This is a genomic window from Planococcus sp. A6, from assembly GCF_028823615.1.
Lineage (GTDB): Bacteria > Bacillota > Bacilli > Bacillales_A > Planococcaceae > Planococcus.
In genome coordinates this window covers 1-41,002 of sequence record NZ_JAPEHT010000013.1, presented here as the reverse complement: position 1 = coordinate 41,002, position 41,002 = coordinate 1, and the positions used below count along the sequence as shown (strand labels likewise).

The window sequence follows — 41,002 nt, the reverse complement described above, 5'->3', positions numbered from 1 at the left end:
GCTTATGTGTATCCACTTTCTTGTTACCGGATGCACAAAGTTGATAAAAGAATTAGGCGCCAGCCCAGACTCTTTATCTGATCCTTCGACTTCAACCTGTATAACGTTCCCCACAGACACCGTTTCTTGATTGACATTTATACCTGATAAGACTGGGGCAGTTACATCTTCTATTGCGTATATTTTATTATTAATATTTAAAGAAAAAGCAAGGGTAAATATTAAAATGTAAAGAAATATTTTCATACATAATTTCCTCCTAAATTACTCAGTACTTAAAAATCAAAACACACTTACAGATTAATGTATAAATTATAGGAAATACAATATTATTAATAATTAAATTGTAAATAAAAAACAATTTTTTATTGCTATTAACATAATTTTTATTCCATAAAAAGAGTATTTTTTCACGCGTATTTTGTATTTTCTAGCCTATAATTATCATATACGAAGAAAATATAGAAGTGAAGGATTTTTTAGCTATATTTATCATTGTGTTATTTTTGTCAAATAAGTAAAACATTAAATTTATATATACTGTGAAATCTTTTTTTAAAAAATGTAGTATTTGTCAGTTAATTTATTTTGTTTTCCAATATTATTTCAATGAGTATTTTTAAAGAGACCGCCGCCCAAACCTTGAACTGAGCCTTAAATGGTAGATACTTCAAAAAGTTTTTACCATTTGGTTGTCTTTCTAATTTCGGACCCCGATACTGAACATATCTACTGGAACTGGAGAGATTGTCATGATTAAAATCATCTTTAACAAACATTAATGCGGCATAATGCGAACGAAACGGACAAGCAAATTAGATGCGTATATGCCCTACCTACTTCAACGGATTCGAGAAGGAACCACCAATTGTGTTGTGCTTTTCGAGGAGATCCAGGCATAAGGGTTTAAGGGAAAAAGTACGATCTTAAAAGATTTTGTGCAGCCGCACTGGGAACAAACGAAGAAACAGGCGCCCCGACACTTTGAGACGCCACCTGGCCAACAGGCACAAATGGATTCATTGGGCAGAAGTCGGGTTATACGAAGTCGATGGCCGCCTTCAAAAAATCTATGCGTTTTTGATGGTATTGGGGTATTCCCGAATGAAGTACATCGAATTTACAACTGATACGAAATTGGAAACCTTAATGAAATGCCACATGAATGCCTTTGCCTATTTCAACGGTATTCCGAATCAAGTTCTCTATGACAATATGAAAACGGTTGTTATCCGGCATACACCGGCAGAAATTCGCTTCAATCAAAATTTTGAAGACTTTCTCGCTTACTACGGTGTCACACCCAAAGCGTGCAAACCCTATCGCCCCCAAACGAAAGGGAAAGTCGAACGAACGGTCGATTACATGAGACGTAACTTCTTTCAACGCCGGCATGAACCGACACTTGAAGCGTTGAACCAGGACATGCGCAAATGGCTGGATCAGACCGCAAACAAGAAAAAGAATGAAACGACCCAGGAACCGCCGGTTCAGCGCTGGCAAAAGGAACAATCTTTTCTACAGGCTTGGGGAACGAAGGAGTTGTTCCCGACCACGCATTGGGAAATGCCTGAAGTCAGTCGCGATTGTTTCGTCTCCTACTTGGGGAATAAGTATTCCGTTCCGTTTCGATATGCTGTAACCGCTAGAATAAAGTGAACAGTTTTTGCTCATTTCGATTGAACACTTTTCGCCCAATCAATTCTTTCCTATAAACTGATTTTATCAGCTTGTAGGAGGAACATCATGGAGGAAAAGTTAATGGTATATCTAGAAGTTCATCAATTGAAAAAGCAAAGATTGAGGGTGGCACAGATCGCCAAAAGATTAAAGATTTCACGCACCACGGTGTAAAAATATCTGGAGATGACGTTTGAAGAGGCAGTAGAAGAATTTGAACCAGGTGACCGAAAGAAGAAGTTGGATCCCTACCGGGATTGGATCGTGAATTGGTTGAAGGAATTCCCTTCCCTAAGCGGAGCTCAAGTATATGATTGGCTGCAAGAAAAGTTTCCCGATATCAATGTTGGAGAGAGTACAGTGCGCCGTTATGTCAATGAGGTAAGAGAGCTGTATCAGATTGAAAAGAAAGAAGAGCCACGTGAATACGAGTCAGTCGATGAACTGCCGCCAGGAAAACAACTGCAGGTAGATTGGGGCCAGACGATTCAAAAGGATACACACGGAAAAGAAGTCCGCCTTTACTTTATCGCCTTTGTGCTAGCACATTCTCGTCAGAAATATACTTGGTGGTTCAATCGACCATTTACGACAGCGGATACGATACGTTGCCATGAGCTGGCGTTTAAGTACTATGGCGGTATAGCAGAAGAAATCGTCTATGACCAAGACAATCTCATCGCTGTCAGTGAAAATGCAGGAGACCTGATCTTAACTGCAGCGTTCCAACAATATATCCAACAAAGAAAGTTCCGCGTGTATTTGTGTAGGAAGGCAGATCCGGAATCCAAAGGAAAAATCGAGAATGTTGTAAAATACGTCAAGAACAACTTCGCAAAAAATCGCGTGTATTCGACGCTGGAGGATTGGAACGACCGCAGCCTGAACTGGCTGGAGCGAACCGGAAATTACAAGGTTCATAACACGACAAAAAAGAGACCTTACGAAGTGTTCCTCCTGGAAAAGCAACACTTACGCAAGATCTCTGACCCACTTTCTTTCGAAAGCAACTATACAGAAAGTATAACAAGGAATGTCCGTAAGGACAATACGGTGCATTTCCGTTCTAATCGGTATTCTGTACCACTCGGCACCTATACGAAACTAGCAAATGTCCGTTTACACATGGCGGATAACTTACTCAAAATCTGCGATCCGTCTACAGGTGAGGTGATCGCTGATCACACCATTTCCCTAGAGAAAGGTCGTCTGATTAAAAATAGAAACCATTCCCGTGAGCGTTCCACGTCGCTCGAAGGGATGAAACAGGAATTGATCACACTCCTTGCCCATGACAAGGCGAAAGACTACATAGAAAAGATCAGTGCAGACTATGGGCGGTATCGGCGAGACCAGTTTGCGCTGATCAAGAAAGTGACGCAAGAGAATGCCGAATGGGCTCATTTGGCGCTTGAAAAGTGTATAAATGAAAATCTTTTTAGCGCAAATGCCTTTCGAGATGTCGTCGACTTTCTTCGTCGGACGAAGTCAGACCAGCCAATGAAACTTGAGGAGAACAGGAAACTCAAGGTCGATATAGCCGTACAGACCCGGGACATGGATGAATACCTCCAATTGATGGGAGGGAAACGTATTGAGTAAGAGTGTTACAGATATTCAGCAGTCCTTTCGCCAATTGAGGTTGGCTGAGACGGCCACGGCCCTTCCGGACCTTCTCCGGAAGGCGGAACAGAAATCATGGACCTACTTAGAGTTTTTAGAACAATTGACAGCTTCCGAACTTGAAAAGCGAGAAAAGAAAAGCATTGAGAAACGACTGAACTGGGCAAGGTTCCCGTACCATCGGCCACTCGATCTCTTTCGGATTGAAGAACAGGAAGCTATCACCGAACGGCAATTAAAACAGTTGCTTGAATATGAGTGGCTTGAACAAAACTACAATCTCATCCTGCTTGGACCGCCAGGTGCAGGAAAGACACTACTATCGGTAGGACTTGGTATCGAAGCCATCAACAGAGGGTTTCAAGTATATTTCATCACGATGGGAGAGTTAATTCAGTTACTCAAGACCGAAGAGTATGTAAATAAATCGAAAATCCAATTGAAGCGCTTGCGCGCTTCCGATCTTGTCATTATTGATGACATCATGTACATGGCTATGGATCAGCGAGAAGCTACCCTTTTCTTCCAACTGATTCATCAACTTTATGAGCAGTGTTCGTTGATTTTGACATCTAACCGAAGTCCTGAGGAGTGGACGGAGATTGTAGGAAATGAGGGAATGATGACGGCAATTTTGGATCGTCTATTACACCGAGTAGAAGTCATCCATATGAACAATGAGAGCCATCGATTGAAACATCAACAGAAAATTTTTAAAGAGTAAAAAGTGTCCAGCGTAAATGAGCAAAATATGTTCAATTGGTATTGACGGTTACATATGCCGGTCATCAAGTGAAAATCAAGGTGAAGCTGGAGAAGCAATTGGAGATTTTTGATGAAGTGGAATGCATTGCGCAACACCCGATTCTTTCGGGTGAAACACGTACTCATGTCCGCTTTGAACATTACGAGGGGATACAGGAGGCAAAAGAAAAAGAGCGAAAACAACAGAATCCCATCGGTTTGGCGACCCAGGATTCAAGCATTTTCACTCCTTACGTTGAAGCACGTTCCCTCGCAGCTTACGCCGCCTTTGAAGGAGGTGATTTCGAATGAAATCCCTTCTGGAAGAACGGCTTCATCAGCTGAACTGGTCGCATACGGCCAGTCAGCTCGATGATTTGGTCGAGAACGCTTCTACCCATAATGTATCATATTTCGACTTTTTACACACGGTCGTTTCCGGAGAATGGGAACACCTAGAATCCGCCGAGTTGAGCCGAAGAATTCACCGGGCGAAACTCCCTTACACCAAAACCATCCATGATTTTGATTTGGCATTCCAACCGAGTCTTAACGAGCAACGTATCAACAAAACACTGACCTGTCGGTACATTGCGAATGACGAAAATCGACTTCTCCTGGGACCGCCAGGTGTCGGCAAGAAGCATCTGGCAATCGCTTTTGCATTGGAAGCTCTCACCCAAGGCTATAGTGTCCTCTTCCTTACCGCAGCCGATTTGGTTGCGGAGTGTCACAAGGCCGAGGCCAAAGGGACGGTCTCCCGTCTTATCAAGAAATGGACACGACCGGATTTGATCGTGTTGGACGAAGTCGGCTACTTTCCGTTTGACGAGTTCTCAGCGAATATTTTTTTCCAAGTCATCTCGAAGAGATATGAGCACGGCGCGATGATCTTAACCTCAAACAAATCATTTATCGAATGGGGAAAGGTCTTCGGAGATGATGTCCTAGCCACAACCATTTTCGACCGTCTGCTTCACCATTCGGTGACCTTTAACATCAAAGGTGATTCTTATCGCCTGAAGGAAAAGAAAAAAGCCGGGATTTATCCGGCTCCCCCACCGGCAAAGTAGCTCAAGTGGGGAATTTTATTCCGGCTATGATGGGGGAAATTAAACCGGCGTTGACAACTAGAAAGCATTGACGCATTGACGCATTGATGAATCGACACATAACCCAAAACATCTCCTGTAAGGGCAAGTGCCTCGACAGCGCCATGATTGAGAACTTCTTCGGCATTCTCAAGATAAAGATAAAGCTCCTCTACCTGCAGGAATTTGAAAGCGCGAAGTATTTTTACCAGGAACTGGATGGCTATATGGTTTATTACAAACAGAAACAACTGAAATCTAAATTAAAAAAACATGAGTCCGGTTGAATACCGGACTCATGCGCAACAAGCTTCTAGAATTTTTTGTCTATCTTTTTTGGGTCAATTCATACGGAGTATTGGATTTTTTAATGTATTCCCGTGTTTTCAAGATATGCATCAAATAGATCATGGAAACATAGTAAACTTGAAATCTTTGCTGAACAGTATATACACCCAGTGCAACTGACAGGTGCGGGAAATATTGATGCTGCGATGCCATCAGTCATATGAATGGCAGCTTTTTACTGGACAAGGGTATCCAAGCAAAAAAATGATCCTAGTTGTACTTTACACTTCCAGTAGTTCCTATACACCCCTTATGTTCGGAACAATTATGGGTAACTCAATACCTCACAATTATGACTGCACTAAAAACCTGCTCCCTTATTATTGGACCAGGCTTTTTTAGCATGTATTTATTGGTTACAGACTGATTTATCTAAGACACAAAGGCGCGGATTTTTCAGATAATATCAGATAATTACTCTATTAGTTTTTTAACTATTTTAGCTGGATTTCCTGCAGCTATACTATAAGGGGGTACATTTTTGGTTACAATAGAGCCCGCACCAACAATCGCGCCTTTACCAATATTCACACCTGGTAATATAATTGCACGAGCACCAATCCAAACATTATCCTCAATTACAACTGGTTTTGATTCAGTTTTACCGTGAAAGCTTAAACTTTTCTTATCAAAATAATGATTTGTTGAATAAATTAAACATTCGGGGCCCATCATAACATTTTTTCCGATCACAACGTCCCCTAAAACGCATTTAACTCCTATACCCGAATTATCCCCTATTTTTAAAGAATTTTGAATAATAGAACCTCTTTCAATATTAACATTTTCCCCTATCTCCTCCACTACTCTTGAGGCACAGAAGTACCTAAACTTTTTTCCCACATCTCCTAAGGGATAATATGATGTGGGAAATAATGATCCTACGGTAAACAAAATGAGTTTCCACATCTTTTTTCTCATAAAATACTCCTTAAAATAATTAGTTCAATCCTTTGAAAAATCTGTTTTCTCTACTATTAATTCGACTAATAAGAAATCTAGCAGATTATCGATATCAATTGATTTAGTATGAGACATAATATATGCATAGCTGTACTCACTATAAAGATTGTGGTTATCACTAATTTGACTGGTCTCAATAATATAGATAGCACCGTTCAACTGGTAATATTTAGGTAGAGATTGTCTGTTTTTATCGATTAAATCTTGGGAAATAAAGCTTTCTAAGGAAAGATTCTCTGGCAAAGTATTTGTCCATAATGGAGAATGTTGTGTTTCACATACCGATATAATAGTTTTAGCTTTTTTTGTCTCTAGCATTGCATATGCGCCTTTTATATCCTCTGCATCTCTTAAAGGTGAGGTGGGTTGCAGTAAGCAAACAGTATCATAGTTTTGACCTTTCTGCTTGTAAAATTTTAAAATATCATTAACTACATCCCAAGAAGAGGTCGTATCCTTTGATAGATTCATACTTCTTAAATATGGTATTTCAGCGCCATATTTTTGGGCTATTGCTGCGTATTCTTCTGAATCTGTGGAAACAATGATTTTATCAAAAACACCACTATTTGTAGCTGCTTCAATAGTATAAGCCATTAAAGGTTTACCATTTAGAAGTTTAATATTCTTATTTTCCAGTCCTTTAGATCCGCTTCGAGCCGGGATCACAGCTATATGTTTCATTTCTTTACCTCACAATCATAAAATTGCTTTTGTAAATTCATTTTTTTTGATAATAAAAACTCTGTAAGTACTTTTACAATTTTCTCAGAACTTTTTCCATCGCCATATGGATTAATAATATATTTCATTTCCGCTTGAACTCTCGAGGATTTTGCTGTATTAATAGCTTTACTGATTGAGTTGGTGTCCGGTTTACAGTTTATTACGCTTTCAGCTTGCAAACGCCCTTTTTGTCGATCACCTATGTTAATTGTGGGAACATTAAAACTAGGGGCTTCAATTAATCCGCTCGACGAGTTTCCAATAACCATGTTAGAATATTTCAATCCACTTAAATAGGACTTCATTCCTAACGACGTATAAGCTATTGCATTTTTGTTTTTAGTGCAATATTCATCAATTAACTGATTTATTATCCGACCATTTGCATCAGCATTTGCTTTTGTAAAAATAAATTTCATGTCTTTTTGTTTTTCACAAGCTGCGAGTAGAGCCATGGTCTGTTCTTTTGAATGATTCGCCTCTAAGGTAACTGGATGAAAAGTAACCATTGCATATGGTTTATCTAACTTAAACTTAATGGCAGACTCCAGCTCAACTTTTGTTAACAATGATTGATTTAAGATGTTCTCTATTCCCAAAGCACCTACAGTAAAGACGCGATTAGGATTCTCACCTAATTGAATCACTCTATTTCGATATGTGTCAGTACTTGTGAAGTGCAAATAACTAATTTTGGTAATGGCATGTCGAATGGATTCGTCTATTGCACCTTCGGTAGTTTCACCACCATATAAGTGAGCAATTGGGATTTGCTGATTCATTGCAGCTATACAAACAGCTAAAGTTTCGTATCTATCTCCAAGAACAACCAAAAGATCTGGTTGAGTACGTTGAAAGTAATCGGCGAAACTTATTAATGCTAACCCCATTGATTTAGTAATCGCTGCTGGAGTATCTGCACTTACCAGCATGTCGATTTTTGTATCTATTTCAATCTTATCTTTCTCTATCTCTTGATAAGTATGGCCAAATTCTGGTGATAAATGAGCACCTGTAACAGCAATTTTTATATTAAATTCACTTTTATCCATTAATTTATCGATAACTGGTTTAAGAATACTATACTCAGCACGTGTTGCAGTTAGTATACAAATTGTATTCACCATTCAATCAACTCATCTTCTTCAAAGTTTTGTTTTGAAGTTTGCCCTATAATTTCGAACCAATTCATTGGACTAATACCTTTACCAGGGCGTTTAACAGTCAAGTTTTCCTCTGAAAATTTTTCCCCTTTCTCTATTCGTCTACTTGCTACCAGACTTTTACGAGCAATTTCAATATTTTTCATCTCAGAAGGAGTAGGTTTTTTTTCAAAATTGCCTAAGGCTTGCTCAATATTCCTAATAGCTTTTACCATTGCCTTGAATTCTTCAGGCTCGAGACTAGCTTTATGATCTGGCCCTTCCATCTGTCGATCTAAAGTAAAGTGCTTTTCGATAACAGTTGCTCCCATAGCGACAGCAGCTATTGCAACCTCTATTCCATTGGTATGGTCTGAGTAACCAACTGGAAGATTAAATTCTTTTTCGATTGTTTTCATTGCATTTAAATTTACATCCTTATAAGGAGCGGGATACTCAGTTGTACAGTGTAATACTGTTATATCTTCTGTACCATACTTCCGGAGAACCTCAAGCGCAGCTTCAATCTCTACTATATTACTCATTCCAGTTGAAAGAATGACAGGCTTTTTTAGCTCTGCAATTTTAACTAAGTATGGAAGATTATTAATATCCCCAGAAGGAATTTTCCATATCTTCATGTTTAAACTATCTAAAAAATTGATACTTTCTAAATCAAAGCCAGTCGACAGAAATTCAATCCCCAACTTTTCACAATAATCATTAAGATCAATAAAATCCTCGAAAGATAACTCCAGTCCTTTGAGCATATTAAATTGGCTCTCAACTTTATTCATATTCAGTTGTTGATAATTTGCTGTTTTTGCTTGTCTAGTGACTATATTTTTTGCTACAAACGTTTGGAATTTTATACAGTCCGCCCCTGCTTCTATAGCTTTATCTACAAGTTTCTTTGCAAGTTCTATATTTCCATTATGATTTACGCCAGCTTCAGCTATAATATATGTTTTCACTCTCTATCTCTCCTTACAAGGATTTCCATAAGCTATTGATTTTGAAGAAATATTTGTCACAACAACACTTCCCATTCCAATTATACTGTCGGGTCCGATAGTAATTTGTTCTCGTACAACACTGTTCGCCCCGATGTGGGTATTTTTTTTAACACTAACATCTCCACAAAGTACAGATCCCGGAGCAATGTGAACGAATTCTTCAACGGTACAATTATGCTCAATAATTGAGGCTGTATTGATAACACTACCTTTCCCTATAGAACTACCTGCATTTATTACAGCATTCTTTCCTATAAAAACTCCTTCACCAATTTCACTGTATGGGCTTACGATGGCTGAAGGATCAATAAAAGAAGGTAATTTAAAATTTAAATCTTCAAGTAAACATACAAGCTTTTCTCTTAGGAAATTATCGCCAATTGTAACACAAGCTGAATTATAGCCTTTTTCACGTAGTTTCGGAAGATCTTCATCAGTTCCTGAAATTGAATATTTCAAAACTTGTTGACCTAATAACTCTTTTCTGTCAATTATACGGATGTCTGTATACTCATTCAAGGACATAATACTATCTAACACTGAAATACAATGCCCCCCAGCACCCAGCAGTAATAGTTTTTTATTCATTTTTTTCGAGTCTCTTTCTCATATTTTCCATCTCATCAATTTGCCCCATATCTAACCATGCGTGTTCGCTTATTGGATATACGCCTATTTTATATCCCTTTTTCTTATAACCCTCTATTATATCTGGAAATCCTATGTACATATCGTGTTCCATTTCATCAATTATTGATGGTTCTACAATATACATGCCAGTATTAGTAAAGAAAGAAATTTCAGGTTTTTCTTTCATCTTATCAATTTCACCTAATTCGTTTATTTCAACTACACCATAGGGAATTTTGATATTTTTTAATGAGCACACCATCGTGATTAAATTTTTTTCTTTTTTATGATAAGAAAATATCTTTTCATAATCTTCTTCTATAAGAATATCGCAGTTAGTTAATATAAATGTGGAATTAATTTTTCCTTTTAATAAACTGAGTCCTCCCCCCGTACCTAGTGGTATTTCTTCATCTTCATAATTAACCTCATATTTATTATTGTTTTCGTTGAAATACGCTTTAATCATATTTTTTTTGTGATTTACAATTAAATGAAATTTCTCACTTCCATTATCATACAAACGGTTCATAATATGTTCTATTATCGGAATTTCTCCGATTGGAATTAGAGGTTTGGGTAAAATTTTAGTATAAGGATAGAGTCTTGTACCCAATCCTCCTGCCATAATAACGACAGGAACATTCAATCTCTTTTTTTCATTTATCTCCTCGCTGTTCCATAAAATAATAGAAATTATTTCACCACTATCATTTAAAACTGGAAGTGCTTCGACACCATATTTCTTCATAATTTCTTTTGCAATGTTTTGGTCTTTTTGATATACAAATTTGGGTTTATAGTTTGCTATGTCCAAAACCTTAGCATCGAGGCTTCCTTTTTTTAAAATCCATCGTCTTATATCGCCATCAGTAATAGCTCCCACAAAGCAATTATTTCTTGTTACAAAAAGAACCTTCTTTGCCACTTGATCGAGTTGTTCCATAGCTTTAAGCATGGTAGTTTTATCATCAATCAAAAATTCTTTTATATTCATAATTTTTCTCTCCTTCTAGAGTATCCATTTACTCAAAATCTAAACTTTCCAATACTCTGAGAATTTCTTTCTGAGATAAATTTGAACTGCAGGGAATATTTAACACACTTTCTAAATAATGATATGCTTTTTCAATTTTATAAGATTGGTTATTAATATATGGCTTCTGTTGATGAATTAATCCCCAGATTGGTCGTACTTGAATTTTCTTTTCGGCTAAATACTTAATTAAATGGTGCCGGTTCATTGGATAATCTTTATTTACGACCATAGCATAAAACCAGTAGTTTGATCGTATATCTGTTCGATGTTGTAACAATGACAAATTTTGAATTTGACTAATTCCTTCTAAGTATATTTTGAAATTCATAGTTTTAGTACTAATAAATTCTTCGAGCTTTTCAAGCTGAGCTAATCCCAAAGCTGCTTGTAAATTAGTCATTCGATAATTATAACCCACTTCATCATGTGTATAATAAAGGTCATCGCTTTTTGCTTGAGTAGTTAGATGCTTTGAGAGAGTTAGAAGCTTTTCATCATTTGAAACGATCATTCCTCCGCCACCAGTAGTCATGATTTTGTTGCCGTTAAAAGAAAAAACTCCAATATTCCCAACTGTTCCAGCATACATCCCTTTATAACGTCCATTCAGATAATAAGAGCCCAACGCTTCTGTAGCGTCTTCGATTACTGTAAGGTTATAACTGTTTGCAATACCATTTATTTTCTCCATATCACATAAATTTCCAAACACATGTACGACTACAATAGCTTTGATATGTTTTGAAGTTATTTTATTAATTAGTTTATTGTCTTTAAATACACATTCTTTCTCGCAAAATTCTTTCAATTTATCAGGATCCATACAAAGTGTATCATCACAATCCATAAATACAGGGTCCGCACCTAAATATTTAACTGGATTGACTGCTGCTATAAACGTAAGAGTAGGTACGATTACCTCATGTAATTCTGTGACGCCACATACCTGTAGCGCAATATGCAAACCTGAGGTACCACTTTGGCAAGAAACAGCGCCTTTAGCATTTACATATGCCGCTATTTTTTGTTCAAACTCTTCGATATAAGGACCACCTGTTGAAACCCACTCCGTCTTAACGGCGTGGGTTATATAGTTTAATTCATTCCCATTTAGATTTGGTACAGATAGGGGAATAAAATTTTCACTCATTTTAACCCCTCCTTAAATATTGTATATATCTGTTTTATATTTTGAGATATTCTCTTTAAAGAATTCTATAGTTTCGGCAATTCCTTCTTCAAATGTATAATTTGGAGACCAATTTGTTAATTTTTTTATTTTTTCATTTGATCCTAATAAGCGATTAACTTCACTATTTTCAGGTCTTAATCGTTGTTCATCACACACAATATTAGCTTTAGGATTGATTTGTCTAATTAATTCTTCTGCCAGTTGACCAATTGAAATTTCCTGTTGTGTCGCAATATTAATTTCTTCACCAATTGTATTGGATTCCTTTGCAATCTCTATGAATCCTGATACTGTATCTTTCACAAAATTAAAGTCTCTTGTAGGACTCAATGAACCAAGTTCAATTTCAGTTTTACCCTTCAAAAGCTGCGTAATAATTGTAGGAATTACTGCTCTAGCTGACTGTCGCGGCCCATAAGTATTAAATGGTCTTACAATTGTTATTGGCATATTAAAACTACGATAAAATGATTCTGCTAATCGATCTGCCCCTATTTTTGTAGCTGAATATGGCGATTGTCCCTGATAAGGGTGTAGTTCATCTATCGGTACATATTGAGCAGTTCCGTATACTTCCGATGTCGAGGTAACCAATAACCTTGACGTATCAAGTTCTCTTGCAGCCTGCAGAACATTTAATGTCCCCTTTATATTAGTGTCTACATATGTATCTGGAGAATGGTAACTAAATGGAATTGCAATTAAAGCTGCTAAGTGATGAACTTCATCCACCCCTTTCATAGCCTCTCTAACCCCATTAGGATCACGCACATCTCCACTAAAGATTTCGATTTCGTTTAAAGTGCTTTTGGGAATACTGTCTAACCAGCCCCATGTATTAAATGAGTTATAATTAACGAAAGCTTTTACTTCATGGCCTTGCTCAATTAATTTTTCAGTTAAATGACTACCAATAAAACCATCTGCACCTGTAACTAGAATTTTCATTTTTTTAACTCCTATCATATTTTTTCTGCTTACTAGCGATATAAATTAATATTGTACGAATTATTTCTGAAAGTAATGTTGAAATAACCGCACCAATAATACCTATATATGGAATTAAAGAAAAGTTTACTACAATATTGGTGATAGCAGCAATTGTACTGCTGGTAGCAATAGCTCCAGTTCGGCTATCATAGAATAATTTTGCAACAGGGATATAATAAATACCTTTTATCATGTTTGCTATCAGAAGTGCTGGTAATAACCAGACTGCATTAATAAAGTCTTCACCGACTAGTAATCTCGTAGCAATCATTGATATAGGAATAGCTAATATACCAGTACAAAATATAATAATTTTAAATATTTTCAGTATCTTTTCCGCTTCTAACACTTGGTTATCCTTCATCAGTTTAATATACCTAGGCACTAATGCACTGTTTATACTCTGATAAAAAATGATTAAAACCATTGAAACTTGCACAGCAACAGCATATACACCAATATCTGTTAGAGATACAAACTTCTCTAAAATAACTCTATCTGAGGATTTGATAATCCAACCACTTGCTACATGTGGTAGTAAGGGTATGCTAAATAACAAACTTAATTTGATGAAATTATAATTTAAATTAAACTTTAAATATTTAAACTGGCTAGATACTAATATAAGTACCGCTATAAAAGTAATTAAAAACTGAGAGAGCAATACTTTTTCTATACCTAAATCTTTAATTACAATGATATACACATTAAGTACCATGATAGAAAGCGTGATCAAAAAATTCGCAAGAACGAACATTCCCGCTCGTTCTTGTGCTCTTATTAAAGCAAACGGTAAGGCTAATAAAGCATTGCTCCAAGATAGAGCAACCATTAATATAAAATATGGATCAATTGGAATTATACTAAATAACAGACTTCCAATTTGATTTTTTAATGTAATTAAAAGAAAAGAAAGTGTGGTTGAAAAAATTATAACAAATAAATAAATAGCCCCTAAATACTCACGCTGTTCCTTAGAATTTTCCACATACTCGAAATAAAACCTTGTAACTGCTCCATGAAGTGATAGCAATAAAAAAACTTGGAACATTCCTACCAATGTCGTTATTGTACTTAAAGTGCCGTATTCTGAAGGCGTTAAATAATTTGTATAGATAGGCAGCATTATAAAACCTATTAACGGGGTCAACATCGATCCGACAGTATACAAAATTGAATTCCTAAGAAATATACTTTTTTTCATCCTTTTTCTCATCAGATAGTCTTTCTCAATATCTTCAGATTACTTTCTAACTCATCATAGGTACCCACCATTTTAGCCTCGTATATTTCTCTCAACTTATCCAAAAGTTTATCATCCTTAGATTCCCGGAAAAATAATTTATACAATGATAGAACTTGTATATTGTACCAATGATTAATATAATGACAACTCGAAGAAGAAACATGAAGTACAGCATCAATTCTTATAGATAGAGGTACTAATTCTGCAGGTAAATAACTTTTTTTATAAACAGTAACATTTTCACTTTTTTCAAATTTTTCATATTTATTTTGTTTTTCACCTGGATGGGGTTTTAATAAAAAATTATATTTTTTATTTTCTTGAAAAAAATAATATAATTCATTTAGCACCTCTGACTCTTCTTCTATGGTTAAAATACCTAATTCGGAAAAGGGTTGAGAAATGTACATAATCGTAATTTTAGAATCATCTATTTCAGGTAATGAAAAATTTTCAACTTCCTCAAAATAACTTAGTACTTTATTAATCCTAGTTAAATTGAAGGCATTAAAGTTTAGTTCCTTTATTTTTTTATCTTTCTTAACTTCCTGCGGCAAACTATTTGGTGAAGTTGCTAATATAGTATCAACTTTCGAATTGATTCCAAGTGATAAGATTTTTTCTTTAGGATATTCAAATAATATTCTCTTAATAATATTTTCTTTTTCTATTAACCCTTTTTTATAAACACTCGTATATAATCCTAATCCATCCTCTAATAATGTAACCTCTTTCCCCATATTTTCAGCATACTCAATTAAAGTTTGGTTTACAAAATCATAATCTTTAAAAACATACAATTCTTTGAAGTCACTTTCCTCCAAAAAATTTCTAGTTGAAATTATGACATTTTTGTTTTCAAGCAATTTCAATAACTTGTTTTGACTTTTACTTTTTTCAAAAAAAATATATCCTTCAATATCTTTATCTTTTTTTAATATATCTTTTAATTTAGAATTTTTCGAGTAGCAAATAACTTTAACGTTATTTAGATTATTAGAAGTAGTATAAAATTTCATAATCATATAGTGAAAAAAGGTATTAATAGAAAAAACATATATTTTATCCAATTATTTTAGCTCCCTTTGGATTAGGTTAATATAGCGTTAAGTCATCTATAGTTTTCCGTATATTTCTACTAATTTCTCCACATTCTTGCCCCTGTTAAATTTCTTTTCTACGAATTTTCGTCCTTCTATCCCCATACTTATTCGTATTTCCTCATTATTTAATAAGGAACTTACTGAAGAAACTATACTTTTAATATCTTTAACCGGAATCAATATGCCGTTTTTCTCATTTATAATTTCTCCATTCCCGCCCACATCTGTAGCTATAACAGCTGTCTCGCACCCTAATGCTTCAACCACTACATTGGGTAATCCTTCACTATAAGATGGTAAGACTAATATTTCTGAAGCATTATACCAGTCTTTCAATTCTTTATATGGTACCTTCCCTGGAAAATGTATATATTTTCCTAATCCATTCTTTTCCACATACTTTTTTAGTGATTTTTGTTCTTTTCCATTACCAATCATTATTAATCGAATATTTTTTTCATTCTTGCTCAATACTTCAATACTTTTTACTAATTCCCAAACACCTTTTTCTTTAATCAATCTTCCAACAAACAAAATTATTTTTTCTTTTTCATTAAATTTTAAAGTGTCTTTGATTGCTTGAACACTTTTCTCATTTTTTACAAAGCTATCTATATCGATTCCATTATATAGAACATCAAGATTTACATCTAAATTATAATCTTCTTTTACCTTATTTTTTAATGCTTCACTTACACAAAAAACTTTTTCAGAAGATTTCAAGACCGTATTAGTGTATTCTTTAGCTTTCTTGCTCTTGTTAGGATAAGTATATATATCGCTGCCCCTCAGAGTCGTAAGTAGAGGAATACTAAGCATATTTGCTAATTCAACACCTGCAATTCCAGCAGGTGTTGCCCAATGGCTATGTATTAGATCGGGTTTATTTATATTCTCAGAATAGTAACAATTTATTACAGCTTTAATATAAGAATTTACTGTAAAATTGTAGCCCATTTTTTTTGGAATCAATACATATTTCGGATAATATATATCTATTCCGTCGATATGATCTGAATTTTTGTAGGAAGGCATGCCCCCCTGGCTTAAGAATGGAAATTCGAAAACTGGATTAATAACTGTAATTGAATAGCCATAATCCTTAGCTACTTTTAACTGCTCATGAACAAATATTCCACTGTTCATATTAGAAGCATTCGGATAAGAATTAGTAATAACTAAAATTTCTTTCATTTTTTCTCCTTCATTTTCTTTAAGTATTTGCGTTTACATCTTTTTCGTCAACTTTACTTAAATTATAAATTATTAAGAAAATCAACAAACCTTGCCACCAATATTTATAGTAGATAATATCATTACCAAACCCTAAGAAAATAAAAATTAATATTAATGATAGTAAAGCGAACTTTTCTTTCTTATTATTTAAAGCCACTTTTAACATTTCAGCTATAAAAACGATCCATATAATTAATCCTACGACTCCTAATTCAACTAATAACAAAATATAAGTATTATGAGGTGCTAATCCAATGTTGTAAACTTCTGCATACTTAAATGTCGCTCCACCAATTCCATTTCCCACTAATATAGATGCATCTAGTATGTTAATATAGTTTTCCCATATCACAGTCCTCCCAGAAGTAACACTGTTAAGATTTCCACTAAATACTTCTGACATTTTCCTTATATTATCTAACCTCTCAAAGAGATGTAGCTTCACTAAAAAATAGAGAGAGGTGCTTGTAATAATCACAAGTAAAAAAAGGTTTTTTACTCTATTTAAAAAAAAGACTTTTCTTGCCTTCGACCTTTTCCCCAATCTTTCCTTAATAAATAAGTATATATACGCTGATACGAAAGAAAACATCAATGCGAGTATTGAGTTTCTTCCTTGAGTCATCATTAATAAGATTATCATTATGATTACAGAGATGGATAACAGTATCTTCGATTTAGTAGTTTCATACTTGTAAAGAACTGAGGATGAGACAATTGCCCAAACTAAAAAGGCCGCATACATAGTAGGGTTAGATTCTTCCGAAATAGTTAATCGTCGAGAAGGTACGTCAAAATAACTAATGGAAAATAAACCTACACTAACTGTTCCGGCTATATACGCCCACAAAAGGAACTTGTACGAAATCTTATATGAACTCATAAGATTATAAATAACTAAAACTGTTACATAGTAACTTATCAAAGTAATTAGTTCGTTTACGTTATGTTCTTTTGTAGTGCTCCAAAGTAAACTTAAAGTAGAGTAACAGATTAATAGCATTAAAATCGACAGATGATGAGGAAACTTAAAAGAATTAAAATGAAATAACGTGACTATAAAGACAAAAAAGAGTATCCCTAATGGAAAAAAGGAAGGCGAAATAGGAAAAAGTAATTCATCTTTCAAAAAAATATCCCAGGGTAATAGCAATAGATAAAAGCCTAACAGCAAAGTAATAATCTTTCCTTTGTCTAAGTTCATGACATTCTCCTCTTTGCCTTATGTAACGTATTATTACTAATAATTAAATCCATAAGCTTTTTTTCTTAATTTACGATTTAATAGATGAAAAAAATACTTACATATTAAGAAAGGATTCATTCTTTGCTTTACAACAAACTTTAACGCTTTAATAAACCTCTTTTCAGAAATTATATAGTATCTTGTTAACTGAAGGTTATGATGATTTTTTATTATCTTTTGATTTTCCAAACTTTCTGTCTTTATTAGATCACCAAATTTGGTTTTGAAATCATTTGTTATTTTTTCGAAGTCAATATTTTTTTTGGTCTTCTTCATATGTACTATTAATCCAAGATAGTGACAGTGAGCTATTTTATGTTTTTGTAATAGTCTACAAACAAACTCTACATCTTGATTTCTAGTAAAACTCTCATCGAATCCTTTCAACTCTTCTATTACTTCTCTTCTTACCATTAAATTAGAACCAGCATGCAAAAATAAATTTCTTTTCAATTCTTCAGTTAACAAATTTCCTTCTCTTTTTTCTGCGCTTTCCATAATCACTTTTCCATCTAGTTTCCGAATGTATTGACTGTAACATGCACCATATTCTGATCCTATACTTTCTAAGAGATTAAGTTGCATTTCTACTTTTCTTGAAAAGAATTCATCGTCGTCGTCTAAAAACATCAAATATTCTCCACTTGAGCCTTTAATACCAGTATTTCTTGCTGCAGAACCATTCAAGTTTTTTGAATGCTTTAAATAAATTAAACTTTCATATTTTAAATTCGACATAACTTCTTCTGTTAGTTTTCTGTCATTAGAATCCTCATTATTATCATCAACAACTATTATTTCGATATTTTTGTATGTCTGATTTAAAACTGAAGTTACAGCTCTATTTAATTGTACCGGTCTACCAAATGTGGGTATAATTACACTTACTTTTTTCTCCATTAAATTACACCTTTTCTTTATAGAAATTCCGATTATTCCAAACGTTTTATATAATAATCGCTCATTCATTTAGATGATTTCTATATTATGATTTCAAAATATGAAGACTTTTTAATGCCAGAAGCTCATTGATAACTTCTGTTTTTATATGCATCGAAGACTGATAATTGACGCTCCAATACCTTTTTCTCATCGAATTCTTTTAAGAAAATTCTCCTTGAGTTACTACCCAAGGTTTTAATTGCACTTTCATCTGTTAATATTTTTTCTAATGCCATGAACAGTGAATTACTATCTCTACTCTTACACAAATATCCATTAATACCCTCGAAAACCTCTTCTCTACATCCACGAATATTTGTTGCTACTATAGGTTTTCCCATTGCCATTGCTTCAATAATTGAACGCGGTAATCCTTCTCTATAAGAAGGTAGAGTGAAAATATCGGATGCTGCTAGTATTTCTGGAATATCATCACGCAGCCCTAATAAATGAATATCTTTCTTAGTAGAATATGGCATTCTATTAATTATTTCATTTATTGATAGTCCATCTCGATCTCCAGTAACTGCTCCTCCTACTATTATGAGCGCTATATCGTCATATTTAGCGGAAAGGCTTGCAAAAGCTTCACTTAACTCCTGAATTCCTTTTTCTTTCACCATTCTTCCCACAAATAATATAACTCTTTTATTTTCAAGATTTAATTCTTTACGGATATTATCCCCATCATGTTTAATTGGATTAAATTTTTCACCTGAAACCCCATTATTTATATGAACTAACCTATCTGGCTTGTTAAACTGTTTTTTTAGAGCTAGTTCATAATCTTCTTTGCTTTGAAAAAAAATAAAATCAGTTAAATATTTACCCCAAAACTTTTCTAAAAAATAAGTAATTTTATAAGCAAGCGGGCTCATATTTTCGTGAAAATAAAATCCATGGGCAGTATAAACACTTAAAGGTACATTTGTTATTTTAGCAGCCAGCCTTGTAATTAAACTAGCGACTGGGGTATGTGAATGAATAATATCGTATTTCTCTTTCCTTATTAAAGAAATCATAGCTAGTAATGACTTTAAATGATTAAATACGTTCATATCTCTAGTAAAAGGAATATGTTTAATTTTATATCCATTCTTTTCTAAATCCTGACCTATTTCATTCACGTTACAAGCTATATGAATCTTATAATTTTGATTTTCTAATTCATCAACTAAAGGTAACAAGAACTTTTTTACTGTGAAATCTACAGCTGTAACCTGTAATATTTTCATCGAATTATTCCTTTTTCTTTTAATAGATTTATTTCTTGAATTATTCCTTCATTAAAAGTTCTTGGATTATAATTCAATAATTCCTTAGCTTTCTTATTTGAATAAGCTTTATCTTCCTGTAAACGTTTAACTTGTTCCACCGAGATTAAAGGTCGAGGCATAATTTTTTTTAGTATGTTTGCACCGAAAACTGCAAGCGTAATTGGAATATAGACCAACTTGGTATTTTTACCTAAATTTTCTTTTATAGTAGTAATTACTTCTTTATAAGTTACTACACTTCCCCCTGATAAATCGAAGTCTTCATTATACAAATTTCTTGATTGGTACGCCGTCACGATAGTATTAGCTAAATCTTCTACATGAATTGGTTGCATTAAAGTAGAACCTTTCCCAAAAACAGGGAAAACAGGACTTCTATTTATAAACTTGATTAACTTATGCATATTATGATCTCGATGATTTCCATAAATCATAGTTGGACGCAAGATTATATAATTTGTGTTCGAGTAAGTATTGTTCAATATTTCATTTTCAATCTTCTCATACAAAGAACTATAACTTCTAAATTTAGAATAGACACCCGTTGTATGAATTAGAATTACTTTATCAACTTCATATTCATTTGCTTTTGCTAATAGAGATGAAGAATATCTTATATTGGCGATATGGATTATTGACTTGATAGGATATTTATCAAATAGCTCATTCAAGGTATTTGTGTTATCTAAATCACCAACAAATAATTCTATATCATACGTATTCATATGAACTGGTAACCTAGAAACACCAACTACTTCTTTCATATCTATTATTTTTGATAGTTTTTCCAAGACTAATGATCCGGTATTACCGGTAAAACCTGTTACTAAAATCATAAAGTTTTAATTCTCCTCACCATCTTACCGTTCTATAATCTCCATAATTCTAACTCTTCAGGTTTCTCTTCTTGTGAAAGAATGCTCTTAATATCTACCACTATTCCATCCTTTTCTTTTAGAAGAGCTCTTACTCCCTCCCACCCCATTTCTACATACTCTTTATGGGGAACTGCAAAAACAACTGCATCAGACTTTTCCAATTCATTAAAAGGAACTAATTCAATGCCATATTCTTGTACGGCTTCTTTTGAACTAGCTTCTGCATCTGTTACTTGAATATCGATATCAAATTCCTGTAATTCACGAATCACATCGATCACTTTTGAATTGCGAAGGTCTGGAACATTCTCTTTGAAAGTCAGACCTAGTACGGTAACTTTTGAGCCCCGAACTCCAGCACCTTTTTTAATAAGTTTTTTCACTAGAGTACTCGCAATAAAGTTGCCTAAATTATCATTTACACGACGGCCAGATAAAATCACCTCTGGTTGATAACCTACTGCTTGTGCTTTATGAGTTAAGTAGTACGGGTCTACACCGATGCAATGTCCACCAACAAGACCTGGTGAGAACTTAAGAAAGTTCCACTTTGTACCTGCAGCAGCTAATACTTCAGAAGTATCAATATTTAAACGATCGAAGATTAATGCAAGTTCATTCATTAGAGCAATGTTTACATCACGTTGTGTATTTTCAATAACTTTAGCTGCTTCTGCTACTTTTATTGAACTTGCTTTATGGACACCAGCTTTTACTACACTCGCATATGTACTAGCCACAATTTCTAAAATTTCTGGACTTTGACCAGCAACTACTTTTGTAATGGTAGTAAAAGTGTGTTCTTTATCGCCTGGATTGATTCGCTCCGGTGAGTAGCCTACAAAGAAATCAACACCATATTCTAGCCCTGAGAATTTCTCGAGAACAGGCACACAAACTTCTTCAGTCGCACCGGGGTAAACCGTTGATTCGTATACTACAATAGTTCCTTTCGACAAATGCTTACCGACTGTTTCAGAAGCTTTTACAAGCGGGGTTAAGTCCGGTTGATTGTGTTCATTTATAGGAGTAGGAACAGCGACAATCAGAAAATTTGCTTCTGAAAGTTTGCTGCCATTCGAGGTGAACTCAATATTCGCAGCTTGCAGTTCTTCATCCGTCACTTCATTTGTATAGTCTGTTCCAGATTGTAAAGAAGCGATTCGGTTTTCGTTAATATCAAATCCGATAATGTGATGCTTTTTTCCGAACGCTACTGCAACTGGAAGCCCAACGTAACCCAAACCTACTAAACCAATTTTTCTATCCATTATAATTTCACTCCATAATAGTCGACATACCATTCGACGAATTTACCTACACCATCTTTAATATTTGTTTGTGGCTGAAAATCTAAATCTCTAAACAAATCTTCAACGTTTGCATAAGTTGCAGGAACATCCCCTGCTTGCAACGGCATATAATTTTTTATTGCTTTTTTACCAGTTTTTTCTTCAATCGCTTCGATAAAGTCTAACAATTTCACAGGACTATTATTGCCTATGTTATAGATTTGGTACGGAGCATAGCTTGTTCCTGGATCTGGGCTTTCCCCTGTCCACTCAGGATTCGGCTTTGCAGGCTTATCGATTAAGCGAGAAATAGCTTCTACAATATCATCTACATATGTAAAATCACGCATCATTTCTCCGTTATTGAACACGTCAATAGGCTTACCTTCAAGGATATTTTTAGTAAACATAAAAAGTGCCATATCCGGGCGTCCCCATGGACCATATACAGTAAAGAACCTAAGGCCGGTTGTTGGAATATTATAGAGATTACTGTATGTATGAGCCATCAGTTCATTTGCTTTTTTGGTAGCTGCATAAAGACTTAAAGGATGATCAATATTATCATGCACCGAGAATGGTAGTGAAGTATTAGCACCATAAACAGAGCTTGAAGATGCATAAATTAAATGTTTAACGACGCTGTGTCGACATGCTTCTAGAATGTTCAAATAACCAACTATATTCGAGTCAATGTATGCTCTAGGGTTTTCTAAACTATACCTTACACCTGCTTGCGCAGCGAGATTGACAACAACGTCTGGTTTTTCTGTTGAAAAGATATTAGTAATCTCTTTATTATTTTCTAAATCTGCTTTATAGAAAGTAAAATTCTCATTCTTTAGCTGTTCTAATCTATCTGTTTTTAAAGTTACTGAGTAATAGTCGTTTAAATTATCAATCCCTATTACTTTATATCCATCTAAAACTAACTTTTTACTTAAAGTAGATCCTATAAATCCCGCTGCTCCAGTTATTAAAATTTTTCCCATCTAAATATACCTCTATTCTAAAATCTTTTTTGGTTAAGATATTAATTAATAAGTAAAAATATATTATGCTCCTTTCCCTTCTTTGATCCCTTCACTTTTTAAAACACTGAAAACTGTTTTTACAAAAATTTCTGAATCAAGTATCGGATTTTGCTTTTCTACATATTCCCCATCAATTTTTGCTTTTAGTTCAATCGGAAGTTCGTCTCGCCCACTAATCTGAGCTAATCCTGTAAGGCCAGGAAGCACATTATTTGCCTTGTACTTATCTCGCTCTTCAATGAGGTCATATTGATTCCATAAAGCAGGGCGTGGTCCGATAAGACTCATATCGCCTTTAATAATATTTATTAGTTGAGGCAGTTCATCAAGACTTGTCTTCCTAAGAAAGTTTCCTACTGGAGTAATGTAAGCATCTGGTTTATCTAATAGATGAGTAGGCATTTCTTTTGGGGCATCTGTCTTCATAGTTCTGAATTTTAAAATATAAAATTCTTTCTTATTTTTACCGATACGCTTCTGTTTAAAAAACACTGGCCCTTTGGAATCTAACTTGATGATTAAACTTAAAAAAAGAAAAACAATTGATAACCCCGAGAGAATTAACAGTGAAATTGTAAAGTCCACAATGCGCTTTATAAATGGAAACATCCATCTCCCCCCTTTTCAATTTTAATTAGCTACTACTAACAATTAGTTTTTTAGTTTCAACATTTTTTCGGTTAGCTAATCCCACTAATACTTCTTTGAGCTCAATATCCTCCATCTCATGAAGCTTCTCCATAATATACTTAAGTTCAAGTTCTGCAACTGGATTTGCTACTCCAATAAAAATTTTAGGGAATACTTGCTTGTCCTGAATCTCATCAGAATCAAGTAATTCTTCATACATCTTCTCCCCAGGACGTATTCCAGAGAAATTAATTTCGATATCTTCTTCAGAGTAGCCAGACAAGCGTATTAAATTTTTAGCCAAGTCTACGATTCTTACTGGCTCTCCCATATCCAAAACAAATACTTCTCCACCACGTGCTAAAGTGCCAGCTTGTATTACTAAACGGGATGCTTCTGGAATCGTCATAAAATAACGAGTCATATCAGGATGAGTAACGGTTACCGGCCCGCCCGCTGCAATTTGTTTCTTAAAAAGCGGAATAACCGACCCTCGAGATCCAAGTACGTTACCAAATCTTACTGCTACAAAGGTCGTTTCACTTCGCTTCGCCAAGTTTTGAACTATCATTTCCGCAAAACGCTTCGAGGCTCCCATTACGTTTGGTGGATTGACTGCTTTATCGGTCGATACCATGACAAAGTTTTTCACCCCAGCCATATGGGATGCTTCTGCTACATTCTTCGTGCCATAAATATTATTTTTCACTGCTTCCATCGGATTCCCTTCCATTAAAGGAACATGCTTATGCGCTGCAGCATGATATACCACATCCGGTTTATATTCATCCATAATCGATATGATTCTTTCACGGTCTTGGATATCTGCGATTAAAGGTATAATTTCTGTTTCGTTTCCTAGAGACTTGCGTAACTCCATATCAATTAAGTAAATGGAGTTTTCACCATGTCCAAGCAATAAAAGTTGTTTGGGACCGAAGCGAGCGATTTGTCGACAGATTTCAGAACCTATCGAACCTCCTGCGCCAGTGACTAAAATTGTTTTACCAGTCAATTGATCAGCTATTTTGTTCATATCAAGCTTCACTTCATCACGTCCAAGAAGATCTTCAATTTTCACATCTTGAATATCAGTTACGGATACTTTACCAGTCATGACATCTTCTATAAGAGGAATGGTTTGTGTCTTGATGCCGGTATCCATGCAATGCTTAATCAATTCTGCAGATTCTTGCTTGCTAAGCGAAGGAATGGCGACAATTATCCTCTCAACGGCATTGTCTTTTACAATAGCGTCGATATTTTTAGTCTCACCGTGTACGACCCGTACATCGTAAATATCTAAACCATGTTTATTCTTATCATCATCTACGAACAACACTGGTAAAAACCCATTATCTGGATTATTCAATAATTGTCTTGCAACGAGTGTACCGGCTTTTCCTGCCCCTACAATCATTGTCCTCTTTAGCTCTCGACCTGAGGATTTCAACTTAAAGGTTCTGCCGCGCATCATGCGCCAGGAAAGCCGTGAGCCGCCAATCATTAGTACATGAAGCATCCATGTAATGGCCAATGCACGGACGAGGATGTCACCTCGATAGAGGAATTGGACAAGAGCAATCGCCACTATCGATAAGGTGACAGCTTTTACTATGGAAGAAAGCTCGCCAATAGAAGCATATTCCCATACTTTCCGATATAGGCCGAAGTACATGGCGAACACGTGATGGGCGATGAAAATGGTTAATGCACTTGCTAAGAGAAATTGATTTTCGAGGATATCTACATAAGGGTAAAGGATGTAGTAGCCGACGAAGATGGAGAAAAATACTATTAAGGAATCGACTACTATGAGTAAAGACATTCTATTTTTCAATGACATATGGGTCCATCCTTTCACGAGGCATTACTAATTACACAAGTGCTGGAAATCTGTTGCTAATTTTAACATGCATTTTCCAGTAAAGATAGAGTAGAAATGTAAAATTCATACTAAAATATTAGTATTTAAGCAAAGATATTCCACCACTTGCCCTTTTCTATGTCTTGTGGCTCAAGAACATACAAGTCTTGGTCCATGAGGATGCGGTCATTGTTCTCGAGAAGAATGTCAATCATCTGGTGACGGTTCTTTTTCTCAAGCACGTCAAGGCCCGCATTGAAATGAAACGGTCGTACATCTTCACTGTGCACATCCGAACCATATACATGGATCATATTCGCATCGATCAATTGAAGTGCCGTCTTTTGGATGCTTTTGCCGAAGCTTCCAGAGAGGGAACCAGCCGTGACTTGCGCCATCGCACCGTGAATCAATAGTTTCTTCAAGCGTTCGGGCTTTTGAATGATGCCTTGATTGCGCTCTGCATGGGCAATGATTGGGATATAGCCAGATGTTATCAGTTGTTGGATGACCGGCACTGTATAAGCCGGAATTCCGGATGAAGGCAGCTCTAATAACACATAGCGCGATTCTGCTAAAGTCAAAGCTTCACCATTTGCAAGACGTTCTGGCAATTTATCGGATAAGCGGCATTCTTGTCCACTATATATTTCAAGCGGTAATTGCGCTTCTTTTACATAGTCTTTTACTGTCTTTAATTGCATATGAAGCGCTGCAATATCTGTCTTGAAATTTGGGTGGTGGCCATGCGGGGTCGCGATGATTCCAGTCAATTGTTCATTGACTGCCATGTTTAATAGACGCTTTGTGTGTTCCATCGTTTCTGCCCCATCATCCAGCGCCGGTAAAATATGTGAGTGCGTATCGATCATGTTTAGTTCCCTCCTGTTGCTCGGCAATCATTTCTCAGGTCGAGGTATTCATTTCTCTATAAGAGTTCTCTATGTATTTGTTTGAAATTGATAGATTTGACAATTATGGTTAGCTTTAAATCTTTCTTTAAAAAATTGGGTATCGCATTTAAAAGAAAAAGCAAAAGGAGGAGATCCCCCTTTTACTCTTCAGCATTGCCGTAGTATTGGTAATAATAGCTGTCTTTTGCCAGCTCAAAATTGTTCAATACGGCGCCGATCAATTTGCTATTGGACGCTTCGATTGCCTCTTTTGCTTTGGCGGCCATTTCCTTTTCCGTGCTTCCAGAATTGACGACCAAAATGGCACCGTCGCATTTATTCGCCAGTACCTGACCATCGGTTACAGATAACACAGGAGGCGCATCAAAAATAACGACGTCGTATCGTTTTTTTAAATCAGAGATAAGCATACCCATTGCATTGGATGCTAATAGTTCTGCTGGATTCGGCGGAATAGGTCCACATGTCATCAAGTCGAGACGTTCGATTGTCGTCGGACGGATAGCGTCTTCCACTGTTGCTTGACGCGTTAATACGTTGGAAAGTCCAATCGTATTCGGCATATGGAATGTGTAATGAGTCGTTGGTTTACGCATATCGCCATCTACAAGAAGTACATTCTTACCTTCTTGCGCAAATACTGTCGCTAAGTTTGCAGATGTTGTCGACTTCCCTTCCCCTGGCGCAGCGGAAGTGACAACGATTGAACGCAGTTCCACATCGGGTGATGCAAAGTTGACGTTTGTCCGCAAAGTACGGAATTGTTCAGAGACAAAAGAACGCGGCGTTGTGTGCGTGATGACTTTACGGGCAGTTGCTTGCAAACTCTGTTTTTTCTTAGCCATTCAATTCCGCCGCCTTTCTGCGATTGCTCGTCGTTGTTTCAAGTTCTGCTTTTTCTTTGATCGGTGAAATCACGCCTAATAGCGGCACTCCGAGAATGTCTTCAATGTCTTGTTCTGTTTTCATCGATGTGTCGAGGTATTCACGCAAGAATGCGATACCGACACCGAGCATCAAACCGACCACTGCAGCGATTGCCATATTCAAGACCGGCTTCGGTTCAACAGGACTTGGGTTTTCTTTCAATACGGCTGGAGATAAGATCGACACGTTATCGACGTTCATCAATTCGCGAACGTCGTTTTCAAATACTTCCGCTGTTGTATTAGCAATTTCCACTGCTTGTGCTGGATTTTCATCTCGCACCACAACATTCACGACTTGTGAGTTTTCTGCTGTATTGACAGTGATTTTTGAAGTTAAGGCTTCAGCGCTCGTATCCAAGTTCATCTGCTCGATGACTTGATCGAGGATCGCTGGACTTTTGATGATGACCGAGTATGTATTGATGAGTTGCAAGTCAGTTTGAATGTTTTGGTTAGTCAATTGCGCTGCTTCAGTTTGTTCTTGGTTAACAAGGATTTGTGTCGAGTTCTCATAAACCGGCGTCAAATACAGAAACGAAATCGCTCCTGCAATCGTGATGGCCAGGATCGTCGTCAGGGCAATAATTCCGAGATTCTTCTTTAATGTCTTGAATAAATCCTGTAAGCTAATAGTCTCTTCCATGTAGTAAATGGCTCCTTCTATTTCAATTTAAATAATAGACAAATTTAAACAACATAAGACAGTATATCACAGGAATATACCATTTGGACTTCCAATTTTAAAAAGTTATATAGGAACAAGGATGGATTTATGCTATCTTTAATTTATATTAATGGCTATTTTTGAAAGGAGTAAAGTATGAAATTGTATAAATTAGGAGGGCTCGTTGCAGTCCTTGCCTGCTTAGGAATCCTTGTCTTTTCTTACTTATCTTGGCAGGATAAATTGCAAGGCGCTACCGGCACAAACGCTGAAGCGAGCACCGAAAGTAAAAACACCACGAGCGAAACCGAAAACACACAAAGTGAAAAAAAAAATGGCGAATCTGTGAACACCGATCTCTTTGCCAATATGGATGAACAAGTCCAGGAACTGTTCCTTCAAAAAGGGACAGAAGGCGAAACGCTCCAATTATTGATTACGGGATCTGAAGCACTCGAATCCGGCGACCCGGGCTATGCGGAACGCTTGAAGACTTCATTAGAAGAAGCATATGGCGATTCCATTGAAGTTACGATTGAGCCAGTAGAAGGAACATCCTACAATTTGCCGAGCGTGGATTTATCCGCCGGCTACGATCTAGTCTTGCTTGAGCCGATGACGCTTATGAACAACGACCGCATTTCCATTGAAGACGAGCGCAAAGATGTCCGTGACTTCGCCACTCGCCTGGAAGCAGAAAATCCGGACGCGGTTCTCGTCCTTCACGCACCGCAGCCGATCTATGGCGCCGGGTTCTATTTGGCGCAAGTGCAGGCACTCGAGGAATTCGCAAACCTTTACGGCCATCCGTACATTGAGCACTGGGATGCATGGCCCGACACAGACGACATCGCTTTGAAGGAACATTTGACCGAAGATGCCGTCCCTAATGATAAGGGCGCTGAAACGTGGGCAACCGAACTAGCAAATTATTTTATCGCGAACTAACGGAGGAACGACATGAAAAAGAAAAGAAAATGGCCCAAGTACGTGCTTATCGCATTGCTTTTGGCTCTTATCGCTGGCGGCATCTACGCCTATAGCGTCTACTCGAACTTCACGACAACACTTGATACGATGCACGAACCTGTCGAACGCGAACAGCCGTCTGTCGAACGCACTGAAATCGTCGAGTTCGACCAGCAAGATCCGTTCTCTGTGTTACTGCTCGGCGTCGACGAACGTGAAGATGATCGCGGTCGTTCGGACACAATGGTCGTTATGACCGTCAACCCAGAAACACAGTCGACGAAAATGGTCTCCATCCCGCGTGACACTTACACCGAAATCATCGGGCGCGGCACGACAGACAAAATCAACCATGCTTATGCATTCGGCGGCATTGAAATGTCGATGAACACAACTGAGAATTTACTTGATATCCCAATCGATTATGTCGTGCAAGTGAATATGGAAGGCTTTGAAGATATCGTCGATGCAGTGGATGGCGTTACCGTCAATAACTCACTCGCGTTCGATAACTTCCCAGAAGGCGAAATCCAATTGAACGGCGAACAAGCTCTCGACTACGTCCAAATGCGCAAACAAGATCCGCGCGGTGACTTCGGGCGCCAAGACCGTCAGAAACAAGTCATCCAAGGCATCATGAGAAAAGGCGCTTCCATTAACAGCCTCTGGAACTACAAAGACATCTTTGACGCTCTCGGTCAAAACGTCCGCACGAACATGACCTTCGATGAAATGGTCGACGTGCAGCGCAATTACCAAGACGCGGTAACCAATGTTGATCAGATGATTGTTGAAGACGGCTACGGCGAAACCATCAACGGCATCTGGTATTATATGATGGATGACGCGGAACTTGCGGAAATCCAGTCGACCTTGAAAGAGCATCTGGAATTGGAAGAAGCAACGGAATAAAAGAAAAGACAGCTGCACTAATGCCTAATCGGCTAGTGCAGCTGTCTTTTTGTGTATAGTAAGTGGTTTTATCTTTAGCTAGCTCGTAAGAGCTGGAGTGTCCGCTTTGAATTTTATTAGGACGAGATACAGCACTAGCCCTTCTCTGCAAAACTAAATATCTGGCTTGTTACCAAATCTCAACCCACAAAAATAGCCACCCTCAAAGGGCAGCCATCAATTCACCGGAGTTCAGCACTTTTTTTTTAATGAGGTCGAACTTTGCGGCACGCAGCTCACATTGCTGGACGAAGTAGACGAATGCCCGGCGCGGAATCCCTAGTTCTTTTGCACCGACAGCTGGACCCAAATCTTTCTCGATGTAGTAATCGTACATAATATCATCAATCGTTTGTTTATGCTCTCTCTCCAACTGCTTCTTCACTAGTTCGTAATCTTTCATGCGCCCGGACACTCCTCCTGTATATTGCATTTAGATAAGGTTTGTTTTCATAAGATGTACCTATTATATTCCTTTTATATCCTTTTGACTAGTCATTTTTTGAATATTTGTACCTACTAATACAAATAAATCAAAAAAAATATTTTTTAAACCGGTTCATTCATCCTCTTTCTATTTTTACCCCTCTATCATTTGGTATATTCTTAACAAAATTTCCGCAAAGAAAAAACCGCTCCATCTGAAAATGGGCGGTTTGTATAATCACAGGCGCTGCAACTTGTCGGATCCGCTCCATCTGAAAATGGGCGGTTTGTATAATCACAGGCGCTGCAACTTGTCGGACTTTAAATCAAATTCATAGACGAAATGCATAAACACTTGTCGTGGGATCCCAAGTTCCTGGGCGCCAGTGGCCGGGCCGTAATCTTCATCGATGTAGATGGTCCGTATGATTTGCTCGATCGATTTCCCGTGTTTTTTCTCTAAGCGGTGTTGGTATTCAGCAAATTCCATTATGCTCCACCTGCTTTCTGCTTATTCAGGGAGTGACTGGAGTCCCTTCCTGTATTATTTAATTCTTAGTATACAGCAGATTTTACCCAATTCCTAGACCAAATGATACAAATAACCGATAAATATTTTCCATTTTCATCAATCCGTCTTGAATAACGCTTTTTTGAGCGAACTTTCAGACGAATTCTCTTTAGCACTATTAGCCCTCACTTTGTTTCACCTGCTGCAATTTTCCGTTCGCTAGCTCGAGAAACTCCTTCATCACGGCATCAATCTCGAATTTACGCGCTTTCTGCTTGCAGCGTTCTACGATTTTCCGGTAGGCGTTTTCCGAGACGAGCAGATTTTTTACCAGTTCGCCGATTTCATAGGTCTCCGGCGCTTCCCAGTAAGATTCTCCCACTTCATAAGGCGGCAGTTCATGGAAGTAGCCTTCCGATAGCGCTTCAGCGTCATTGGCGCGTGATGTGATGCCCGGAACGCCCGCTCCGCACGCCTGGATCATCACCGCACCCGATCCGATAAAGCAGAAACTGTCTTTCAGCACATCTTCCATGCGCCCGCCTTTTGGCATCGAATGCAGGAAGATGTGTTCCCTTGCTTCGGATTCGGCGATGCTTTTCCGGAGACGCGCTTCGTCTGGCCCTTCCCCATAAATATGGTACGTGAATTCGGGATCGATCTGGATGAGCTCTTCCATCAACTCGATCACTTGTGCGTAATGCGTCGTGAAGGCTTGGATCGCCCCGACCGAGACGATGCGCCTTGAATGCGGGCTGCCGAACTGCTGGTCTTTAGCACCTTGTTCCACAGGCGGCGGCATGAATTGTTCCGGCACTTCGATCTCCAGCGCCCTGGCCGTATAGCGCCTTATGGTCGGATTCATGAACACCAGTTTTTGATGGAACCCTTTATCAATCGCCTTCAGCGCGCGGATGATTTTTTTATTGCGTTCGAGCTTATACAGTTCCGGTTGATAGACGCCGGATAAGCGGACGTGTGCAGGCAACGCATACGACAATAACAAGCCGGACGGACTGAACGAATAAACCAGGTCGTATTTATCGGACCGCACGAGCTGGTTCAATACGGACAAATCGAGCGGCGGTTCTTTGCCGTTGTCGCGGACGATGAGCTCGAGCCCATCGATCTGCTGGAGGTGTTTAAGAAGTGGGCCGCCACTGCTGTAGAGAAAGACGCTTACTTCATAGCCGTTGTCTACCAGCCAGCGCGACATGCGGATGATGAGCGCTTCCACGCCACCCGCTTTCATATGTTTATGGACGAGGGCGATTTTCCGGACCTCGCCGCTCGCCTTGTGATAGCTTTCTTCATTATGAATCGTTTCAAATGGGATCATTGGGACACCTCGTGGCAACTGTCGTTTGGTTTACGTGTTATACAACTTCCCAGAGCCGCTTTTTCGACAGCGTCCAGTCGATGGTTTCTTTGATGCCTTGATCGAAATGAGTTTCGGGGACGAAATCGAGCTGCTGTTTCAGTTTGTCGGCTGAAACGGCGAACCGGTGAGGCGCCTTGGCCCCGCCTGCCTGTTCTACAAAGCGGATGTAATGCTGATAGCTATCATTTCCCGGGAAATGACGGTCGAGCGATGCACAGATCCATTCCACGATTTCGAGCGTCTTAAGTGGCGCTTCGCCTCCCGCAAGATACGTCTCGCCCGCATCGCCCAGATGGAACACGGTATCTGCGGCGCGCCAGAAATCATCGATATAAAGCCAGTCGTGGACATCTTCGCCACCTGAATAGACGGGGATGATGCTGCCGGACAGGGCTTTTTGCAAAATGATCGGAATGAGCTTATCGTCTTGCTGATGCGGACCGAAGACATTCGATGCCTGCAAGATAACGGTATCGATCCCGTAGCTTTCGTGGAATCCTGTGACCATCAAATCCGAACTCGCTTTGCTCGCCGCATAGGGGCTGATCGGATCGTATTTCAAAGTTTCGTCCGCGAATCCGTCCGCTCTCGGCCCATATACTTGATCGGTCGAGATATGCAAAAAGCGCGAGCCTACGTACCGTGGTTTCATTTCAAACGGGCCATCCATCCATTGCTTGCGCGCGGCATCGAGCACATGGAACGTGCCTAGCACATTGGTTTCCGCGAAAATGCCCGGATTTCGCATCGATTCGCCGACATGCGTTTTTGCCGCGAAATGGGCAACATCGCTAATCTCATAATATTCGAATAGCTGTGCGACCGCATCGCTATTGCGGATATCGACTTGATGAAACGCATAGCGATTGCTCGCAAACAAAGGCCGCAACAGTTCCGGGACATTGCCCGCGTCCTGATCGATTGCTACTACTTGATAAGCCGGGTATTTGATCAATAGCTCATGGATAAAGCGCGATCCTAGAAAGCCGTGCGCCCCTGTTACCAAAATCGTTCTCATGTTTGATTGCTCCTCCTTTCCGTTCGGTTGGATTTTCGAAACCATTCCCATGATGCCCCCACCTCTTTTGCCGTTTTCTATAATTTACCGGCTAGAAGTTAAAAACAAGTTAAAACTTGTATTTCAAATAGTGGTTTAAGTATACAGAACATTTAGGTATTATGGAATACTTTCGGTAAATTTTAAGTGACTTTAGTTTTAACTATTTCAAGATATTATCCAATTTTGAAGCGATAAATACATTTTTATAGGTTTACACCGTCACTCTGTTCTTAAAATGTTATTGTTGTCGAACTTTTGACAGTCTTTTTGAATATATAGTATGAGGGAGTTGGTTATGGTTTGAACTCTTTATTATAGAAGAAACTCAAAACTGGGTATGTTAGGATGGACGGACTGAAGGGAGACGAGGCATATCGAGTTATCAATCATTATGTATATTCTTTTCGTAGGCGCGGCGCTCATTATGGGGGCACTGGCTTCCATTATTTTCATGAACATCTACCGGAAAAACAAACGCGCAGGACTATTTGTGGGTGCGCTATCTCTTCTCTGGTTTGTCTATCAGCTGTTCAGCTTATCCAATATCTCCGTACCGCTTGCTGCGACAGTGCTTGTGATCTATCTGTTCTTCGGGATTGCGGCTTTTCGGAAGTTGAAAGTTGAGGGGCATATGCCTCGCTAGGAGATTTGTGACACCTTTATCCTTACTACCTATTCTTGATAGAGAAAAGAGAACAGGTTGGGTGAATCATCTCGTTTTAGTTGCAGTCGCCGCTTAGGGTTAAGCTCTCGCAATAAGCCAGAAAAACCTCCTGTCTTATTGCTTCGCTTCACTCGTGGCGCGGAACTGCTTTGAGATTCCATCGTGACTGGTTTATGCAGAGGTGAGCGCTTCAATACACAGCACATGACTGGATCGACACTTAGCGGTTGGAATGACTTCGAAAGCTTGCCTATTTTGCTGTAGATACTACATATTCAATTTATTATTTCTACTCGTTCATTCCGAAATGTGATGACCTTCAATACCACTCTACTATTAGAGATGAAGCGGAAAGCCGCGACTCCGGGAGGATCAGCGAGACAATTGAGACCCTACAGAGCGCGCAGCGATCGAAGCGGCTCAATGCGAGCCCTCCGGAAAGCGTCGGCTTGCAGCGAAATCTCCCCCACTATCTCTTCCTATATAAAAACAGACCCAAGAGAAAATCTCTCGGGTCTGTTTTTCTGTTTACTGGATCGTGTAGCCGTATTTGGCGAAGCCGTTTTGTGTGGCTTCAATATACTGGATCGCTGGCTCTTTCTCTGCCAAGCTTTGTGCCGAGTTCGACGTTTCGAACACGAGGTTCGGGTCGCCTGCTACCGGCGCGAACTGCCAGTTGCCGTCTGCAGAAGGATCGATTGTGCCGACTTCCACGATGTAATCCTGGATCGCTTGGCGGTTCTCATACGCAAAGTCGATGGATTCTGTTGCATTGCGGACACCCGGGAAGTTGCCGCTCGCACGGTAGTTGTTCGTCACAACTAAAAATTCCTGGTTCGGGTCGATCGCTGCACCTTCGTATTGAAGGTTCTCGATGCGTTCTGCGCCTTCATTGACAACAGCGCCTTCGCCGTCGTATTTCGCTGGCTCTGTGATATCGATGTCGTATGTGACGCCATCGATGACATCGAAGTTATACGTGCGGTAATTGTCGTTGATGAATGTTTGCTCGCCCGCTGCGTTCGGGTCGATTTGCTTGAACTGACCGGCTGACATTTCGAGCCATTCCTTGAGGTCTGCGCCTGTCAGTTTCAAGACGAAGACAGTGTTGTCGTAGACGTAAAGGTCTGCGACGTTCTTGATGGCGATTTCGCCGGTTTCAATATTCGTGTAGTAATCGCCGCCATTGCGCCCGCCTGCTTTAAACGGTGCTGCTGCGGAAAGTAACGGAAGATCTGCATTTGCCGTTCCAGCGAGTTGCTGCTCGGCGTACCAAAGTTGTGCATTGTTGACGATCTGCACAGATGGGTCATCTTGTACGAGTGAGAAATAGCTGTTGATCGGAGCCGTCGTTTCGCCGACAGGGCTGCGGATGTATTCCACCGTGCCTTCGTGCGTTTCTTTCACGGCTTCGATGACTTGCTCAGAGACTTCATCTGTCGTTGAATCGATGGCACGCAGTTCCGCTTCACCATTCGTGATGCGCCATTTCTTGCCGCGCGGCTCAAGCGTCAAATCGATGATGCCGAGATGGCTTCCGAATTTACCAGGCATGACGACTGGCGTGCCGTTGATCGTGCCGTTTTCCTGGTCGACATTCGCCAATTCGCTATAAGATCCTGGGAATACGTCGTGGTTATGGCCGGTGATGATGGCATCGACGCCGTCCACTTCCGTTAATTGATACGTCACGTTTTCTTCGCCGACCGTATGGACTTCATCGCCCATGCCGGAATGGGAAAGAACGACGACGACGTCCGCTCCTGCTTTCTCGACTTCCGGAATGAATTTCTCGACCGTTTCGACAGCATCTTTGGCGATAACCTCGCCTTCAAGATGCGCGCGGTCCCATTCCATGATGCCCGGTGCCACGACGCCAATGACGCCGACTTGAATCGTGTGTTTTTTGCCTTTACGGTCCGTCACTTCTTTATCCATGATCGTGTACGGCGTGAAACGGTTCTCGCCGGTTTCTGCGTCATAGACATTGGCATTGAGTACCGGGAACGGCGCTTCCTCTAATGCGTTATCAAGATAATCAAGGCCGAAGTTGAACTCGTGGTTGCCGAGTGTCGACGCATCGAAATCGAGCGACTCGAGTGCTGCGAATGCTGGATGCAATTCGTTGTCTTCGAGCGGGTCGACGTTCACTTTATAGCCGCCGAATGGAGTGCCTTGGATCAAGTCGCCGTTATCGAACAACAATGTGTTGTCATTTTCTTCGCGCGCATCTTCGATCAAGACGCCTGTTTTCGCGAGCGACAATGCATTGGACTTCGCGTCGCGGTAGTAATCGTAGTTAACGAAGTTTGTATGTAAATCCGAGGTGCCGAGAATCTGTAATTCGACTTCTTTGAGCTTTCCTTTTTTGCCGCTGTTCTTCCATTCCTGGATGTATTCTTTAAAGCTTTGCCCCTTGCCTTTTCCAGGGTTCTCTTGCGCTTGCGAATTGCTATCTACCGCTGCAATCGCCGGTGCTCCTGTTGTCAAACTGCCTAGCGCGAGCACCGAAGCGGCGAGCGTCAAGGATAGTTTCTTGCTCATTCTTCCATCTCCTCATCATTCATAATGGTTAAGCAAAGTTATTATACTACTTCGGGTTTCGGAATAGAATGCGTTTACACAAAATTGTGTCTATTGTAATAAGCTTTACTTGAGGAAATCGTATTGATGGGTTTCTGGAGAACAAATAGTCACGCAGGAGTTATAGCTAATTGATTAGTTGTGTGAGATGAGATGGGCATCGGCTAGGTAAATCGCTTAGTGTTTGCTTATAACCCTATATCGATAGATAAATGAGAGAGATTTGATTTGGGGCATCTCTTGAAAGAGCCGCAGTGTCCGCTTGGGGTTGAGCTTTCACAATAAGCCAAGAAGAACGCTTGTCTTATTGCTTCGCTTCACCCCTTGGTGCGGAACTGTGTAGAGATTTCATTGAGAAAAGTTAGTGAAGTGGGATTGGTCCTCTAATTATCACATGACCGTATCGAAGCTCAATCGATAGGATGAATTTCGAAAGCTTGCTCATTTTACTGCAGGTATTAAATCCAGTGGAATATTTTTTCTAAACACCTATTAAAGAATATGACACTTATAACATATGATCTATTTATAAAGATGTAACGTAGGGCGGCGACTAATGAACAAGCGAAAGATACTTGAGCTTGTTCATTTGCGACGCATCTGCTCGCAGATGTGGGAGCAGTGGGATTTACTACTACTTCCCGAGCGAGCTGGAAGCGGCTGAAGCCGGCCCCCTCAGAAAGCGTCCGCCCGAAGCGCAATCTCCCCCACTATCCATTCCTATATAAACCAAAACAAAAAGCCCTGTAAACAACAGAGCTTTGTCACCTTTATGCTATTTGTACATCCTATTGAAGAATCTTTTTCAGGTCTTGCGTCTGTTCTGCCGTCAGCCTGAAAAATTCTTGGTTTTCTTTATGGGACAAAACGTTGCGTTCATTGGACATGATGGCCCGGCCATTATCGCGGTACCAGACAAAACGACGGATTTCCTGGACGCCATCGTCTGGGCGGTCAATGGTGAAGACAGCCTGCGGTTCAACCGACAACCGGTCGAGCGACTCGAGCTCGGTTTCGTTTTGCAGAATCGTTCTGAGTGACACAATGGAAGCTCGGTCACTGATGTCTTTCTGGAAATGAACCCCTTCGGTCAAGCCATCGGTAAATGGCACGCCGACCCGTATGACTTCATTATGTGTACATGCCGATAGCACAATCGCCATCGCTATCATTACGCCTAGCCAAATCGACCTCTTGATACTATCACCCCTTTATACCCACAAACCCGCCTTTATTTACAATTAAATACAGCTTATCATGGTATTCCGTTTAATACGAGTTATTCTATCAAATCCATCAAATTTTTAATCATTAATCCCGTCCACACACTGCCACAATAATCAGTGGCCTCTTGTGTATAGAGTTATATAGACATAAGTGCTTAGATTCCCTATGGCACTAGCCTTCTCACTACCGGTGTCTTCTGCATCAGTCGGATGACAACATACGACAAGATGAAGATGACGATCCACGATAAGGGCACGCCAATCCACACATTGATGGTCGTTTCGTTGAAATTAAACAAGCGGTTCAAATAGGTCTGGATCAGCGGGTGAATGATGTAGACCCCAAACGTTGCCGTGCTGATGCGCGTAATGAGCGGCGTCGATTTCAAGTTCTTACCGAGCTGCTGGAACGCAACGAAAACGAAGAGCGAAACAAAGATCGCGTGAGGGTAATAATGCTCGTAGAAGAAGTCATCGAAATCGCCCGCTTCACGCCCCACATTGGCCGACACCGTTCCGTACAGCGTAACCGCATAGCCAATAATCGCGAGCACCCCAAGTGTCGGTAGCCAGCGCTTCGGCAATGGGTACATGACCAGGTACGCACCTAGTAGGAAATAACCGATATACGGCGCGAACATCTGCCCGGCGAAAGCGACTTCGTAACCCGTCGCCCGCGTGAAAATCGGTACCGCGGCCGAGAACAAGAACCAGAACGCGAAGAAATAATGGAACATCGTCTTGTCCATATGCTTTACGAGAATGCGTAAAAACGGCGCCATCAAATACAGCCCCGTGATGATATAGAGAAACCAAAGATGGAAATAAATATCGTCTGAAATGAATGCACCGAGCATTTGCCCTGGCGTATATTCCTCACCGAGCTGAAAAATATTATAGGCCATGTAGATGGCGCTCCAGAACACGAGCGGCAATAGGACTTTGCCGAGCCGCTTCCGGAGAAATTCACCAATCTGTTCTTTTGAGTCGCGCGTAAGTAACAATGCGCCGCTCAGCATGAAGAAGATCGGCACGCACCAACGGAGTGCGCTATCGATCGCGTTTGCGTAATGCCATTCCCAATCGCCGGTGGTGTAATTATTGATAATTTTCGATGCGACGTGGACGCCGACGACCGTAATGATCGCAAACACCCGCATCCAGTCCATATAGCCGTATCTTCGTGCCATTGGGTTGACCTCTTTTCACTATGATTCCTCGCTTATTTTAACCGAGCCACCGCTGCAATTACCACGACAAACGCATTACACTTCGATGACAACTCATAACAAGCGGCACAATTTATCGAGTTCAGCGCTTTGGCTGTCGATCATGCGCTTCGCGACTTGCCGCAGCCGAGCGAGGTTTTCCGGCGTCACGCGGTCGAGTTGCTCGATCCCGGAATCGTCCGCGGGCAGCTTTTCCTGGAAGCGGTAATAGCGTTGGTCGATTCCCTCGTCTTTCAACAAATGGCGCAGCTGATGGTCGACGGAGTCGGAACTGCCGTCCATCATGACTTTCAATAAGGACCGTGCCCAGCCGTAATGGAAAAAGGCCCGCCAGCCGGTCACTTCCACTTCGCGCTGCGCTTCCCCGGTACCGAGCGATACGAGCAGAAAGTCTTCCTCTTCGTCTCCGTAAAGTTCGAGCCCTTCCGTATAAGCGCTCATCCCCGGGTCATTGGCGAACACGCCGCCATCAATGAACGCCGCTTTGGGATAATCCGGGATCTTCGCCGGCGCGAAGTAACTCGGTGCCGCCGTCGCAGCCCGGATAATATGGCGGATTTCGCTGTCAGGCTGGCGTTCGTTCAAATTGATGACGGTGCTTTTGAAGAAATGCGCATGCCGTCCGTGGATGTCATAAGTCGGAATGACGGCTGGCTGCAGCAGGTCGGATAATTTCAAGTCGTTGAAGTAATGCTTGAGCACTTGTTCGAATTCGCGGTGGCTGTATTGCGTATGAAGAAAACGCCCCACGAGTCCGAATGAACGGTGGAGAAACGATTTCCGGAACATGCGCTCGGCTTCCGTTTCGTAGAGCTTGAGGATGTCGTTTGCCGTATAGCGCGGCTTCTTGCCGTCAGGGACCAAGAGTCCGAGCGCCAAGATCGCCCCGGTCGACGTGCCAACGAAGATATCGAATTGTTCAGAGACCGGTTTACCCGTACGCCGCTCCAGTTCACACAGCATCATCGCCGGCAAAATCCCCCGTATGCCCCCGCCATCGATCGATAGAATCTTCTTCATATGGACAGCCTCCTTCTATAGATATGTATTGTGTTTCTTTTATTAGTTATTGAATGAGTTGCACTAGTAATAAACAAATTTAAGCATTTAAAGGATTTCCTTTCGTAATACAGCGCTTGGCGCTTTGGGCATGGCTTTCGTGATGAGCCCGGAAAAGCACCGGTCTCGTCACTTCGCCTAGCCCTTGGACGCGCCGGCGCTCGGGTCAATTCAATGTGAAATGGATAGATTAATTGGATTTCATTGTTTTTATTTTGTGGTGACGCGAAGAATGCGAGACTGCTCCCAGCGCTTTACGCTGAGTCGCGGTGACTTGTACTAACGGTGAATTAAGGTTTTCTAAACTTAAGTTGTAATTTATCAAAACTACTTTCTTCTATATAAGTAAGCAGAAATTCAAAAAGCTCTTTCTACTAGTAACGCTTATCACTCAGTGAAATATGGCATTTACTGCCCCTCTAAAACTAGAGATGGAGCGGAAATCGGCGACTCCGGGAGGATCAGCGAGACAATTGAGACCCTGCAGGAGCGCAGCGACGA

The 41,002-nt window shown here is 39.4% G+C and carries 38 protein-coding genes and 1 pseudogene; 8 read left to right on the top strand and 31 right to left on the bottom strand.

Features of this window, described 5'->3' with window-relative positions:
• On the bottom strand, nt 1-246 hold a 246-nt coding region (locus tag ON064_RS03520; RefSeq protein WP_274623644.1), incomplete at its 3' end, for a hypothetical protein.
• A 738-nt stretch (nt 247-984) separates the two neighbouring features.
• Between ON064_RS03520 and istA (ON064_RS03515) the strand changes: the two genes are divergently transcribed.
• The 5 genes and pseudogenes from istA (ON064_RS03515) (at nt 985) to istB (ON064_RS03495) (ending at nt 5,120) form a co-directional block, all read left to right on the top strand.
• Complete coding sequence (istA, locus tag ON064_RS03515) at nt 985-1,659, top strand: IS21 family transposase (protein WP_274623643.1); 675 nt, start codon at nt 985-987, stop codon at nt 1,657-1,659.
• A 102-nt stretch (nt 1,660-1,761) separates the two neighbouring features.
• Nucleotides 1,762-3,282 (top strand): annotated as a pseudogene (istA, locus tag ON064_RS03510) (IS21 family transposase).
• Nucleotides 3,275-4,027 carry an IS21-like element helper ATPase IstB gene (istB, locus tag ON064_RS03505; protein WP_274623642.1) on the top strand — a complete coding sequence of 251 codons (753 nt, stop codon included), beginning with the start codon at nt 3,275-3,277 and terminating at the stop codon, nt 4,025-4,027. Before istA (ON064_RS03510) ends, istB (ON064_RS03505) begins: the two are co-directional and overlap by 8 nt.
• Before the next feature lie 68 nt (nt 4,028-4,095).
• Complete coding sequence (locus ON064_RS03500; RefSeq protein WP_274623641.1) at nt 4,096-4,359, top strand: hypothetical protein; 264 nt, start codon at nt 4,096-4,098, stop codon at nt 4,357-4,359.
• Nucleotides 4,356-5,120: an IS21-like element helper ATPase IstB gene (gene istB, locus ON064_RS03495; RefSeq protein WP_274623640.1), complete on the top strand. Its 765-nt coding sequence runs from the start codon at nt 4,356-4,358 to the stop codon at nt 5,118-5,120. Before ON064_RS03500 ends, istB (ON064_RS03495) begins: the two co-directional genes overlap by 4 nt.
• 780 nt (nt 5,121-5,900) lie before the next feature.
• Here istB (ON064_RS03495) and ON064_RS03490 read toward each other — a convergent pair.
• The 22 genes from ON064_RS03490 to ON064_RS03385 all read right to left on the bottom strand — a co-directional run bounded on the left by ON064_RS03490 (nt 5,901) and on the right by ON064_RS03385 (nt 28,421).
• Nucleotides 5,901-6,407: an acyltransferase gene (locus ON064_RS03490; RefSeq protein WP_274623639.1), complete on the bottom strand. Its 507-nt coding sequence runs from the start codon at nt 6,405-6,407 to the stop codon at nt 5,901-5,903.
• A 24-nt stretch (nt 6,408-6,431) separates the two neighbouring features.
• Nucleotides 6,432-7,133 carry an acylneuraminate cytidylyltransferase family protein gene (locus tag ON064_RS03485; RefSeq protein ID WP_274623638.1) on the bottom strand — a complete coding sequence of 234 codons (702 nt, stop codon included), beginning with the start codon at nt 7,131-7,133 and terminating at the stop codon, nt 6,432-6,434.
• Nucleotides 7,130-8,302, bottom strand: a complete 1,173-nt coding sequence (gene neuC / locus ON064_RS03480) for a UDP-N-acetylglucosamine 2-epimerase (RefSeq protein ID WP_274623637.1) — start codon at nt 8,300-8,302, stop codon at nt 7,130-7,132. Before neuC ends, ON064_RS03485 begins: the two co-directional genes overlap by 4 nt.
• Nucleotides 8,296-9,291 (bottom strand): N-acetylneuraminate synthase, encoded by a 996-nt coding sequence (gene neuB, locus ON064_RS03475; RefSeq protein WP_274623636.1) that lies wholly within the window; start codon nt 9,289-9,291, stop codon nt 8,296-8,298. Before neuB ends, neuC begins: the two co-directional genes overlap by 7 nt.
• 3 nt (nt 9,292-9,294) lie before the next feature.
• On the bottom strand, nt 9,295-9,921 hold the full coding sequence (locus tag ON064_RS03470) for an acetyltransferase (protein WP_274623635.1): 627 nt from the start codon (nt 9,919-9,921) through the stop codon (nt 9,295-9,297).
• On the bottom strand, nt 9,914-10,960 hold the full coding sequence (locus ON064_RS03465) for a sugar phosphate nucleotidyltransferase (RefSeq protein WP_274623634.1): 1,047 nt from the start codon (nt 10,958-10,960) through the stop codon (nt 9,914-9,916). Before ON064_RS03465 ends, ON064_RS03470 begins: the two co-directional genes overlap by 8 nt.
• A gap of 28 nt (nt 10,961-10,988) precedes the next feature.
• Nucleotides 10,989-12,152, bottom strand: coding sequence for a LegC family aminotransferase (locus ON064_RS03460; RefSeq protein WP_274623633.1), 1,164 nt, complete (start codon nt 12,150-12,152; stop codon nt 10,989-10,991).
• Nucleotides 12,153-12,164: 12 nt separating this feature from the next.
• Complete coding sequence (locus ON064_RS03455; protein ID WP_274623632.1) at nt 12,165-13,142, bottom strand: NAD-dependent 4,6-dehydratase LegB; 978 nt, start codon at nt 13,140-13,142, stop codon at nt 12,165-12,167.
• A gap of 4 nt (nt 13,143-13,146) precedes the next feature.
• The gene (locus ON064_RS03450; protein ID WP_274623631.1) at nt 13,147-14,388 is read right to left on the bottom strand and encodes an oligosaccharide flippase family protein; all 1,242 of its coding nucleotides are present in this window, start codon (nt 14,386-14,388) and stop codon (nt 13,147-13,149) included.
• 11 nt (nt 14,389-14,399) lie between these two features.
• Nucleotides 14,400-15,500, bottom strand: coding sequence for a polysialyltransferase family glycosyltransferase (locus ON064_RS03445; protein WP_274623630.1), 1,101 nt, complete (start codon nt 15,498-15,500; stop codon nt 14,400-14,402).
• A gap of 45 nt (nt 15,501-15,545) precedes the next feature.
• Nucleotides 15,546-16,727 carry a glycosyltransferase gene (locus tag ON064_RS03440; protein ID WP_274623629.1) on the bottom strand — a complete coding sequence of 394 codons (1,182 nt, stop codon included), beginning with the start codon at nt 16,725-16,727 and terminating at the stop codon, nt 15,546-15,548.
• Between the two features lie 19 nt (nt 16,728-16,746).
• Nucleotides 16,747-17,973 carry an O-antigen ligase family protein gene (locus ON064_RS03435; protein WP_274623628.1) on the bottom strand — a complete coding sequence of 409 codons (1,227 nt, stop codon included), beginning with the start codon at nt 17,971-17,973 and terminating at the stop codon, nt 16,747-16,749.
• Between the two features lie 36 nt (nt 17,974-18,009).
• Complete coding sequence (locus tag ON064_RS03430) at nt 18,010-18,915, bottom strand: glycosyltransferase family 2 protein (protein ID WP_274623627.1); 906 nt, start codon at nt 18,913-18,915, stop codon at nt 18,010-18,012.
• 125 nt (nt 18,916-19,040) lie between these two features.
• Nucleotides 19,041-20,192, bottom strand: coding sequence for a glycosyltransferase family 4 protein (locus ON064_RS03425; RefSeq protein WP_274623626.1), 1,152 nt, complete (start codon nt 20,190-20,192; stop codon nt 19,041-19,043).
• Complete coding sequence (locus ON064_RS03420) at nt 20,189-21,070, bottom strand: NAD-dependent epimerase/dehydratase family protein (protein WP_274623625.1); 882 nt, start codon at nt 21,068-21,070, stop codon at nt 20,189-20,191. The genes ON064_RS03425 and ON064_RS03420 overlap by 4 nt, the downstream gene beginning before the upstream one ends.
• A 32-nt stretch (nt 21,071-21,102) precedes the next feature.
• The gene (locus ON064_RS03415) at nt 21,103-22,383 is read right to left on the bottom strand and encodes a nucleotide sugar dehydrogenase (RefSeq protein WP_274623624.1); all 1,281 of its coding nucleotides are present in this window, start codon (nt 22,381-22,383) and stop codon (nt 21,103-21,105) included.
• The gene (locus ON064_RS03410) at nt 22,383-23,396 is read right to left on the bottom strand and encodes an NAD-dependent epimerase (protein ID WP_274623623.1); all 1,014 of its coding nucleotides are present in this window, start codon (nt 23,394-23,396) and stop codon (nt 22,383-22,385) included. Before ON064_RS03410 ends, ON064_RS03415 begins: the two co-directional genes overlap by 1 nt.
• A gap of 63 nt (nt 23,397-23,459) precedes the next feature.
• Nucleotides 23,460-24,047, bottom strand: a complete 588-nt coding sequence (locus ON064_RS03405; protein ID WP_274623622.1) for a sugar transferase — start codon at nt 24,045-24,047, stop codon at nt 23,460-23,462.
• 25 nt (nt 24,048-24,072) lie between these two features.
• Nucleotides 24,073-25,914 carry a polysaccharide biosynthesis protein gene (locus ON064_RS03400; protein WP_274623621.1) on the bottom strand — a complete coding sequence of 614 codons (1,842 nt, stop codon included), beginning with the start codon at nt 25,912-25,914 and terminating at the stop codon, nt 24,073-24,075.
• 125 nt (nt 25,915-26,039) lie between these two features.
• On the bottom strand, nt 26,040-26,807 hold the full coding sequence (locus ON064_RS03395) for a tyrosine-protein phosphatase (RefSeq protein WP_274623620.1): 768 nt from the start codon (nt 26,805-26,807) through the stop codon (nt 26,040-26,042).
• Between the two features lie 182 nt (nt 26,808-26,989).
• Nucleotides 26,990-27,694, bottom strand: a complete 705-nt coding sequence (locus tag ON064_RS03390; protein WP_274623619.1) for a CpsD/CapB family tyrosine-protein kinase — start codon at nt 27,692-27,694, stop codon at nt 26,990-26,992.
• Nucleotides 27,687-28,421 (bottom strand): YveK family protein, encoded by a 735-nt coding sequence (locus ON064_RS03385; RefSeq protein ID WP_274623618.1) that lies wholly within the window; start codon nt 28,419-28,421, stop codon nt 27,687-27,689. The genes ON064_RS03390 and ON064_RS03385 overlap by 8 nt, the downstream gene beginning before the upstream one ends.
• Nucleotides 28,422-28,598: 177 nt before the next feature.
• On the opposite strand from ON064_RS03385, the gene ON064_RS03380 reads away from it, so the two are divergent.
• Nucleotides 28,599-29,390 (top strand): SGNH/GDSL hydrolase family protein, encoded by a 792-nt coding sequence (locus ON064_RS03380; protein ID WP_274623617.1) that lies wholly within the window; start codon nt 28,599-28,601, stop codon nt 29,388-29,390.
• Between the two features lie 12 nt (nt 29,391-29,402).
• Nucleotides 29,403-30,323 carry an LCP family glycopolymer transferase gene (locus tag ON064_RS03375; protein ID WP_274623616.1) on the top strand — a complete coding sequence of 307 codons (921 nt, stop codon included), beginning with the start codon at nt 29,403-29,405 and terminating at the stop codon, nt 30,321-30,323.
• A gap of 202 nt (nt 30,324-30,525) precedes the next feature.
• On the opposite strand, the gene ON064_RS03370 is transcribed toward ON064_RS03375, so the two are convergent.
• From ON064_RS03370 to ON064_RS03355, 4 genes are all read right to left on the bottom strand, one after another.
• Entirely contained in the window at nt 30,526-30,765 is a 240-nt protein-coding gene (locus tag ON064_RS03370; RefSeq protein WP_274623615.1) for a hypothetical protein, read from the bottom strand.
• Nucleotides 30,766-31,083: 318 nt separating this feature from the next.
• Nucleotides 31,084-31,278, bottom strand: coding sequence for a hypothetical protein (locus ON064_RS03365; protein WP_274623614.1), 195 nt, complete (start codon nt 31,276-31,278; stop codon nt 31,084-31,086).
• 199 nt (nt 31,279-31,477) lie between these two features.
• Entirely contained in the window at nt 31,478-32,638 is a 1,161-nt protein-coding gene (locus ON064_RS03360) for a glycosyltransferase (RefSeq protein ID WP_274623613.1), read from the bottom strand.
• A gap of 37 nt (nt 32,639-32,675) precedes the next feature.
• Nucleotides 32,676-33,698 carry a dTDP-glucose 4,6-dehydratase gene (locus ON064_RS03355; protein ID WP_274623612.1) on the bottom strand — a complete coding sequence of 341 codons (1,023 nt, stop codon included), beginning with the start codon at nt 33,696-33,698 and terminating at the stop codon, nt 32,676-32,678.
• 466 nt (nt 33,699-34,164) lie between these two features.
• Here ON064_RS03355 and ON064_RS03350 point away from each other — a divergent pair, with 466 nt between their 5' ends.
• Entirely contained in the window at nt 34,165-34,383 is a 219-nt protein-coding gene (locus ON064_RS03350; RefSeq protein WP_274623611.1) for a hypothetical protein, read from the top strand.
• Between the two features lie 549 nt (nt 34,384-34,932).
• On the opposite strand, the gene ON064_RS03345 is transcribed toward ON064_RS03350, so the two are convergent.
• The 4 genes from ON064_RS03345 to ON064_RS03330 all read right to left on the bottom strand — a co-directional run bounded on the left by ON064_RS03345 (nt 34,933) and on the right by ON064_RS03330 (nt 40,462).
• Nucleotides 34,933-36,948, bottom strand: a complete 2,016-nt coding sequence (locus tag ON064_RS03345; RefSeq protein ID WP_274623610.1) for a bifunctional 2',3'-cyclic-nucleotide 2'-phosphodiesterase/3'-nucleotidase — start codon at nt 36,946-36,948, stop codon at nt 34,933-34,935.
• 827 nt (nt 36,949-37,775) lie between these two features.
• Nucleotides 37,776-38,150: a hypothetical protein gene (locus ON064_RS03340; protein ID WP_274623609.1), complete on the bottom strand. Its 375-nt coding sequence runs from the start codon at nt 38,148-38,150 to the stop codon at nt 37,776-37,778.
• 227 nt (nt 38,151-38,377) lie between these two features.
• The gene (locus ON064_RS03335; protein WP_121298178.1) at nt 38,378-39,403 is read right to left on the bottom strand and encodes an acyltransferase; all 1,026 of its coding nucleotides are present in this window, start codon (nt 39,401-39,403) and stop codon (nt 38,378-38,380) included.
• A 93-nt stretch (nt 39,404-39,496) separates the two neighbouring features.
• Nucleotides 39,497-40,462: a patatin-like phospholipase family protein gene (locus ON064_RS03330; RefSeq protein WP_121298179.1), complete on the bottom strand. Its 966-nt coding sequence runs from the start codon at nt 40,460-40,462 to the stop codon at nt 39,497-39,499.
• Between the last annotated feature and the right edge of the window lie 540 nt (nt 40,463-41,002).

Excerpts from the sequence above, each read along its gene's own strand:
- istB (WP_274623640.1), top strand. The coding sequence starts at position 4,356 with ATGAAATCCCTTCTGGAAGAACGGCTTCATCAGCTGAACTGGTCGCAT.
- ON064_RS03490 (WP_274623639.1), bottom strand. The coding sequence starts at position 6,407 with ATGAGAAAAAAGATGTGGAAACTCATTTTGTTTACCGTAGGATCATTA.
- ON064_RS03485 (WP_274623638.1), bottom strand. The coding sequence starts at position 7,133 with ATGAAACATATAGCTGTGATCCCGGCTCGAAGCGGATCTAAAGGACTG.
- neuC (WP_274623637.1), bottom strand. The coding sequence starts at position 8,302 with ATGGTGAATACAATTTGTATACTAACTGCAACACGTGCTGAGTATAGT.
- ON064_RS03470 (WP_274623635.1), bottom strand. The coding sequence starts at position 9,921 with ATGAATAAAAAACTATTACTGCTGGGTGCTGGGGGGCATTGTATTTCA.
- ON064_RS03465 (WP_274623634.1), bottom strand. The coding sequence starts at position 10,960 with ATGAATATAAAAGAATTTTTGATTGATGATAAAACTACCATGCTTAAA.
- ON064_RS03460 (WP_274623633.1), bottom strand. The coding sequence starts at position 12,152 with ATGAGTGAAAATTTTATTCCCCTATCTGTACCAAATCTAAATGGGAAT.
- ON064_RS03455 (WP_274623632.1), bottom strand. The coding sequence starts at position 13,142 with ATGAAAATTCTAGTTACAGGTGCAGATGGTTTTATTGGTAGTCATTTA.
- ON064_RS03450 (WP_274623631.1), bottom strand. The coding sequence starts at position 14,388 with ATGAAAAAAAGTATATTTCTTAGGAATTCAATTTTGTATACTGTCGGA.
- ON064_RS03440 (WP_274623629.1), bottom strand. The coding sequence starts at position 16,727 with ATGAAAGAAATTTTAGTTATTACTAATTCTTATCCGAATGCTTCTAAT.
- ON064_RS03435 (WP_274623628.1), bottom strand. The coding sequence starts at position 17,973 with ATGAACTTAGACAAAGGAAAGATTATTACTTTGCTGTTAGGCTTTTAT.
- ON064_RS03430 (WP_274623627.1), bottom strand. The coding sequence starts at position 18,915 with ATGGAGAAAAAAGTAAGTGTAATTATACCCACATTTGGTAGACCGGTA.
- ON064_RS03425 (WP_274623626.1), bottom strand. The coding sequence starts at position 20,192 with ATGAAAATATTACAGGTTACAGCTGTAGATTTCACAGTAAAAAAGTTC.
- ON064_RS03420 (WP_274623625.1), bottom strand. The coding sequence starts at position 21,070 with ATGATTTTAGTAACAGGTTTTACCGGTAATACCGGATCATTAGTCTTG.
- ON064_RS03415 (WP_274623624.1), bottom strand. The coding sequence starts at position 22,383 with ATGGATAGAAAAATTGGTTTAGTAGGTTTGGGTTACGTTGGGCTTCCA.
- ON064_RS03410 (WP_274623623.1), bottom strand. The coding sequence starts at position 23,396 with ATGGGAAAAATTTTAATAACTGGAGCAGCGGGATTTATAGGATCTACT.
- ON064_RS03405 (WP_274623622.1), bottom strand. The coding sequence starts at position 24,047 with ATGTTTCCATTTATAAAGCGCATTGTGGACTTTACAATTTCACTGTTA.
- ON064_RS03400 (WP_274623621.1), bottom strand. The coding sequence starts at position 25,914 with ATGTCATTGAAAAATAGAATGTCTTTACTCATAGTAGTCGATTCCTTA.
- ON064_RS03395 (WP_274623620.1), bottom strand. The coding sequence starts at position 26,807 with ATGATCGATACGCACTCACATATTTTACCGGCGCTGGATGATGGGGCA.
- ON064_RS03390 (WP_274623619.1), bottom strand. The coding sequence starts at position 27,694 with ATGGCTAAGAAAAAACAGAGTTTGCAAGCAACTGCCCGTAAAGTCATC.
- ON064_RS03385 (WP_274623618.1), bottom strand. The coding sequence starts at position 28,421 with ATGGAAGAGACTATTAGCTTACAGGATTTATTCAAGACATTAAAGAAG.
- ON064_RS03380 (WP_274623617.1), top strand. The coding sequence starts at position 28,599 with ATGAAATTGTATAAATTAGGAGGGCTCGTTGCAGTCCTTGCCTGCTTA.
- ON064_RS03375 (WP_274623616.1), top strand. The coding sequence starts at position 29,403 with ATGAAAAAGAAAAGAAAATGGCCCAAGTACGTGCTTATCGCATTGCTT.
- ON064_RS03370 (WP_274623615.1), bottom strand. The coding sequence starts at position 30,765 with ATGAAAGATTACGAACTAGTGAAGAAGCAGTTGGAGAGAGAGCATAAA.
- ON064_RS03365 (WP_274623614.1), bottom strand. The coding sequence starts at position 31,278 with ATGGAATTTGCTGAATACCAACACCGCTTAGAGAAAAAACACGGGAAA.
- ON064_RS03360 (WP_274623613.1), bottom strand. The coding sequence starts at position 32,638 with ATGATCCCATTTGAAACGATTCATAATGAAGAAAGCTATCACAAGGCG.
- ON064_RS03355 (WP_274623612.1), bottom strand. The coding sequence starts at position 33,698 with ATGAGAACGATTTTGGTAACAGGGGCGCACGGCTTTCTAGGATCGCGC.
- ON064_RS03350 (WP_274623611.1), top strand. The coding sequence starts at position 34,165 with ATGGGGGCACTGGCTTCCATTATTTTCATGAACATCTACCGGAAAAAC.
- ON064_RS03345 (WP_274623610.1), bottom strand. The coding sequence starts at position 36,948 with ATGAGCAAGAAACTATCCTTGACGCTCGCCGCTTCGGTGCTCGCGCTA.
- ON064_RS03340 (WP_274623609.1), bottom strand. The coding sequence starts at position 38,150 with ATGGCGATTGTGCTATCGGCATGTACACATAATGAAGTCATACGGGTC.
- ON064_RS03335 (WP_121298178.1), bottom strand. The coding sequence starts at position 39,403 with ATGGCACGAAGATACGGCTATATGGACTGGATGCGGGTGTTTGCGATC.
- ON064_RS03330 (WP_121298179.1), bottom strand. The coding sequence starts at position 40,462 with ATGAAGAAGATTCTATCGATCGATGGCGGGGGCATACGGGGGATTTTG.